This is a genomic window from Geothrix sp. PMB-07 (assembly GCF_030758935.1).
Taxonomy (GTDB): domain Bacteria; phylum Acidobacteriota; class Holophagae; order Holophagales; family Holophagaceae; genus Geothrix.
Window position 1 is genome coordinate 511,930 of record NZ_CP132333.1, and the last position, 55,563, is coordinate 567,492.

A 55,563-nucleotide genomic window follows, 5' to 3' on the forward strand; every position below is an offset into this window, starting at 1 on the left:
CGCGGGATTCGGGTTCGCCGGGGGGGCGCCCAGGTGCTGGAGGTGCCGAGCCTCGATCTCCGCGCCGGTGAAGTGCTCGCCCTCATGGGGCCCAATGGCGCCGGCAAGAGCACCCTGATGCTCACCTTGGCAGGTCTGCTTCAACCGGCTGAAGGCACGCTGCACTTCCATGGCACCGACCTCAGTGCTCGCGCCGAGCGCGAGGTTTTCCGGCGCCGCATCACCATGGTGTTCCAGGATCCGCTGCTCTTCGACGCCACCGTGGCCGAGAACATCGCCACGGGTCTGAGACTGCGCGGCCTACCCAAATCTGAGCGGCTGCCCCGTGTGCAGGAGTGGGCCGGGCGGCTGGGGCTCGGGAATCTGCTGGATCGATCCGCCAAGCACCTGTCCGGCGGTGAAGCCCAGCGCACAGCCTTGGCCCGGGCCTTTGTTCTGCAACCGGAAATCCTTTTCCTGGATGAGCCGTTCTCGTCCCTGGATGCCCCGACGCGGGAGGAACTCATCGGAGATCTGGGTCGGCTGTTGGCGGAAACCGAAACCACCGCTGTGATTGCCACCCACGACCAGGGCAAGGCGGCCCGACTGGCGCATCGCCTGGCAGTGATGAGGGAGGGCCGCATCGTGCAGCTGGGTGGCCTGCGGGAGGTGATGAACCACCCGGAGGATCCCTTTGTGGCCTCCTTCATGGGCATGGAGACTCTGCTCAAGGGGCAGGTGGTGACCTGCCAGGACGGCCTGGTCTCGCTTCGCCTCCGCAAGGTTCTGGGGGACCGGGAAGTTCAGGCCATCGGTGAGGCCCAGCCCGGCCAAACCGTTCTCATCGGGGTGCGCCCTGAGCACGTGGCCCTGTCTTTACAGACCGATATCAGCAGCAGCGTGCGCAATGCCTTCCCCGGAGCTGTGACCAAGGTCATACCCCGGGGCCCTTTCTACAAGATCGAACTGGATTGCGGATTCTTTCTGACGGCCTTCGTGACCGCCCAATCCCTGTCAGAACTGGAGCTTCAGCCGGGGCGGGCGGTGGTGGCCTCCTTCAAGGCCACGGCCGTCCATCTCATCCGCAAGGAGGGCCTCGAACCGGAAGTGTGACCGCTGTCCATTGCGTGGATAACGCCTCGGGAATAGCCTCACCTGTGGGTCGGCTTTGCCTGCCCTGTGTGGTGTTGACCAAACCCGTCCGGAGGCGCCTTCGCCATGAAACAGCTGGTGATCGATTTCCAGAAGTGCGACGCAGGGCGCAACTGCAATCACGAATGTGAGCTGGAGTGCGCGGTCCGGGTGTTCAAGGTCGATGACCCCAAACAGGCCGCCCTCCAGATCAAGGCCTACGAGGATGGCGGCGGCCATGCGGTGCTCTGCGACCAGTGTGGCGACTGTGTGGTGGTCTGCCCCACGGAGGCACTGAAGCGCAACAAGCTCGGCGTCGTCATGATCGACAAGAAGGTCTGCGTGGGCTGCTACATGTGCATCGGCTTCTGCGAGAAGGAGGCCTTCATGCGGAATTCCGATTGGATCACACCCCACAAGTGCACTTCCTGCGGCATCTGCGTGAAGGTGTGCCCCCACGGTGCGCTTTCCATCCAGGAAGTCCCCGAGCCGCCTGTCCGCATCATCTGAGCGCTAAAAATCCACCACGGAGACACGGAGGGCACCGGGAAAAGCGCACGGAGAAAAACGGTCAAGAGCATTTGACTCCGTGAAATCCTCCGTGTTCTCTGTGTCTCCGTGGTGAATCCCTTCCAAGAAGAGGAACCGTCATGAGCCAGCTCGTTTTCGATCCCAGCAAAGTGATGGACATCGACTACACCAAGCGCACCGAGTACCTCGACGGGCTCGAGGCCATCAAGGCGGCGCACAGGGTGCTGAAGGAGATCACCTACACACCCAGCCTGCCGGACAAGGGCTACACCAACCGCAGCCTCTATGTGAACGTGGACACGCTGGAGATCACGGAGAAGCCTGTCACCCAGCAGATGAAGGATGTTTTCATCGGCGGGCGCGGCTTCGGCCTCTGGCACCTCTGGAATGCGGTGAAGCCCACCACCCGGTGGAACGATCCCGAGAACGAGATCATCATCAGCCCCGGTCCCGTGTCGGGCATGACGCAATACGCGGGCACGGGCAAGTCCCTGGTGGTGAGCCTCTCGCCCCAGACGGACATTCCCATCGATTCCAACGTGGGCGGCTTCTATGGCCCCCTGCTGAAGTTCTCGGGCTTCGACGCCCTCGAACTGCAGGGTAAGTCCGACAAGGACGTCATCCTGTTCATCGATGGCCAGAAGGGCATCATCCGCATCGAAGAGGCGCCCACGGATCCCGTGGACAGCCATGTGCTGGCGGAAATCCTGACGCACATGTACGCCGAGAACGAAGCGGACCTGCCGAACATCTCGGTGGTATCCACCGGCGCGGCCGCCGAGCACAGCCTCATCGGCATGCTGAACTTCTCGTTCTACGACCGCCGCCGCAAGTGCGTGCGCTTCAAGCAGGCCGGCCGGGGCGGCATCGGCACCGTGTTCCGGGACAAGCGCATCCGAGCCCTTGTCATCCGCGGGCCCAAGGTGGCTGGCGACATGAACCACCCCGCGGATCCCGAGACCATCGCCAAGACGGGCGTGAAGTACCACAAGGAAATCCGCGAGAACGACGGCTCCCAGTGCATGATGCGCCGCAATGGCACTGCGCACATCGTCGAGATCATGGATGCCTACGACCTGCTGCCGGTCCACAACTTCCAGTTCGGCTCACACCCCGATACCCACAAGATCGATTCGGAGTACTGGCAGCACCGCTGCACCCAGCACACGGTGGACGGCTGCTGGTACGGCTGCTCCATGGCCTGCGCCAAGGGCGCCGATGGCCTCGTGCTGAAGACCGGCCCCTACAAGGGCGACATGGTGACGGTGGATGGTCCCGAGTACGAAAACGCCGCGGGTCTGGGCTCCAACTGCGGCATCTTCGACCCCGACTACCTGCTGGAACTGAACTTCTACTGCGACACCTACGGCATCTGCACCATCACCTACGGCACCCTCTGCGCCTTCGTCATGGAGTGCTACCAGCGCGGCATCCTGAACAAGGAGCGAACGGGCGGACTGGAGATGGTCTGGGGCAACGCCGAGGCCAGCCTCGAGATGATGCACCAGATGGCCCGGGGCGAAGGCTTCGGCAAGGTCGCCGGACAAGGCGTGAAGAAGATGAAGGAACTGTTCATCAGGAACGCCTGGGGCGATCCGCAGCTCATCACCGACATCGGGATGGAGAACAAGGGCCTCGAATACTCCCAGTACCTGTCCAAGGAATCCCTGGCCCAGCAAGGCGGCTACGCGCTCACCAACAAGGGCCCGCAGCACGATGAGGCCTGGGTGATCTTCATGGACATGGTGAACAAGCAGCTGCCCACGTTTGAGGACAAGGCGGAGGCGCTCTACTATTTCCCCCTGTTCCGCACCTGGTTCGGCCTCAACGGTTTCTGCAAGCTGCCCTGGAACGACGTGGCGCCCAAGAACAACAGTTCCCAGCCCGAGGCGCACAAGATTCCCGAGCACGTGCAGAACTATGTGGATCTCTTCAGCGCCACCACGGGCATCCAGATCGACAAGGAAGAGCTCATCCACCAGTCGGCCAAGGTCTACAACTTCCAGCGCGTGTTCAACATCCGCATGGGCAAGGGCCTGCGCCTGCACGACGCGGCGCCCTACCGTTCCATGGGCCCCGTCACGAAGGAGGAATACGAATCCCGCGCCGAGCGCTACGACAAGCAGATCGTGGAAGAGATGGGTCTCGACCCCGTGGGCAAATCCACCGAGAAGAAGATGGCTCTGCACCGTGAATGGCGCACGGGACGCTTCTCCAAGCTCATGGACAGCGTCTACACGCGCCGTGGCTGGACTCTGGATGGCGTGCCCACCTTGGCACGGCTCAAGGAACTGGGTCTCGACGTCTTCCCCGAAGTGGTCGAGGTCGTGAAACAGCATTTGTAGGTTTTTAGAAAAGATTCACCACCAAGACACGAAGACACCAAGAACTGAAAACAACTTTCATCTTTCTTGGTGTCTTCGTGTCTTGGTGGTGAGCCGTTCTCTTAAGATTCCGATACGATGCAGGATCGAGGCCCAGCGATGATCACGGTGAATGAGGAACCCCTTGCTTGGCACGAGGGCATGACCGTACGCGATGTCCTTACAGCCAGGAACTACCGCTTTCCCATGCTGGTCATCCATGTGGACGACGCCTTGATTCAGAAAGCGGACTACGACTCCACCACCATCCCGGACGGCGCGGTGGTCAAGGTCATCCACCTCATCAGCGGGGGCTGAGCGCTCCATCGGGCAGGCGCGGGACCAGGATGCGGAACCGGGTGCCCTGGCCAGGCGCGCTTTCCACCTCCAGGCGGCCACCGCCTTCTTCCACCATGGCCTTGAGTGAAGAGAGGCCCAGCCCCGTACCCTTCCCCGGAGCCTTGGTGGTGAAGAAGGGATCGAAGATTCGGGCCAGCACCTCGGCCGTCATTCCCACGCCGGAATCCATCACCTCAATCATGGCTTCGTCCAGGTCCGATCCCGCATGATCCACTCGGATGCGGAGGATGCCGCCGCCCGGCATGGCATCACCGGCGTTCGCCACCAGGTTCACCAGCATCTGTTCCAGGCGGATGCGCGACGTCAGCACCGTCAGCGGGCCCTGCGTGGGCATTTGCATGAGGAAGGCCACGGACTTGGGCAGCAGCAGACGCAGGGTGGCCTCCATCTCCTGCACGGCCGGGCCCAGGTCCATGGGCAGCAATTCCTCCTTCTCCCTTCGGGCGAATTCCATGAGCCGACGGGTGAGCAGGGAAGCCCGTTCCGCCGCCATGGCAATGCGCTCCAGTTCGTCCTTGCGGGGCGCGAGGCCGTCTTCCAGGTTCATCACCGCCAGATCCGCAGAGCCCTTCACGGCGCCCAGCAGGTTGTTCAGGTCATGGGCCAGGCCCGCGCCCATCAGGGCCAGGGTGTTCATGCGCTCGGTGCGCAGCATGGCTTCCTGGGCCTGCTCCAGGGCGAGGGTCCGCTGCTGCACCCGCTCGGCGAGGGTTTGGCGGGCGGCCTGGAGATCCTGGATGGCCTGGAACTGGCGCAGCAGAAGCAACATCACCATGGCCAGGAAGATGGCATAGGCCTCCCGGTTCACCTGCTGGGGCGCCCAGGCGAGCAGGGCGGCGAGCACCGCCACGGCGATGCTGACGGGCAGGTAGGAGAGCAGCCCGGCGAGGCGTCCACCCACCTCCGCCTCGGGCAGGCTGTCCTCCACGGATTTTGTCGACCACGCGGCGAGGCCCTGGAAGAGGGGAATGGCGCCCGCGATGATGATCCAGCTCTGCCTGGCGACGACTGGGGGCAGGCCCATCAAGGTCCAACAGGAGATGGCCCCGAGCCAGGCCAGGGCCGAGGCGCCGAGCCATCCCAGGGGCCCGCGAATGCAATCGGGATGGTAGGAGGTCATGAACACCAGCCCGCCGCCGAGGAGCGCCACGTTCAGGTAGGCCGAGAAGACGCGCAGGCCCATGCCCCGGCCCGCCATCTGAAGGGAGGCATGGATCCCCATGACCCAGAGCAGGAAGAGCAGGGCCGCCGCGAAGACCAGGCTGTCCAGCACCCGGCGCCGGAACAGGCCGCCCCGCTTCTGCCCCACGGGAAAGCTGAGGATGCCCGCCAGCACGAGCATGCCCGTGGTCAGGGACAGGTAGCTGGTGGCGCCCACCACCCAGGCGGGGAGCAGCCCTCGGTAGTGCAGGGCGGTCAACAGCAGGTTGGGCACCTCCAGCAGGGCCGAGGCAGCCACCAATCCCCAAGCTACGCGCGTGCGCCCCACCGACTTGGCGGCCCGATAGGCGAGGCTCAATCCAGCCAGGGCTTCCAGGGCGAGGTAGGACAGGGGCCAGGTCAGCAGGCGCTGCTCGGCACGCAGAAACACGTGAACGACCGCTGCCACCAACCAGACACCCACCAGGATGCCTCTGGGAAGCCAAAGGGATTCCGAGGCCGGGGGCTGCCCCTGGTTCACAGCGGATTCTGGCTTCAGAGTGGAAAGCGTTGGCCCATTCAAGGAGGGCCTCATAGGTGGTTTATCCACGAGCTTAGCGGAAGCGCCAAATGACTTCGCAACGGAATTGATCCTGGCAACGACGAAATCCTGAACAAGGTCATGAATGAGAAAGAGGGGGACGCATCCCCCTCTTTTCTTCGGCGGCCAGTGGCTCGCCCTCAAATCTCGAGGGTGATGCCCTGGGCCAGCTCCACCTGGCCGCTGAAGTTGATGGCGCTGGTCTGGCGGCGCATGTAGGCCTTCCAGGCATCGCTGCCGCTCTCCCGGCCGCCGCCCGTCTCCTTCTCGCCGCCAAAGGCCCCGCCGATTTCGGCGCCGCTGGTGCCGGTGTTCACGTTGGCCAGCCCGCAATCGCTGCCTGCCGCCGAGAGGAACAGCTCGCTCTCGCGCTGATCGTTGGTGATGATGGCGCTGGAGAGGCCCTGGCTCACGCCGTTCTGAAGGGCGATGGCTTCTTCGATGGTGCGGTAGGGCATGAGGTAGAGCACCGGTGCGAAGGTTTCCTCCTTCACGATGTCGAGGTTGCCGGGAACTTCCACCAGGCAGGGCGTGATGTAGCAGCCGCCCGGGTTGGCCAGTTTCTCGCCGCCATGGAGGACCTTGCCGCCCTGCGCCTTCACGGTGGCGATGGCCGCCAGCATGGTTGCCACGGCCTCCTGATCCACCAGCGGCCCCATGAGGTGCTTGTTCTCCCGGGGATCGCCGATGGGGGTCTTGCGATAGAGCTCCAACAGACGCTCACGGAAGGCGGGCAGCACGGATTCCTGCACGATGACACGGCGGGTGGAGGTGCAGCGCTGGCCCGAAGTGCCGATGGCACCGAAATAGATGGAGCGCAGGGCAATGTCCAGATCGGCCTTGTCGCTGACGATCACCGCGCCATTGCCGCCCAGTTCGAGGATGTGGCGGCCGAAACGCTGCTGCACCAGGCTGCCCACGTGGCGGCCACCGGGCACTGAGCCCGTGTAGGACACCAGGGCCACGCGGGGGTCGGTGTTGATGAGGTCGCCGATGTCACTGCCCTTGCCGATGGCCAGGCTGCAGATGGCGGGGTCGAAGCCGAAGTCGCGCAGCACCTTCTCGGCGATCTTCGTGCAGGCGATGGCCGTCAGCGGTGTTTTCGACGAGGGCTTCCACAGCACCGTGTCGCCGCAAACGAGGGCCAGGGCCGTGTTCCAGCTCCACACGGCCACGGGGAAATTGAAGGCCGTGATGACGCCCACCACGCCGAGGGGATGCCACTGTTCCTGCAGGCGGTGCTGCTTGCGTTCGCTGGGCATGGTCAGGCCGTAAAGCTGGCGCGAGAGGCCCACGGCGAAATCGCAGATGTCGATCATCTCCTGCACCTCGCCCAGGCCTTCGCGCAACGTCTTGCCCATCTCCAACGTGACCAGTTCGGCGAGGGCGGCCTTGTGCTTGCGCAGCTCATCGCCCAGGGCCTTCACCACCTCGCCGCGCTTGGGGGCGGGCACCAGGCGCCACGTCTGGAAGGCCGCGTGGGTTTTGGCCAGGATGGCCTCGAACTCCTGGGGCGTGACATTGGTGACGGTGGCCAAGGTCTCGCCCTGAATGGGAGAGATGATCCGCTGCGCTTTCCCGCTGCCCGTCCATGTGCCGGAGAACCCTCCAGGGTTCACTTCGGAAAGGCCCAGAGCGCTCAAAATCTTCTGCATGTCATCCTCCTGTTTTCATTAGTACTGGTTTTTGTTTTAATAACGAAATTCATTCGGTTCACATCATTCATGAGTACTATTCATGAATGGATGCCCTGCTCGATCTGCCCCAGCTCCGCACCTTCTATACACTGGCGCAGTCCGGCAGCTTCACGGACTGCGCCCGCAAGCTGAACCGGACCCAATCCGCCGTGAGCCATGCCATGGCCAAGCTGGAGGAACTGGCGGGCGTGCCTTTGCTGTCCAGGAAGGGGCGGGAGCTGGGGCTGACGGAGGAGGGGCGTCGGCTCTACGCCGCTTGCGAGCAGGCCTTCGCCACCCTGGACGCCGCGGCCGAGGATCTCCGCCGACATCAAAGCCTCGGCCGAGGGCGGTTGCGCGTGGGCACCACGGTGGAGTTCGGCACCAGCATCCTCATGAAGCACATGCAGCCCTTTTTGACAGAGCACCCGGGCCTGGAGGTCGACTTCACGCTCAGCCACGACCTGCTCGCTCCCCTGCTGCGCGACGACCTCGATCTCGTCATCGATTGCCAGGAACATCCGCTGCCCGCGCTGAAAAAGGTGCCTCTGTTCCGGGAAACCTACGTGGTGGCCTGCTCCAGGGCCTTCAAGAGAGCCCACCGGCTGAAGGTGCCCGCCGATCTCTCCGGCTGCCCGGTGTTGTCGCTCGACAAGGCCGGTGCCTGGTGGAACCGCTTCCTCATGGCCGTGCCCGACCGCGAGCAGCCGCAGTTGGACCGGGTGATCGCGGTGAACCACATCCGGGCCATGATCCACGCCGCCGCCGTGGGCATGGGAGCCGCGCTGGTGCCGCGCTACAGCGTGCTGGAAGAGTTGGAGCGGGGCGATCTCGTGGCCCTGTTCCCAGACATCCGTCCCACGGAGGACCGCTTCTCGATCTATCAAAAGAAGGTCAAGGCCACCCACGAAAAGCAGCGGCTGCTCACCCAGTACCTTCAGTCCCTGAGCCCGGCGGAATTCGGTTCCTGAGCGGTATCAGGCTGGATTGTGACAATAATCATATTGAGACTTAATCTCAATATGTCAAACTGCCTCTGAACCCGAGCCCAGCTCGTGCCGCCTTCCTTCCGTCGGCGGTATCCGTGAAGAGGAGATCCGATGATCCGCATTCGTGGTCCCGTGGGAACGCTCCGTGTCCTGATGCTGCCCGGCGAAACGGAACCCACCTGGCGGGAAGACGGAACCCCAGACACGGTGGCTGGTCCCGAGTTTTCCAGGAAGGAGCCTGGTCCCGCAGGGGAGGCGCGCCATGACCAATGAAGGGCTTTGGATCGCCTCGTTCCATGGCCGCCCGCAAGCCTCGGCGCAGCAGGGCGCGTCCGACCTTGAGCGCCTCCGGCGGCGGAAGGATGTGCGTCTCCTGCCGCTGCAGCGGCAGGCTCGGGCGATTCTGGAGGCGCTGCCGGGCCTGGGCTCCGCCGACTACACCACGGGCAACGGTTCGGCCTCTTGCACACTGCGCGAACAGGTCAGGGACGTCCGCCCCTGCCCCGAGGGCACCGCGATCTTTGGGGACCAGGGGGGCTTGCGATGGTTGGACGACTCCTGGCGCCATTCCGTGGCCGTTCTGAACCGGGGTCAGGACTTCACGGATACGCCGCCCTGCCTTTTGCTCTACGGGGAAACGGGTCAGCTGGCACACCAGATCACCCTCTGGGATCCCAGCACCTGGGAGGGCTTCATCGATCTCATCTGCCGCCACCGGGGCTGTTGGAACTGCCTTGAAACCAGACAGGAGCTCCCGGAAGGGCCAGGGAGTGAGGCGTGCCCGGCCTGGCTGTTACGGGAGGCTTGGAACGAGGCTCGCTCGGAACGGGACCTGGACCTCCGCCTGGAGCCCCTTGGCCTGAAACGGGTGATGGCCCTCCGAGCCATGGAGGGGCTGCACACCATCATGATCGACCTCGACTGTCTGGCGTCGCTCCTCGATGACATCGCCGAGGCGGGGCTGCCCCTCCATGTGCGGCTGGGCAACCAGCACTGCACCCAGGCGCTGGAAGCCGACATCAGCGCTTTCGACAAGGGGCCCCGAGCATGGGAGATCCAGATGGCCCAGACGGTTCTCACCCTGAACCCCGGGAGCATCGCCAGCATCTGGCTCGTGGCGCAACCGGCGGCCAAGTCCGAGCGGTTGCGCTTCGAGTGCTACGACCAGAAGGATGACCAGGTGTTGACCCTCTCGGGACCGGAGGATCCCTGTCCCCTGGTTCAGCAGGGCTGGCAACACCTCATCGGGCGCTTCGAGGCGCAACGATTCCACTAACAGCGCGACCCGCGCAGAGTTACACTCCCATCCCATCAAGGAGGCACCATGATCAGCCAGACCATGCAGCATGCGCTGAACGCGCAGATCAACCTGGAGCAGTATTCAGCTCAGCTCTACCTGGCCATGAGCGCCCACTGCATCGGAAAAAGCTTCAAGGGCTTCGGCCAGTGGCTCAAGGTGCAGGCTTCCGAGGAGACGGCGCACGCGGCGAGGCTCATCGATTTCGTGCTCGACCGCGGCGGCAAGCTGGAGCTTCAGGCCTTGGAGGCGCCTCCCACCGAATTCGGCGGAGTCATCCAGGTCTTCGAGGCCATCCTTGCCCATGAGAAGGGCATCACGGGACGGATCAATGCGCTGTTTGAATTGGCACGGGCCGAAAAGGATTACGCCAGCGAGATCGCGCTCCAGTGGTACGTGACAGAGCAGGTGGAAGAGGAGGCCCGCGTCGGCGAGATCGTGGACCATCTCCACGCCGTGGGCGATCAGGGGGGCGCCATCTGGTACCTGGATTCCAAGATGGGGAAACGCTCAGTTCAGTAGCGGAGGACGCCGGGCGCAAAACCCACCGCCTCGCGCCGAGGCTGCCATCGCGAGGTGCCGGGGGCTGAACCCGGCAAGGCCGCTTTGGCACTGCTAGGGTGGGATCATGACCGCAACCGCCTCGGAGGCCACCCGCCACGAGTACGCTGCCCGCATGAACCGGGTGGTGGATCACATCCAGTCCCACTTGGCTGAGCCCCTGAACCTTGAGCGGCTGGCCGCCATTGCCTGCTTCAGCCCCTTCCACTTCCACCGGCTCTTCTCGGCCTGGATGGGAGAGACCTTGCAGGCGCATGTTCAGCGGCTGCGCCTGGAGCGCGCCGCCAAGCTGCTGAGCTTCGACCGCCGCAAAACCATCACTGAGGTGGCCCTTGATTGCGGCTTCTCCAGCTCCAGCGCTTTCGCCCGCGCCTTCAAGCAGGCTTACGGCCTTTCGGGCAGCGAATGGCGAAAGCGCAAGATCTGTCAAACGAACCGCAAGTCGTGGGAAGCAGAGCAGGAGGCCATTCTCCGATCCTCTGCGGAGCCGGGCCCGATGGCCCGCCCATCGGAGCTCCCCATGGCACGCTTCCCCATCCACGTTCAGGTGCGTCATCTTGAACCTGCCACCCTGGCCTACATCCGGCACATCGGCTCGTACAAAGGCAACGCCGCGCTATTCCGCCGACTGTTCGACCAGCTTTTCGCCTGGGCCGGACCGCGCGGCCTCATGGGCCCAGAGGCTCGCTACCTCAGCCTCTTCCAGGACAATCCCAACCTCACACCGGCCGCGAAGCAGCGCCTGGAAGTGGCGCTCACGGTACCCCCGGGAACGGCCCCGGACGGGCCCATCGGCATCAAGCCCTTGGAAGGTGGTCTCTATGCCATTGCGAGGGTCCGTGTGCTCCCTCACGAGTACGCTGATCCCTGGGAAACCCTCGTCGGAGCGTGGCTTCCTGCCAGCGGTTACCAACCCGATGGGCGACCGGCTCTGGAAATCTATCTGAACAACCCTGACACCGATCCTGAAGGACGCTTCGAGCTGGAGATCTGCTTTCCGGTGAGGCCTCTGTAGCTTTTCTTCCTGAACGACGAAGGCCGCCTTTCGGCGGCCTTCTGCTTGCGTGGCATAACCTCCGCGCCGGGTCCCGACTCCGAACGCGCCACAGGCGCGTCTTCCGTCACCCGGCGGTCGGTTACATCTGGTCCTTGAGGCCCTTGGCCGTCTTGAAGACGACTTTGCGGCCGGCGGGGATCTGGATGCTTTCGCCGGTCTTGGGGTTGCGGCCCATCTTCTCCTTGGTGGCGCGCACTTCGAAGGTGCCGAGACCGAAGAGGTTCACCCGGTTGCCAGCGAGCAGGGTCTCGACGATGTGATCACGGACGCCGTCCAGGATGGCCTTGGCGCGGGCCTTGGAAAGGTCCTGGGCCTCGGCGAGGTTGGCGGCGAGTTCAGCGATGCCGAGGGTGTCGGGCTTGGAAGAGGTCTTGGCCATGGATGGACTCCTTGGAATGGAATGGACGGGATTCCCGGCTGCGCGCGAATCCCGTGGACCGGCGCCCCGCGGCGCCGGCCGGATGGGAACAGTGCAGGTGGCTTTTATTCAGCGGCCGCGGCGGCGCTGACTTCGAGGTTGACCTTGGCGTGAACGCCGCTGTAGAGGCGCACATCCACGACATAGGTGCCCGCATCCTTGATGTGGGGCACGGTGATGTCGCGGCGATCCAGTGTGAAGCCCTTGCCCTTGAAGAGCTCGGCCACATCGGCGTTGGTGACGGAACCGAAGAGGTGGCCGTTCTCGCCGGCCTTCTTGGCCACGGCGAGGCTGATGGCTTCCAGCTTCTCGGCCAGGCTCTTGGCATCGGCCAGTTCCTTGGCGCGCAGCTTCTCGGCGCGGACCTTTTCCAGCTCGATCTGGCGCTTGTTGCCGGCGGTGACGGGCAGGGCCATCTTGCGGGGCAGCAGGAAGTTGCGGGCGTAGCCGTCCTTGACGTTCACGACATCGCCGCGGACGCCGAGGTGGGTGACGTTCTCGATCAGAAGGATTTCCATGGGTTCTCCCAAAGGGATGTGAGGTTGGGTCCGGCCAGCGCTGAGGTGCTCGCGTTGTCCCCGCGTGGGTGAGACGGCGTCCTGCGCCGTCAGGGCCGGGTCCTGGGAACCCGCCCTGTCCCCCGGTGGGTTCAGGCCGATCAGAAAATCCAGTCTATCCTGGGAGCATCCGATACCCAAGCATGGATTTCCCCGCGTGTGGAGTCTGAATGAGCACCTTTGCCGATCGACGCGATACTCGCCGGATCATCGTCGGCCCTGAATTCGGCATCTCCTTCACCTTGAAGGGACATGCCTATCAGGAGGTCCGCATCACCAACCTGAGCACCGGAGGCTGCTTCGCCCTGGTGGGAGTGCGGGACGCGCGTCTGTTCGAGCGGGGCGCGGTCCTGGAGAGCCTGGTGCTGCTCCACCCAGAGCTCCCCAAGCAGCCCATCATTGCCGCCGTCTCCTACGTCCTGGGCGGTCGCCTCACGGCGGACCCCCTGGAAATGGTGGGCATCGGCATTCAGTTCCTGGGCATGGATGACGACGCCCAGGCCTCCCTGGACACCTGGGTCACGGCTTCTGTGGCTTCGCAGCAGAATTAGCCAGCATCCAACCTGAAGCGCGAGTTTCCAAGTCGTGGGATGTGTGGGATAACAACCTCTCATTCCAGGCCATGGAGGTTCCATGAAACTCCGCAGCATGCTGACCGCAGCCCTGGGCCTGTGGCTGAGTTTGGGCGGGCCGCTCCGAGCCCAGGGCGCGCCCACGCCCCTGGCCATCGCCGCGGCCGGGGATCTGCGGGGCGTGCTGGAGGACTTCAAGGGCCGCTTCGAGGCGGGCCGCCCCGGCGCCCAGCTGCAGCTCACCTTTGGCGCCTCCGGCAGCCTCACGGCGCAGATCCAGCAGGGCGCCCCCTTTGATGTTTTCCTTGCCGCTGACACGGGGTTTCCCGAGCAGTTGCAGAAGGCCGGGCTGGTGACGTCGGAGGGACTCTTTCCCTATGCCACCGGCGCCCTGACCCTTTGGGTACGAAAGGACCTGGGGCTCGATCCTTCAAAGGAAGGCCTCAAGCTGCTCCTCGATGGCCGGGTGAAGAAAATCGCCACGGCCAATCCCCAGGTGGCGCCCTACGGTCGCGCGGGGGAGGCGGCCCTCCGCCAGGCGGACCTCTATGACGCCGTGAAACCCCGGCTGGTCTTCGCTGACAACATCGCCCAGGCGGCTCAGTTTCTTCAGGCTGGCGCAGCGGAGGCCGGGCTCATCTCCTTCTCCCAGGCCAACCATGCAGCCCTGCGCCAGACAGGCCAGGCCTGGAAGGTGCCCAGTGGAGCCTATCCTCCCCTGCGCCAGGCAGGCGTGATCCTGAAGCGCACCGGCAATCCAGAACTGGCCCGGGCCTTCATGGCCTTCCTCGTGGGCGCCGAGGGCCAGGCCCTGCTGGCCAAGCATGGCTTCGGAGCGCCCTGATGGATTGGGAGGCCATCCGCCTCAGCCTGCGGCTGGCGGCCCTTTCCGTGGGGCTGCTGGTGCCGCTGGGCATCGCCCTGGCCTGGCCCCTGGCTTTCGGGCGCTTCCGCGGCAAGGTGCTGCTGGAGGCTTTGACCTCGCTGCCTCTGATCCTGCCGCCCACGGTGCTGGGCTTCTACCTCATCGTGGCCCTGGGCCCCCGCAGCCCCATCGGCCAGGTCTGGGAGGCCCTCACGGGAGCCCGGCTGGTGTTCACCTTCCAGGGGCTGCTGCTGGCCCAGGTGGTCACGAACCTGCCCTTCTTCCTGCAGCCCCTGGTGGCCTCCCTCGGCAGTGTGGACCGGCGCTTGCTGGAAGCGGCCAGCACCCTCGGCTCGCGGCCCCTGGGCGTCTACCTGCGGGTGGCCCTGCCCCTGGCCTGGCGGGGCCTGCTTTCGGCCATGATCCTCAGCTTCGCGCATGCCATCGGCGAGTTCGGCGTGGTGCTGATGGTGGGTGGCAGTCTGCCGGGCAGGACACGTACGGCTTCCATCGCGCTCTTCGATCAGGTGCAGTCCTTCGACATGGCCGGTGCCAACCGCACGGCGCTGTTGCTGCTCGCCTTCGCGCTGCTGGTGCTCATGGGCATCGCGTGGCTGCGCTCCCGGGAGCGGGCGTGGAGCTGAAGGCGGCGTTCTCGAAGACCTTTCCGGGTGGCCCCACGATCCAGGCCGCTTTTCAGGTGCCGCTGGAGGCCTTCGGCCTCACGGTGATCTTTGGCCCTTCCGGTTGCGGCAAGACCACGGTGCTGCGCTGCCTGGCGGGCCTGGAGGCACCGGATGCGGGCCTCATCCAGGCAGGCGGGGAGGCATGGTTCCAGCATGGCCGCGCCGTGCTTCCCGCCTCGGGCCGAAGCATCGGCTTCGTTTCCCAGGATTCCGCGCTGTTCCCCCACCTCAGCGTGGCGGGCAACATCGCCTACGGCATCCGGGGCTGCTCCCGCGCCGAGGGCCGGGCACGCGTGGCCGAGCTGATCGCCTTCATGGGGCTGGAGGGCTTGGCGGAACGTCGCCCCGCCGAGCTTTCCGGCGGGCAGAAGCAGCGGGTGGCCCTGGCCCGGGCCCTGGCGCCCCGGCCCCGCCTGGTGCTGTTGGACGAGCCCTTCGTGTCCCTGGATCGCGCCGCTGCGGAGCAGCTGCGGCACACCCTCCGGAAGCTGCTCCAGGAGCTGCGTGTGCCCTGCCTCCTGGTGACTCACGATCCCCTGGAGGCCCTGGCTCTGGGGGATCGCATGCTGCGCATGGCCGAGGGCCGCATCGTGGAGGAGGGTGAGCCTGCCCGACTGCTCTCGCGCCACGATGGCGCCGCTGGTGATCCCTTGGACGGGCAAATGGGAGTGGTGGTGCGCACCCGGGTGCTGGGCCGCGTGGAAGGCCTGCTGCGGCTGGGAGCTGGCAGCGCGGAGCTGCTGGCGCCGGATCCCGGCGGGGACTTCGACGAGGCCTTCGCCTGCATTCGCGGAGAGGGCGTGGCGCTGGAGCATGGGCCCCACGGCCCTCAGACTCCGCGCAACCGCCTGGTGGCGGAGATCGTGGGCCTCGAGCCCCTGGGCGGCCTCACCCGCATCCACCTCGATGCGGGCTTTTCCTTCGAGGCCCTCATCACCACCTGGGCCTGCCAGGACCTGAAGCTGGCCCAGGGACAGACCATCCACGCCCTCATCAAGGCCAGTGCCATCGGGGTCATCCCCATCCGGGGCTGAGCGGCCGGCCCGGCCTCGGTGCATCTACACTGATGCAGAGGCTGGCTTCCCATGGCGACGGCGCAGACAACACGGCATTCCCTGCGGAGCCTGCTCCTGCCGGACCAGCCGCGCTCGTTTGCCTGGGCCCGGCCCGCGCAGCTGGCGCTGCGCAGCCTCCATATCGCGGTCATGGCCCTGGTGGTGGGTGGCCTGCCCTTCGGCGCGGATTTCCACCGCCTGCGGATCGCCATTCTGATGACGGTGGCCAGCGGCGTGCTGCTCATGGCCATCGACCTGGCCAAGGATGCGGCCTTTCTGCTCCAGGGCAGCGGGGTGGCGCTGCTGGTGAAGCTGGCGCTGCTGGGCCTGGGCCTGCTGCAGCCCGAAGCGCGCCTGCCTTGGTATCTGGCCGCCACCCTGGTGGCTTCCATCGGCTCGCACATGCCCGGGGCATGGCGGCATTACTCCTTCCTCACAGGGAAGTCTGCGAAGGAATCGCACTGATGCCCACGCCCGCCGAAGCCCTGCACCTCATCCTCGCGGCCATGCCGCCGTTGCCACCCGTGTCGGCGCCACTGGCGGACAGCCTGGGGCTGGCTCTCGCGGCCGATGTCTACTCTGCAGCCACGGTGCCCCCCTTCACCAACTCCGCCATGGATGGCTACGCCGTGCAGGCGGCGGATCTCGACGCGGCCTCGGCGGAGCGTCCCGTGCGCCTGCGTGTGCTGGGCGACTTGGCCGCGGGTGGTGTGTCGTACCATGTGCTGCATCCCGGTTCAGCCCTTCGGATCATGACCGGCGCGGCGCTTCCCGAGGGTGCCGATGCGGTGGTGCCGGTGGAGGACACCACCCGGGGCGAGGACGCGGATGGCGATTGGGTGGAGCTGGGTCGGCCCATCCGCCGGGGCATCCACATCCGCCTCGCGGGAGAGGATCTGCAGCAGGGCCAACTGCTGGTGAAGGCCGGACAGGGCCTGCGGCCCGGCGATCTGGGCGTGCTGGCCGCAGCGGGCATTCCTGCGGTGTCTGTTTATCCACGCGCGCGGGTGGCCGTGCTCACCACGGGTGATGAATTGGTGGATGTGTCCGAAGAACCGGGGCCGGGCCGCATCCGGGATGCGAACATCCATGCGGTTTGCGCGCAGGTCCGCGCTTGCGGCGCCATTCCCGTTCCCTACGCCCGCGTGCCGGATGACCGCGAGGCGTTGATGCACACGCTGAAGCTGGCGCTCGAGGCAGATGTGGTGCTCACCACCGGCGGCATCTCCGTGGGCGACTACGACCACATGAAAGCCATGCTTGAAGAGCTGGGCGCCCGGCGGGCCTTCTGGAAGGTGGCGCAGAAGCCGGGTGGCCCCCTGGGTTTCTGGCGGCTCGGCACCAAGCCCATCTTCGGCATTCCGGGCAATCCCGTGGCGGCCATGCTCATGGTGGAAGAGTACGTGCGGCCGGCGCTGCGGAAGCGGATGGGTTTCGCCAAGCTGCATCGCCCCGTGGTGGAAGCGCGTTTAGAGGACGGCTGGAGCGGCCGGGTCGGCGATGGCCGAACCACTTTCCTGAGAGTGGTGGCCGTGAAGGAAGGCGGCGGATATTGCGCGCGGCTCACGGGGCCTCAGGGCTCCGCCATCCTGTCCTCCATGCTCAGCGCCAATGCCCTGGCGGTGATTCCCGCGGGCGTCGATCAGGTGGCACCGGGCGGGCCCGTGCTGCTTCGCCTCACGGAAGAGGCCGAGGATCACTGATAGAGACTTGAATTCAAAGAATAAGGAACACCACCAAGACGCCAAGACACCAAGAAAAAACAAAGCCACCATTCATGAAGCTCTTGGTGTCTTGGTGGTGAAAGTCCTTTTCTATTGCACTGAACGTAACTTGGTATGGCACCAGACCGGATCCGATCCAACCCGTTCACCACACAAAACACGGAGCCCCCGAGTCATCCCGGCGGGCTCCGTGTTTTGTGCGGTCATTCTAGTGTTAATCGACGGTGGTGGTGTGGAAGGCGGTTGCCCACTCTTGGGGCGCCGGTTCTTCGGGGAGGTAGGTCGGCGTCCACATGGCCTGGGCCACGGCGGAGGGGATGTCCTTCGCGTCGATGTGGCGTCGGGCGACGCCGCAGGCGATGGCATCCTTCACCACGGCTTCGGCCACGGCGGCGGTCACTTCGCGAATCCGTTCCGCAGAGGGGAAGAGGCTGCCGGATTCCAGTTCGTCGGTGTGAATGGTGTTCGCGAGGCTGCGGGCCGCCGCGGAGAACATGCTGGTGGTGACTTCCTTGGCTTCGCACACCAGGGCGCCCAGCCCCACGCCGGGGAAGATGTAGACATTGTTGCCCTGGCCGATGACGTGCATCCGTCCGTTCATGGGCACGGGCTCGAAGGGGCTGCCCGTGGCGATGAGGGCCCGGCCCTCGGTCCAGCGCAGCACGTCCGCGGGCTTCGCTTCGCTCATGCTGGTGGGGTTGGACATGGGGAACACCAGGGGGCGTTCCACATGCTTGCCCATTTCGCGGATGGCTTCTTCCGTGAACGCGCCGGGCTCTCCGGACGTTCCAATGAGCATGGTGGGGTGCAGGGCGCGGATCACGGCCAGCAGGTCGCGGGGCTGGCCCTTCCCGAGACCCGCCTTCTCCGCCATGGCTGCGGGCCAGGCGAAGTCGCGTTTGTGCACGTCATTGATGGGCTCGTCATCCACCAGGAGGCCTTTGCTGTCGAGGTTCACGGTGGCCTGGGTCAGCGCATCGCCGCTCAGACCCTCCTGGCGCAGGGTTTCGCGGATCAGCCGCGCGATGCCCACGCCCGCGGCGCCCGCGCCGAGAATCACCACCCGCTGCTGCTGCAGGGGGATGCCGGTGACCCGGGCACCGGCGATCATGCCCGCCACGCCCACGGCGGCCGTGCCCTGGATGTCGTCGTTGAAGCTGGTGATCTGCTTCTGGTAGCGATCCAGCAGGCGGAAGGCGTTGTTCTTCTTGAAGTCCTCCCACTGGAGCAGGGCCTTGGGGAAGCGCTTCTTCACGGCCTGGACGAACTCTTCCACGAGGGAATCGTACTCAGGGCCACGCAGCCGCGGAGCCCGCCAGCCGAGGTAGAGTTCATCGGCCAGGAGGGTCTGGTTGTCGGTGCCCACATCCAGGCTGATGGGAAGGGTCTGCCAGGGGGGAATGCCCGCCGCCGCGGTGTAGAGCGCCAGCTTGCCGATGGGGATGCCCATGCCGCCCGCACCCTGGTCGCCCAGGCCGAGGATGCGCTCGTTGTCTGTGACCACAATGAGGCGCACATCGTCATAGGGCGCGTTGCCCAGCACATCGTAGATCCGGCCCCGGTGTTCTGGCGTGATCCAGATGCCCCGGCCGCGGCGGAAGATATGGCTGAATTCCTGGCAGGCCTGACCCACGGTGGGGGTGTAGACGATGGGCAGGAATTCCTGGATGTGATCGAGGAGCACCCGGTAGAACAGATACTCGTTGCGATCCTGCAGCGAGGCGAGGCCGATGAATTTCTCCAGGGGATCCTGCTTGCGGCTGATGTTGTTGTAGACGCGCAGGGATTGCTGCTCCAGGGTGCTCACCGTGTGGGGAAGCAGGCCATCCAAGCCGAAAGCCTGCCGCTCCTCTGCTGTGAAGGCCGTGCCCTTGGAATACATGGGGTGGCTTAATAGGCGCATGCCCCGGTACGGAACGGCCGCATGGGGCCTCCCGTTCTTGTCGACTGTCAGGCCGTAGCGTTCCATATCGCACTCTCCGTTGCAGGGGGCAGGGGCCCCAGGTTCGTACACAGGACATCCCCTCCGCCCGTTCGGGCAGGGGCGGGGACTGGCCTCGAAAAGAACATGCCGAACTCCTCGGAGTTGGTTGGGCACTGACGCACGCCCAGACCTCAGCCCAGCGGCATACCGCACCAATATGGGTTGGTACGTTAATGATGTCCAGGTTGTTAATGCATTCAGCGCAGACCAGCGCTTCCTTTTCCCGCCAGTGAGCCCGGATCTCTCTGGAACAAGTCAGCGGGCCAGCGTCGGCCGGTGCTTGGATCCTTCAGGGTGCGTTTGAGCACGACATCGAAGAGCAGTGGGTTCCGCTTCCAGATTTCATTGAGGGCCTGGCGCTCGTTCGGCGTGAGCATCCCCAGCTTCACCAGCTGCCGCGTCCAGATGACGAGATCCACGCCGGGCAGCGGATAGTCGCTGCCGTTGAGCAGACGGCCATCAAACTCAGGATGGGCCAGCAGATGTTGAAGAGGGGCAGGCAGCCGGTTGATCTGGGTGATGGCGGAGAGGTCGCCGAAGAGGTGGCCCTGGTACCGCGGTTCGTTCATGAGGCGCAGGAACAGCTCGAAGTTCGGGGCTGCTGTCCCGGGATGGTCCAGATCCTCGTTGCGCCCGAGGCTGGCGCAGTGGGCCACGATCACCGTGACCCCCAGATCCAGCGGGCGGCGCAGGCGCAGGGGATTACCCAGGGCCTGGGCCCCCTTTACGGCCACGGCCTTTTCCTCGCCCGCATGGGTGAGCAGCACCACGCCCAGTTCCTTCATGCGGCGGTAGAAAGGATCGAAGGCGGGATTGGCCGGATCGATGGCCTGGGCGTTGGGCAGCCACTTCATCAGGCGAGCGCCCCGGGCGGCGCAGGCCTCCAGTTCCTGGATGGCATCTTTTCGGGCCGGGTGGATGGAGATGACCGGCGTGATCAGATCGGGGTGCCGAGCAGCGAGGTCGAGCACGTAGGCGTTGGGTACGTGGAATTCGGTGCGGATGGGATCGGGCGTGCCATCCGGCTTGTAGGCGCGGTCCATGGCCAGCAGGTGGATTCGCACGGGACGCGGGAAGGCCCGGGCCCGGGCCAGCAGAACCTCGACATAGTCCCGGTCGAAATGATCGAGGCCCTTCACGCCGGTGGCCTTCAGGTAGAGGCCCGTCTCCAGGCGCTTGAGCGGGTGCCGGGCGCTGAGCTTCTCAGGGTTCACGAACGTGCCGTCGCCATCCTGACCGAGACCCAGCGCATGCACATGCACATCGATCAGGGGGCGGGCTGGATCCAGATCCGAGAAAGCGCGGTCGATGAGGGCCTGGGCGGCGGGGGAGAAGGGCGCTGAAGGCGGTAGGCCCGCGATTACGGCAGTACTGAGGCAGAGGCCCAGCGCGAGGAGAAGCCATCGGGTTGAAGTCGGGAACATCGAACCGTTTTAGCAGGAACGGCTCGGCGGCGCTGGCATCAGGCTCAGGGTGTCACCACCACCTGCACCGTGCGGCTGACGCTGCCGTAGGGCCCCTGGGCGGTCAAGGTGTACGTGGTGGTGGTGGCGGGCTTCACCGTGGCACTGCCACCCGTGGCCCAGCCCACTTCCGGCGAGATGAACCAGCGGGTGGCGTTGGCGCTGGTCCAGGTGAGTTGGACGGTGCTTCCGGCCTTGATGCTGGTGGGGGCGGCGCCGAAGCCATTGAGGGTGGGCGCTGGGCCCGTGGGATCGCTGGTGTACACGGTGCCCATCTGCACCACTTCGAGATCAGAGCCCTTGATGCCCGAGAGCCGCGACAGCTGGTCGTTGTCCCAGCGGTCATCGGGCGCGCCCGAGATGTACCAGGCGCTGCCGTTGTCGGCCAGGATCATGCCATAGCGCTTGAGGGCCGCCAGCACCAGCCGGGCCTGGGTCGGATAGCCACTGATGTCGACGCCAGCCTTCAGGCGAACCCGCAGGCCCATGGGCGGCGCATTGGGGTTGGTGTTGCTGGAGGCCCAGTGGGTGGCGGGCAGCACGTAGGCTTTCCGCGAGGTGGGCACCGTGAAGCGCAGGGCATGGGTGATGGCGCCGGCAGCCACTTCGTCGTAGCGGGCCAGGCCCGGGAAGATGGGCAGGCCTGCCGCATCGGCGCTGGTCCAGCCGTAGGGGCGCAGGGTGTTGCTCTTCAGATCCCACACCGCCGTGCCATCCGCCTGCCAAGTGCCATTGGCTTGCGGGAAGGCCCGGTACAGTTCGTAGAGCAGGCAGGTGTCTCGGTCCATGACCAGCACGTGCCGATCACCGTTGGAACTGCTGCCGCCTTCGACGGGCGCGGTGGCGGGAATGGGCATGGGGCCTGGGTCGCCCTCGGTGGGATAACCGTTGGGTCCGAACGCCACCGCCACCTTCGGCTGGGCCGCCGAGGAAACCACGATATACGGGATGCCGATGGGGCTGCCGTTGTACAGACCCGCCCCGAAATCCGGATGCAGGCCCGTACCGGCCCCGATGAAGGCGATGATGGCGGCGCTGTTGGGATCCACAGGGGCCGCGGAGATGTCCTGGTTCCAGGCGTTGTCAGCGGGGAAGGGGGTGAAGCCCTGCAGGCCGGCCCCCACACCCAGGGCTGCACCGTTGCAGGCTCCCGCGGGCGGTTGAACGGATACCGTGATGGCGGCCTGGGCGGAGAGGGTCGGATCCGCCACGCTCGTGGCTTTCACGTGGAAGCTGCCTGCGCCAGCCGGTGCCGTGTAGAGGCCTGCGGCGCTCACGGTGCCGCCGCCGGTTTCCACCACGCTCCAGGTCACGGCGGGATTGGCGGTGCCGGTGACGGTGGCGGTGAAGGTTTGGGTGCCGCTGGTCCAGAGGTTGGCGCTCGGGGGTGAAAGGCTGACACCGGGGCTTGGTGCGGGAGGCGCACCGGCAGGGGTGGCGGAACCCTTGCCGCCTCCGCAGGCCAGGAGGGTCCCCAGGATCGCGGCGAGCATCCAGATGGGGTTGCGCATGGTGATCTCCAAGGGCCAAAGGAACCTTCGAGTGTTGTCTGAGTGTCGCGGAAGTCAATTAGACCGGAAGGGCTATGGCACACTAAACAGACCATGAGGTAATCATGACTTCAGAGCCCACGTTTCGAGAGAAGTACAGCTTTCCAGCCTCCTTCTGGAACGCGAACCTCACCGAGCTCTTCGAGCGGGCCGCCTACTACTCCATGGCCAGCTTCATCGTCATCTACTTGGGGCGGCTGGGGCTGGGCGACTACTGGCCCAGCACCCTCAACAGCGTGCTGTGGTTCCTGGTCTACTTCCTGCCCATCCTCAGCGGCACCATCGCCGATCAGATCGGCTTCCGCCGCAGTCTCCTCATGGCCTGTGTGCTGTTGGTGGGCGGTTACTTCCTCATGGGGTATCCGGTCTGGTTCGGTGGCCAGACGCTGGCACCGCAGGCAGGCCGGGATGTCACGGCGGGCATGGGCGTCATGCTGCCCGTGGCGGCAGCCATTCTGCTCATTGGCATCGGTGCCTCCTTCGTGAAGCCCTGCATCGCGGGCACGGTACAGCGCACCCACCTGGGCAAGGCCACCCTGGCCTTCGGCATCTTCTATACCGTGATCAACGTGGGCAGCGTGTTCGGACGCCTCACGGCCTTCTTCGTGCGCACCAAGCTCGGCAAGCTCGACACCATCTTCATCGTCTCCATGATCGCCTCTGTGCTGGCGTTCCTGGTGGTGACGCTCCTGTACCGCGATCCCGAGGCGGCGGTGGATCTCAGCAAGCCCAAGCGCAGCCTCGGCGAGATCTTCATCGGGATGTTCAAGGTGCTCGGCAACGGCCGCTTCGCCATGTTCCTGCTGGTGAGCAGCGGTTTCTACTTCATCTACAACCAGGTCTACAACGTGCTGCCGCTTTACGTCTCGAAGACGGTCGAGCTGGGCCCGCGCATGGATCTCTACACCCTGGCCAATCCCCTCACCATCGTGTTGTTCCAGCTGGTCATCACCAAGGTCTTCGGCAAGCTCCCCCCCATCAAATCCATCATCGTGGGCACGGTCATCATCGGCCTGGCCATGCTGATCAACGTGGCGCCCCTGTTCATGGCGGGCGGCGTGACCATGCGGGTGTGGCTGCCCTTGGGCAGCCTCTTCGTGGTGATGACCGTGGCGCTCATTGCGTTCGGCGAACTCTTCGCCGCCAGCCGCCTCTACGAATACATCGGATCCCTGGCGCCCAAGGGCCAGGAGGGCCTGTTCCTGGGCTATGCCAACCTGCCCATGGCCATCGGCAGCCTGGTGGGGGGCCCTGCGGGGGCCTGGCTCTTCAACAAGGTCATGTGCGCGGGAGCGGTGAAGCAGTCCAGCGGCCTCCTGCAACTCGACCCCAAAGCCGCGGCCAGCGGTTGGATCATCCTCACCCTCTTCGGCCTGGGCAGCGCCCTCAGCCTGTGGGTCTACAACCGCTGGCTGCAGAAGCAGGGCTAGGGTTACGTCCCAACCATCTTCGGCGATGATGTTCAGAAGGGGGCCCTTCTGAACCTGCTGACCATGCTTCGTCTTCAATGGGTGGCCGGATGGGCCTCGCCTTGGAAGCGGCGCGAGGATCCGCGGCTGCTCCTCCGGCGTTCCTGGGGGAAGGAGGTGGTCAGGGAGCGGTTTACGTTCCAACTGGCTCGGTACCACGAACGGAAGGTGGGACTGTGCCCCACGGTGGACGAGGGCACCTGGCATGACCTGGCTATGGACCAGGTGTTTGCAAAGGTGGATCGGACCCTCGGCTTCCCCGGGCGCCAGGTGCTCTACCACCAGTTGCGAACCTATGAAGAGGATGATGCCGTCTTGGCTGAGCGCGACCGGCAGCGGCGCGTTCTCCGTACGGATGCGAGCCTTCGGGAGGACGTTCAACTCAGCCTGGCCGGGCTGGACGGGGATGATGCTGCCTGGCTGACGCCATTGCTGATGGACGACCTTCCTCCCAAGCCAAGATGGGCTTGGGTCCTGCACGTTTGCGGGCTGGCACCCTTGGCCTGTTTGCTCGGTATGGCGGCATGGCCGATCCTGCTTATCCCCGGGGTGCTGCTGGCCTGTCTGAACCTCCTCATCAACGAAACCTATGGGCGGAAGCTCTCGCCGCATTTCGCAGGGTTGTCGCAGATCTACAAGCTGCAAAAGGTGGCCGGTCGGGTGGCGAATCTTTCCGGCGCGGACCGGCTGCCACAGGTCGCGACCTTGCGCCAAAGCGTCTGGGTGCGGACCCAGCTCCAGAGACGCCTGTTCTGGTTGGCGGTGGATCGGGAACGGCTCAACGAGTTGATCCTCTCCCTGATCTCCTACATCAATTTGTTCTTCCTGGTGGATATCCAAACCTACTTTGCTTCCTTGAACCTGCTTCGCCGTCATCAGGCGGAATGGGTGGCGATGCTGGAAGCCGTTGGAACCCTGGATGCAGCCCTTTCCGTGGCTTCCTTTGCCGATGGGCTGTCGCAGAGCTGCACGCCCACGCGGGCCAAGGGGCGTCGCCTGGAGGCCCAGGGGCTCTATCATCCGCTGCTTCCCGCGCCAGTCGGGAATCCCATTCACTGCGAAGGGCGGTCCGTCCTCATCACGGGTTCCAACATGGCAGGGAAGACTACCTTTATCCGCACGGTGGGTATCAACGTCATTCTGGCTCGGACACTGAATCTCTGTTTGGCAGAACGAGCCACGATTCCTGCGGCTCAAGTTCGCTCCTCCATCCGCCGGGAGGATCGGCTGGCTCAGGGCGACAGCTACTACCTGGCCGAGCTGGAGAGGGTTCGGGAGATGCTTCAGGATGCAGAAGGCGGAAACCTCTGGCTGTTTCTCATTGATGAAATTTTCCGAGGCACCAATACGCTAGAGCGGGTTTCCGCCGCCACTGCGGTGCTTCACCATCTGGGCCGGGCCCACCTCACCATGGTGACCACCCACGACTTGGAGCTGCAGGATCTGCTGTCCGACACCTTCGACATGTTTCATTTCAGCGAGCAGATCGTGGACGGGAAATACGGGTTCAACTACCGCATCCAGGCGGGCCCCACCACCGGGCGCAATGCCATCCGCTTGCTGGAACTCCGAGGTTATCCGGAAACCATCACACGCGAAGCCCGACAACTGGCTGACCGGGTGGTAGCTCGAAACTTGGCATGAATTTGTGGTGATACAAGGATATGAGCCACAGATGAACACGGATGAACTCAGATAAAGACCGGGGGTCTTTCATCCGTGTTGATCTGTGTTCATCTGTGGCAAAAGCAAGTGATTTTCAGATCACGCCACGCCGCTGCTGGTCGCGTTCGATGGAGCGGAACAGGGCAGTGAAGTTGCCTTCTCCGAAGCCCAGGTCGTTCTCGCGCTGGATGATCTCGATGAAGATGGGGCCGATGATGTTCTTGGTGAAGATCTGCAGCAGGTAGCCGTGCTCGTTGCCGTCCACCAGCACCTTGTGGGCTTCGATGCGCTTGGGGTCTTCGCGCACGCCGGGCACGCGCTGAAAGACTTCCTGGTAGTAGTCGGGATCGATGTCCAGGGTCTCGATGGGGGATCCGGCCATGGCATCCAGGGAGGCCAGGATGTCGCGGGTGGCGAAGGCCAGGTGCTGCACGCCGGGGCCGTCGTATTCGCGCAGGTATTCCGCGATCTGATCCTTGTCGGACTTGGGCTGGTTGATGGGGATGCAGAAGCTGCCATCGGGGCTGCGCAGGGCGTACGAGGTGAGGCCCGTTTTCATGCCCTTGATGTCGAAGTAGCGCACTTCGAAAAAGCCGAAGACGTTCTTGTAGAAGTCGGCCCACTGTTCCATGGTGCCCGGATGCACGTTGTTGGTGAGGTGGTCCACGGTGAGGAAGCCCTTGTCGGGCTGGAGGAGCGGATCCGCGTGGGGCACGAAGTCCGCCTCGAGGATGCTGCCCTTGGCGCCGAAGCGGTCGATGAAGTAGATGAGGCTGTCGCCGATGCCGTGGATGGCGGGGTAGGGGAGATCCTGGCGGGTGGCGGCCTTGGCGCCTCGGCGCAGGGCCTCGGTGTGGGCGAAGGCGGCGTCATCCACGCGCCAGCCCATGCTGGAGATGGCGGGGCCATGGGCCTTGGCGAAATCGCGGGAGAAGCCCGTGTGGCCATCGTTCAGCAGGAAGGTGATGTCGTGCTGCTGGTAGGCGGCGATGGGCAGGGTGGCGTGCTGGCGCGTGCGGGAAAAGCCGAAGGCCAGGAAGAGCTTCTCCAGGTCCGCGGTGCTGGGCCCGCAGAATTCGGTGAAGTCGATGCCGCGCAGGCCGAGGGGATTGGGATGGGTGGTCATCTTGGACTCCTCCTTACATCCAGCTCTTCCAGTAGTCCGCCATGGCGACGCTGCGGCCGGCCTCGGTGAGCTGGAGGGGGTTGCGGGTGTCGATCATCACGGCCTTCTCATTGGTGAAGGTCTTGGACTTGGCGGCTTCGATGGCCTTGGGGTGGGGGCCGTGGTGGATGCCCTGGGCGTGGAAGGTGACCATGCCGGGTTCGATGCCCGCGCGGCTGAAGAACTCGCCGTCGTGGTAGAAGAGCACTTCGTCGAAGTCGATGTTGCTGTGGAAGAAAGGCACCTTCATGGCGCCGGGATCGCCGTTCTCCAGGCTGCGGGGCAGGAAGGAGCAGATGACGGCATCGCGCATGATCCAGGTGGAGTGCGCGGAGGGCGGCAGGTGGTAGCGCTCGCTCATGACGGGGCGGATGTCACGGATGTTCAGCTGCCACACGGTGAGATCGCCCTTCCAGCCCACGGTGTTGATGGGGTTGAAGGGGTAGGTGACCGTGGTGATGCGGTTCAGCCGCTTGATCTCCAGCGTGAAGGGGCCGCCCTCGCGGGGGGAGGGCGAGGGCGTCTTGATCACATCCGTGTCGAAGAGCGCGTGGCGGCCCAGCATGCCCCGGTCGGGGATGCTCACCTCGCTGAAGGCCTCGACGATCAGCAGCGACGTGCTTGAGCTTGGGGAGTAGCGGTAGACGGTGCCGCGGGGGATGACGAGGTAGTCGCCCACCTCGTAGGTGAGGGGGCCGAAGTCTGTTTCCAGCTGGCCCGCGCCCTTGTGGACGAAGTGGACCTCGTCGCCGTCGGCGTTGCGCACGTAGCTGGGCATGGGTTCGGTGAGGGTGGTGAGGGCGATGACGATGTCCTGGTTCTCCAGGAAGGCCACCCGGCCCTGCCAGTAGCTGCCCTGGCCCAGGCCCGCCAGCTCCAGCACCTTGAGCGCCTCGGGTCGCAGGTCGCCCTCGATGTGCGTCCAGCCGACCGGTGGCTGGCTGCGGTAGAGGTGGCTGGTGCGGCCGAAGAAGCCGTTGCGGGCGTATTCCTCTTCATACAGGCCGACCGGCACATCGACATGCGCCTGCGTGGTGGTGGGCCCCTTGCGGAACGTCATGAAGCAACTCCCTGGCATGTGGTGGGTGGATCCAGGGTGAGCGGGAAGAATGGTCAAAAATAGAACAAGATTTGGGTGATCATGATCAAAAAAGGAGATGATCTTGAGCCTCGACCTGGACGCCCTGCGGGCCCTCGAAGCAGTGGTGAAGGAGGGCGGCTTCGCCAAGGCGGCCCTGGCCCTGAACAAGGCGCAGAGCGCCGTGAGCTACCAGGTTCGCAAGCTGGAGCAGAGCCTGGGCGTGGCCCTGCTGGATCGCAGCGCCTACCGGGCCACGCTCACCCCGGCGGGCGAGACCATCCTGGCCGAGGGGCGGCGAATTCTCGCCCGCACCCAGCATCTGGAGGATCTGGCCCACCAGTTCGCCACTGGCTGGGAACCGCGGATGTCCCTGGTCATTGACGGCATCCTGCCGCTGGAACCCATCATGACGGCCCTCAAGCGCATCGCCGACGACCAGGTGCCCACGCGCATCCAAGTGAAGGTGGAGTTCCTCCGGGGCGTGCAGTACCGCTTCGACAAGGAGGAGGCGGACCTCATGCTGGTGAAGGACTACGTGCCCAACCCCAGGCTATGCGCCACGGCGCTGCCGGAAGTGGAGTGCGTGCTCTGCGCGGCTCCCGGCCATCCGCTGGCGAAGGGAAAGGTGCACCTCACGGATCTGCAGCGCCATGTGGAGCTCTCGGTGCAGGATTCTTCCGACCATGGCGATGACCGCCACATGTTCGGCGGGGAGCGGGTGTTCTACCTCTCGGGCTTCGTGTTGAAGAAGCAGGCGCTGCGCATGGGCCTGGGCTTCGGCTGGATGCCCCTCTACCTGATCGAGCGCGAGCTGGCGTTCAGGAAGCTGGTGGAGCTGAACTACGCGGGCGGTTCCCGGTACCGCTTTACGCCCCATCTGGTGACCCGCCGCGACCGGCCCCTGGGCCGCACCGGAAAGCTGCTGGCGGATCATCTGAGCCAGGCCATCACGGAGACGGTGGGGTGACCTGGACAAGAACGAATCTTGAGCCACAGATGAACACGGATGAAGGAGCGCGGGCTTTATCTGCGTTCATCCGTGTCCATCTGTGGCAAATCCTGGTTTCTTCCCTGGCCTCGGCTCGTTTCTCCTTGCGGCATTGAAACTTTTTTTGGTGATAATGAATGCCCCTGAGGTTGTCATGTTCAAAAAGGAAACGCCCCTCTTTCCCCTGCGCAAGGGCCTGCACACACGCCAGGCCCATGTCGATCTGCCCGTCGGCACCTTTGAGGAGGAGCATGCGCGCCAGGGATTTTTCGGGCGCACCACGCATCTCTACCGTCTCCACCCGGTCACGGACTGGACTCGCATCGAAGGGCCACTGCGGCCCCACAGCTACGATCTGAACAACTTGAAGCCTTCCGCCGACGAGGCGATCCGGGCTTCGATGTTCGGCTCCACCGAAGCCGCCTACGCGCCCATCTGCATCCTGCACAACAGCGATGTGGCATTGCACTGGGTGGCGCCTTCGGCCATGGATTTCTTCTACCGCAACGCCGATGGTGACGATGTCTACTACATCCACGCGGGCGGAGGAAAGCTGGAGACCACCTTCGGCGCGCTCACCTATGCCACCGGCGACTACCTGGTGATCCCCCGCGGCACCACGTACCGGTTCCTTCCCGACGATGCGGCCCAGCGCTACCTGCTCATCGAAAGCTTCAGCGAAGTCACCATCCCGGATCGCAACCAGCTCGGCCCCAACGCCATTTTCGATCCGGCCATGATCGACACCCCGGAGCTGGAGGCCTACGACGCCACGCCCAGAGAATGGGGCGTTCACATCAAGCGCGAGAATCAGATCACCAAAGTCTATTACCCGTTCAATCCGCTCGATGTCGTCGGCTGGAAGGGCGACCTCACGGTGTGGCGCATCAATGTGAAGGATATCCGGCCGGTCATCAGCGCCCGCTACCACCTGCCGCCCAGTGCCCACTCCACGTTCATCGGAACCAACTTCGTCATCTGCAGCTTCCTACCCCGGCCCTTCGAGGAGGAGGAAGGTGCCGTGCGGGTGCCCTTCTTCCACAGCAACATCGATTTCGACGAGGTGCTGTTCTACTCGGCGGGGCATTTCTTCAGCCGCGATGGCATCGGCGCGGGCATGGTGACCTGGCATCCCCAGGGCATTCACCATGGACCCCACCCCAAGGCCATCCCCCTCAGCCGCACCAAGGAGCGCACCGATGAGGTGGCGGTCATGGTGGACACCTACCGACCCCTCAAGGCCACACCCGCCGCCGGGTTGGTGGAGAACCTGAACTACTGGGCATCCTGGAAGTAATCCTTAAAAGGAGGTCATGCCATGAAATGGGTCGTCATCATCGTCCGCAGCCTGATGGGACTGTTGTTCCTCTTCGCCTCCATCACCTTCCTGTTCAAGCTCTTCACGCCGCCTCCACTCACGGGCGCCATGAAGACCTTCAACGATGGCTTGGTGGCGTCGGTCTACCTCATGCCCACCGTGAAGGTCATCGAGCTGCTCTGTGGCCTGGCCTTCTTATCGGGCCGCTTCGTGCCCTTGGCCACGGTGCTGATCGCGCCCATCATCCTGAACATCCTGGGCGTGCACCTGTTCCTCGGCCACGAAGGACTGCCCGTGGCCATCTTCCTGGTGCTGGCCAACGGCCTTCTCGCCTGGCACCACCGGGAGAGCTACAGGCCCTTGTTCCGAGCCTAGGGGATATCGCGACCTTTCGCTGGACGCCGAGGGATGAGCACACACCGTCCGGGCTCAGCCGACGTGGAGGTAGCGGCGCAGGAACGCTTTCAGGTCCATGTAGAGAAACCGGAAGGGGCCCCGGTGTTTGCGGCGGTCAAGGCGATCAATGGCGATCCGGCTCATGGCACCTCCTGCGGGGCTGGGGGAAGGTCCGGGATGGAATGACATGATGATGCTCCTGATTCCGTATTTGACAAGTGGTGAATGGTAAAATAACGGCATAAAATGTTTTGATATAGGCTGATTTCTAGCCCTGGAGCGGGATCGGATTCAGCCCGGTGGCTGCCCGGGCCGAGGTGGCGTTTTGCTAGGGTGGAGGTTGGAGACAAGCATGGAACGACTCGCAGGCATGGCAGGCATGGCGCAGACTCCCGAGTGGGTGAAAGAGTTCCTGGCCCGCATGGAAGGCACGGGCTGGTCCCGCCTGGTGCACCTGCTGCTGGTCGCGGCGGCCTGCATCGCCATCCTGGGCGCCGTGAAGCTGGTGACGCGGGCCGTGCGGCGGGCAGTGGACGATGGCAACGAAGAGGTGACCTCCGATGCCGAGCGCCGTGCCGAAACCCTGGGCGCGGTGCTCACCAACGCGGCCCGCGTGGTGGTGGTGGCCTTCTTCCTGCTGATGACGCTGCAGGAATTCGGCGTGAACATCGGGCCCCTGGTGGCAGGCGCGGGCATCGCGGGCGTGGCCGTGGGCTTCGGAGCGCAGAGCCTGGTGAAGGATGTCATCAGCGGGTTCTTTCTGCTCATGGAAAACCAGTTCGGCGTGGGCGACATCATCAACATCGACGACAAGCACACGGGCACCGTGGAGCGCATGACCCTCCGCATCACCCAGCTGCGGGATTCGGAAGGGCGGGCCCACTACGTGCCCAACGGCTCCATCATTCGCGTGGTGGTGCTGTCGAAGGATTTCGCCCGGGCCCTGGTGGATGTGGAAGTGGGCTACGACACCGATCCTGACCGGGCCTTTGAGGTGCTCCGTCAGACTGGGAAGAGCCTGCATGACGACAAGCCGGAACTGGCTGTCGAGCCGCTGGAAGTGAAGGGCATCGAAACGCTCGGGGCCAACGGCTTCGTCATCCGCACGCTGACGAAGACGGCCCCCGGGGCTCAGTGGGAGGTGGCCCGGGAACTGCGGCGGCGCATCCTGCTGGCCTTCCGGGAAGCCGGCATTGAAATCCCCTACGCCCAGCGGGTGGTGCACCATCGCGGCGAGGGCGTCGGCGGCGAGGATTGAGGGGTCTGGCCGCGTTCTAGGTGCTCAGTGCCTGCTGCACAGCGGCTCGGAGGGCTTCCAGCGTGTAAGGCTTCTGGAGGAATCCCGCCAGCCCTTTGCCGGCGAGGGACTGGATGGATTCAATCTCGTTGTAGCCGCTGCTGAGGACCACCCTCGCATCGGGCCGGAGGCGGCGCATGGCCTGGTAGGCGTCACGGCCGTCCATGCGGGGCATGGTGAGGTCCATGAGCACCAGATCGATGGACGCGGGATCCGCCCTGAAGGCATCCACGGCCTCCTGGCCATCCCGCGCCAGAATGACGCGAAGGCCCAGGGCTTCGAGGGCGGGCCCAATGGCATCGAGGATGGTGGCCTCGTCATCGACGAGCAGCACCCTGCCCTGCAGGGCCATGGGGGTGGAGCTGGCCGGGAGGCCCGAAGCGAGGGCCTGCCCCGCCACCGCTGGGAAGTAGGTCTTGAAACAGGAACCCTTGCCCTCTTCGCTGTAGATTCTCAGGCCCGCCTTGTGGGCCCGCAGGATGCCCAGCATGGCGGCCAGCCCCAGACCGCGACCGGTGGGCTTGGTGGTGAAGAAGGGGTCAAAGATGCGGGCCATGGTTTCCGGGCTCATGCCATGGCCGGTGTCGCTGACTTCGAGCGTCACATAGAGGCCTGGCGCCAGGGCCTCGGTGGGGAAGGTGGAGGAGATGAAATCGGAATCCAGCTCCGTGGCGCCGGTGCTGATGCTGATAAAGCCCTCCTGGTCGCCCAGGGCATCCGAGGCGTTGGTCACCAGGTTCATGACCACCTGCTGCAGCTGCGCGCCATCGGCCTCCACGGCGGGCAGGCCCTCGGCCAAGTTCAGGCGGAGGAAGGCCTTCTTCGAGATGGACACCTGGAGTAAGTGCACCATCTCGGACACGGCTTCGTTGATGTTGTGGAGCTTGACCACGAAGCGGCCCTTGCCTGAATAGGCGAGCATCTGCTTGGTGAGGTCCGAGGCCTTCAGCACCGTCCGTTCAGCGTTTTCCAGGTAGGGCACCACGGGCGATTCCGGGCTCAGCTTGAAGCGGGCCAGGTTCAGGTTGCCCAGCACCGCCGTGAGGAGGTTGTTGAAATCGTGAGCGATGCCCCCCGCCAGAACACCCAGGCTTTCCAGTTTCTGAGCCTGCTGGAACTGCGCCTCAAGGGCGCGGCGCTGGGCCTCTGCCCGCTTGGCCTCGGTGCGGTCCCGCCAGGTGGTGTGGAGGATCTGTTTGCCCTTCCAGGGGATGGCCGTGAGCATCACTTCCACGGGGAATTCGGTGCCATCCAGTTTCTTGTGGATCCACTCGAATTGGTGGCTGCCGTGCTCGAAGGCCAGGGCGATCATCTCATCGGCTTTCTCTTTGGAGGGGCGCCCGTCGGGTTGGAAGGGCGGGGACAGCTCGGAGGGATGGGTGCCTAGCACGGAGGCCGTGTCGGGTGCGCCGAGGATGGCCACGGTGGCCTGGTTGCAGTCCACAAAGCGGCTGTCGTCGATGAGCAAATTGGCATCACCGGAGCGGTCGAAGAGCAGGCGGAACAGGCGCTCTTGCTCCAGGTTTTCCGCCGCGACCCGCTTCCGTTCAGTGATGTCCGTGCTGATGCCTGCGATGCGGTGGAACCGCCCTTTTGAATTGCGGAGGGGCACCAGCAGGGTGAGGTAGGTCCGCAGGCCGCTGCCGATATCGGCGATTTCCTCGTATTCGATGGGTGCGCCGGCCTCCAGGCAGCGCCGGTAGTTGGCGCTCAGGTGTTCGACAAGCTCTTCGGATAGCCAGTCCTTCAGGGGTTTCCCCACGAAGGCGGCGCGTGGAAGACCGAGAGAAGCCTCCTGGGCCGGATTGGCATCCTCGATGAAAAAGGGGCCCTCCTCCGGCACACCAATCCAGAAGATGGCATCGGGCGAATTCAGGAAGAGGCCCAGGTAGCGCTCCTCTGCGTCGCGCCGGGCGGCTTCTTCGGCTTTGCGGGTGTCGATGTCCCGCACGGCCACCAGCAGCCGCTCGATGCCCCCCACCAGGGAACGGCGCATGTTCACTTCCACCCAGAAGCAGCGGCCGGAGCGGTGCCGGGCCCGCCACTCAAAGACTTGGGGCGACCCCTTGGCCGCCTGCTCCATCCAGGCGTGGGCTTTCGCCTGGGCGTAGGGCGGGAGGTTCTCGCTGAGGGCGGCCACATCCAGGCCCAGCAGTTCGGCCCGGGAATACCCGTACATGTCGAGGGCGCGCAGGTTCACATCCAGGATGGCGCCGGTGTCCAGATCGTGGACAAAGAGGGCGTCGCCCACTGCATCGAACAGATCACGGGTGGCCTGTCGGTGCTGCCTCAGCAGATCCTCTGTCGGGCGATCATGGGATTCATGGGGAAGGGGCATGGGGCCTCGGCTCGCTCCAGCTTATCGGCCGAGTCTGCTGCGACGGTAGTCGTGCCTCAGGTCCGGAGCCGCAGGCCCACCAAGCGCCAGGCTTCGGCCACATCGCCCAGGGCCAGGGCGTTGCGGATGGCATGGTCCAGCCCTGCGGGCGCGATGGGATCGCCCGGCTTGCGGGCCATGGCTGCCAGATCGGGCAGTGCCGCGCTGTTGGCCAGGAGGCCCAGATCATTGCCCGTGAGGATGTGGCTCTGCTTCAGGGCCTCAGGCAGGGCGTCGTAACCCAGAGGTTTTCCTGCGGGCTTGGGCACCTGAAAGACGGCACCGCCACTGGCCCGGGTGTAGAAGGCGCCGCCGTTGCGGCCCACCAGATCCAGGGCATCGGGATGCAGGATGCCGTCCACGAAGCAATCCTCGCGCACATGGAAGGCGAGTACCTCGCCGATGAGCATGAGGCCAGATCCAGGGCCGCTGCCCAGTTCCACCACCTGCTGGAGGCGGCATTCCATCTGGAAAGGGCTTTCGCCCACCAGGGCGGGCTTCACGTGCAGCGCGGGAATGGGTGTGAGCCCGCACTTGGGAAACTCATCGACGCCATCGGGCCACTCGGCGCTGGCCACGTTCATCTGGTGCAGCATGGCGTGGCTCACGGCGGCGATGACGAATTCCTGGGTGGCCACGGCGTTCAGGTAGGTGTGCTTCACGGTGCCGTCGCGGCCGCGGCGGTTGGGCGCGAAAGCCACGGTGGGCGGGTTCGAGCCGAAGGCGTTGAAGAAGCTGAAGGGGGAGAGGTTCTTCAGGCCGTCGGTGCTGACCGTACTGGCCAGGGCGATGGGGCGCGGCGCCACGCCGCCGCAGAGCAGGGCGTTGGTCTCGATGGGGTTCAGATCCGCAGGGAGGATGGTGCGGTGGCTCATGGCTGGTTGAACCTCACGGTGGAGCGCCCCGCATCCGTCTCTTTCAGAAAGCGGATGAGGCCCAGGTTGTAGGTGGCCTGGTCATCCCACATGGCCATGTGGCTGCCCTTGGGGCAGAGCAGGAAGCTGCCATGTTTCACCTGACTTGCCACCCACTTCATGTGTGCGGGGTCCATGGTGTCGTGGGTGGCGCCGATGACCAGGGTCGGCATGGCAAGCTTGGGCAGGTCGGCCTTGCGGCTCCACTGCTCCAGGCGGCCCGAGACGCCGAACTCGCTGGGGCCCTGCATGAGCACGTAGATGTCCTTGTTGGCTCGGGCGGAGGCGCGGCTGATGGCGTCGGGCAATTCCGGCAGGCGGCATAAGTGCTTCGCATAGAAATTCGGAATGAGCAGCTCCATGTAGCGCAGATTCTCGTACTGACCCTTGGCCTCCAGTTCCTTGACTTCCTTCACCACGGCGGGATCCATGCCCTTGGCGAGCACGTCGTCGGCATAGCGGTTGTAGTCGGGGATGCTCATCATCATGTTCGAGATGATCAGCCCCTTCAGGTTCGCACCGTATTTCAGCGCGTATTCCACGGCCAAGATGCCGCCCCAGGAGTGGCCCAGCAGGTAGAAGTTGTCCTTGTTCAGGCCAAGGGCCAGGCGCACCTGCTCGACCTCTTCGACGAAACGCTCAGTGGTCCACAGATCCTTGTCCTTGGGCTGATCCGAAAAGGCGCTGCCCAGCTGGTCGTAGTAGATGAACTCGATGCCCTCGGCGGGCAGGTAGCCTTCCAGTGCCTCGAAGTACTCGTGGGTGAAGCCGGGCCCGCCATGGAGCAGCAGCAGCTTGATGCGGGGGTTGCTGCCGAAACGTTTCGTCCAGACCTTGAACGCCCCCTTGGGCGTCTGGATGGGGATGAGCTTGACGCCGCCCTCGCGCACCTTGGCGCTGTCGGCGAAGTAGGCCCGCAGGGTGGGCGGAGCCTGCTGGGCGCTGAGGGGCAGGAACAGGAGTGAAGCACAAAGCAGGTTCAGGATGCGACGCATGGGACCTCTGCCGGGAAACCTACGAGAAGGGGGACTGGAGGCTGCTCAGGGCTCCTGCCGGATGACCACGCCGCCCTTGAGGACGGTCTTGAGGTGCTGCAGTGCCGAGATGTCTTTGAGGGGGTCCCCGGTCAGCGCGATGAGATCCGCATGGGCTCCGGGTTCCAGGTTGCCCAGATCCTTCATGCCCAGCAGGTCTGCTGCCACCACGGTGCCGGCCTGGATGGCCTGGAGGGGCGTCATGCCCCGGTCCACCATGAGGGCCAGTTCTTTGGCGGGATTCTCGGTCCAGGGGAAGGCGCCTGCATCGCCGCCCAGGGCGATTCTCACCCCTTTGGCCAGGCCCTTGCGGAAAGCCACGGCCAGGATCTTCGGGAACTCATGCCCCAGGGGGCCACGCCCATCCGCCACCCAGAGGCCCGCATAGATGGTGGGGCACCAGAAGGTGCCCTGCTTCACAGCGCGGTCGAGCAGGTCGTCCGTGAAGCCATCGGCGTGCTCCAGGGTGTCAAACCCTGCGGTGAGCGCCGCGTCGATGCCATCCCAACCCTTCACGTGGGCAGAAGTGCGCTTGCCCAGGCGGTGGGCCTCCTCCACGAAGGCCTTCAGTTCCTCAGGGCGGTAGTTGGTCTGGGTCCGTAAGCGGCCATCGCTGCCGAGGTACGCGGCGCGATCCACATAGACCTTCACCCAGTCGGCGCCGCGGCGCACTTCATCCCGCACGGCCACCCGGATGGCCTCCACCCCGTCCACCACGCGCACGCCCGAGGGCAGATCCAGCTCCCAGGCGTATTCCTGCAGCGGGTACGTGCCCGTGGCCGAAAAGGCCTTGCCGGCCACGAAGAGCCGCGGCCCTGGCACCACACCATCCTCGATGGCCTTTTTCAGATCCACATCGGCGTAGCCCGCCCCTTCGGTGCCGAGGTCGCGCAGGGTGGTGAAGCCCCACATCAGCGCGGAACGGGCAGCGGCGGCGGCCCGCAGGGTGCGGGTGGGGATGCTCTCTTTGAGGATCTGGTCGGCATAGTCCTGTTTGAAGCGGTTCCCCTGCAGCAGCACGTGGGTGTGGGCCTCGATGAGCCCGGGCAGCACCAACTGGTCGGACAGATCGAGGATGCGAGCCTCCTTGGGAGCCATCGCTGAGACCTGGCTCCAGGCGCCCGTGGCGGCGATGCGGCCTCCCTTCACCAGCAGGCCCTGGTCCGTCTGGACCTTCCCGGTGCGCACGTCCAGCAGCCGGCCCGCATGGATGAGTGAAGGTTCCTGGGCCGCGAGGCCCCTTGCTAGGAACAGGGCGGCCAGGAGGGCGATACCAAGACGGCGCATGGGCGCTCCTAGTGGTGATCCATTCCGCGGGGGCCTGCGGAGACGAGGGAATCCGCGACTTCGGGACCGGCCACGCGGACCACGCGGTTGACGAGGCGGCCCAGGCCCTCGATGGCCATGACCACTTCGTCGCCCTCCTTCAGCCACAGGTTCTGGGTGACCTTCGAGCCGTTCAGCTCCAGCAGGCAGCCCGTTCCCACGGTGCCGCTGCCGATGACCTCGCCCGCGTGCATCTGGATGCCATAGCTGGTGCGCTGGAGGATCTGGGCGAAGGTCCAGTTCATGCTGGCCGCGTCGCCTTTGGACAGCAGCTGTCCGTTCACTTCGCAGGTCATGGTCGCCTTCAGCACCTCGCCCTGGGGCGTCCTCTCCAGGGGCAGCTCGTCCTTGGTGACCAGCCAGGGGCCCAGGCTGGTGGCGAAGTCCTTGCCCTTGCAGGGGCCGAGGGAGAGCTTCATCTCCTCCATCTGCAGGTGGCGGGCGCTCCAATCGTTCATCACCAGGTAGCCGAAGATGGCGGCGTCCGCCTCTTCCAACGTGGCATTGCGCAGGGGGCGGCCGGTGACGATGGCCACTTCCAGCTCGTAGTCCAGCCGCGTGAGGTGGTGCTCCTGCACCTGAAGGTCGCCGGGGCCCGTCACCGCGAGGTGGTTCGTGAAGTAGGTGACGGGGAAGAGGTCGAACTCGGGGATCATGTCGAGCCCGCGGTTGCGCCGGGCGGTGGAGACATGCTGGCGGAAGGCGTAACCATCGCGCATGGAGACGGGGCGGGGGATGGGGGCCAGCAGCTGCACGGAGGCGGCTTCGATCACGGCTGCGGCCGGAGGCGCGGCGACCAGCGCCTTGGCCAGGGGCAGCAGCTCATCCTGGCGGCGGATGAGGGTGAGCATGTCCACGGCCAGGCGGGGCTCGGCGGCGGCGAAATCGAGGATGCGGCCATCGGCCAGGACAGCGCCGATCTTCTCCGATCCGGTTTGCAGGAAGGTCACCAACTTCATGTCGTGCTCCACAGTAGGGGGCCAGTATAGGGCGGCTGGAACATCACTCCGGCGTCGTCATTCCTGCCACGAAGGGGTGCCGGGTACACTGCGTCCATGCGCCTTCCATTCATCGCCAGCTTCCTCCTCTGCGGGATCGCCCTGTCACAGCCTGCCGTGACCTCCACCCCTGTTCCGCTGAAGCCGATCCAGGTGGGTCAGCTGAAGGTCTGGGCCCTGCGGGACGGCCTCATCTCCCTGGAGGGCTCGCTGCTTTCCGGCATCACGCCCACCGAGGTGCGCCGGCTGCTGGGCGGAAAGGACGCCGCCGCCACGCCGGTGAACACATTCCTGGTGAAGCTGCCCGGGAAAACCGTGCTTGTGGACACGGGCATCGGCAAGGATCCCGAGGAGGACTCGGGCCACCTGTCGGAAGGTCTGGCCGCCGCGGGGGTCACCCCCACGGACATCGACCTGATCGTCATCACGCACTACCACTTCGACCACATCGGCGGCCTGCTGAAAGCCGATGGCAGCCGGGCCTTTCCCAAGGCGCGGCTCTGCGTGCCGCGCAGCGAGCAGGCCTTCTGGTTCGAGGACGAGGCGAAGCTGCCGGAGCGCCTGCGGGGCCGCATCCCAAAGCTCAAGGCCATCTTCGCTGCCTATGAAGCCGCCGGGGCATTCCTGGTCTTCGAGGATGGCGCCGAGTTGACGCCGGGCCTGCGATCGGTGAGCGCCCATGGGCACACCGGCGGCCACACGGTGTACGCCTTCACGTCTGGCGGACGCGAACTCTGGTGCATCGGCGACCTCATCCACTTCGGCGCGGTGCAGATCGAGCACCCCGAGGTGGGCATCAGCTTCGACCTGGCGGGTGCGAAGGCGATCCAGGTCCGCCAGGATTTGTTTCGGAAGGCCGCCCAAGCCAAGGTGGTGCTGGCGGGGGCCCACCTGCCGGAGCTGGTACAGCTGGAGGCCAAGGGCACTGGTTTCGTGGCCACGCCCGTTCGCTGAGCGGGCCGCTCAGCCGTTGAGGAGCGCGAGGAGTGTCTCCGCGGCCTCGGCGATGCGCGCTGGTGGGGTGCTCAGCGGCGGCAGCAGGTAGAGGCAGTCGCCGATGGGACGGGCCAGCAGACCTTGGTCGAGGGCGCGGCGATGCAGACGCCAACCGAAGCGCGCTTCGGGATCGTGTGCCCGGCCTGTCTTTGGATCCACCAGGCGACAGGCGCCGATGGTGCCCAGCACGCGGGCCTGGCGGATGGCCGGGTGGCTGGCGAGGGTGGTGAAGGCCTCCGTCATGGCCGCGTTCAGCGCCTGGGCCTGGGCCAGCACCGGCTCTTCGTCGAAAAGGGCCAGGCTGGCGCAGGCCACGGCGCAGGCGGTGGGGTTGGCCGTGTAGCTGTGGCCGTGGAGGAAGGCGCGGCCCGAGGTGGGCTCACCCCAGAAGTGGCTGTAGATGGCCTCGGTGGCCCAGGTCATCGACAGCGGCAGCGTGCCGCCCGTGAGGCCCTTCGAGAGGCAGAGCAGGTCGGGCGCCACACCCGCCTGCTCGCAGGCCAGGAAGGTGCCGGTGCGGCCGAAGCCCGTGGCCACTTCATCGAGGATGAGGTACACGCCATGGGCATCGCACTGGGCGCGCAGTTCCTGCAGGCACTCCGGGGGCCACATGCGCATGCCGCCCGCGCACTGGATGAGGGGCTCGGCGATGAAGGCGGCCAGCCGCGCGCCGTGCTCGGTGAAGAAGGCGCGGATCTGCTGGCGGGAGGCCTCCAACCGCTCCGGCCAGCCGCTGAGGTCGGGCTGCAGCTCACGGCGCGGATCCTCGGGCACATCCAGGCGCTCGCAGGCCAGCAGCAGCGGGCTGAAGAGCCCGGTCATGAAGTTCTCCAGTTCACCCACGCCCACGGCGCCCAGGGTGTCGCCGTGGTAGCCGCCGCGCAGGGCGCCGAAGCGGGCGCGGCCGTTCTCGCCGCGCTGCAGCTGGGCCTGGAAGGCCATCTTGAGGGCCACTTCCACAGCGGTGCTGCCGTTGTCCGAGAAGAAGGCGCGGGTGAGGTTCGCGGGCAGCTTGGGGCGCAGCCGCGTCACCAGCTCAAGGGCGGGTTCGTGGGTGAAGCCCGCGAACATCACGTGATCGAGCTTCGCGGCCTGGCGCTCCAGTGCGCTCACCAGGCGCGGGTGGCCATGGCCGTGGAGACAGGTCCACCAGCTGGAGATGCCGTCCAGCACGCGCTCGCCATTGGCCAGCAGCAGGTCGCAGCCCTCGCCGCCGATGACGGGCACGGGCGGATCGGCCTCATGCACCTTCATCTGGGTGAAGGGGTGCCACAGGTGGGCCCGGTCCAGGGCGAGGCGATCGGTCCAGTCGGGGGGCAGGGGGCTCGGCATGCCCTCAGTCTAGGACCACCACCGGCATGGGGAGGAAACCCCGCAGCACCGAGGCGTTCACCGCGGCGGCTTCCCGGCTGCAGCCGTCAGCGCCGGGATTCAGCAGCACGGCTTCGATGCGCCAGCCCCGCAGCATGAGGGCCTCGGCGGAGAGCAGCGTGTGGTTGAGGGTGCCCAGCCCGCCCAGAGCCACCAGCACGCAGGGGATCTTCAGCTCCGTGGCCCAGGCCAGGAAGTGCGTGCTTGGCGCCAGCGGCACCATGAGCCCGCCCACGCCTTCCAGCAGGATGCGGCCTTCAGCCGGTCGCTGGCACCAGTGCGCGGCGTCCGCCAGATCGAGCGTTTTTCCCTCCAGCTGGGCCGCTGCCAGCGGAGACAGCGGTGCCCGCAACAGGGTGTGGTTCTCTGCGGTAATGCCGGGACCGCTTACCGCGCTGGCATCGGCCTCGGGATGGTCGGCCCGGTCCACGCCAGTCTGGAAGGGCTTGCGGTACACGACGGGCCCCGACTGGGCCCAGGTCCGGGCGATCCGCGACGACACATGCGTCTTGCCCACGCCGGTGCCGGTGCCAAGCACCCAGAGGGGGCTGGGAAGGGTGGTGAAGTCCAAAGGCTGGGCTACTTCTTCAGCTGGCTCAGCATCTGCCGGGCCTGGGCGGCCTGGTCGCTGTTGGGCGCGGTGGTGAGGATCTTGTTCCAGGCCTTGGCGGCCTCGTCGGGCTTGTTCAGATCGTTGGCGTAGACCACGCCGATGTTGAACAGGCTCTGGACGTGGGTGGGGTCCAGCTTGTTGGCCTTCTGGAAATTGGCCAGAGCCTTGTCGTACTGGCCCATGGCCCGGTACATGACGCCCTGGTCGGTGAGCACGTTGGGATCCACCGGTTTCAGGGCCAGGGCCTTGGCATAGGCATCCACGGCCTTCTGGGGCTGGTGGGAATCGAAGTATTCGTTGCCCAGGGCCGCCCAGGCATCATGGTTTTTGGGGTCGGCCAGCACGGCGGCCTCGATGCGCGCGATGCGGGCCTGCACTTCGGCGGAGGGCGGTGCGAGGGGCATGGCGCCTTGGGCGGGAGCCGCCGGCAGGGCACCGCCAAGGGAGGGGGCGGGCAGAACAGCTGTGGTGGGCGCGGCGACCACAGGGGCGCTTTCATCCTTGGAGGGGCTGAACACGAAGTAGCCTGCGATGAAACCGGCGACCAGACCTCCTGCCAGGGCGAGCATGATGTTGCGATTCAAGCGGCACCTCCTGAAGACCCTTCGGTCCATTGGAATTCTCCCACAGGTCAGGCTTTGAGGTTCCCGTGTCGATGAAATAGGCGGCGATGATTCCCTCGGGAGGAACCGCCTGCGAGCATGGAGTTCGCCCTTAATAAAGAAGATGCCTTTGCCACCTACCATCTCGGGACCACCCTCTCCACCGTCGCTATGGCGGCGCCTCCGCACCCTTTCAGTGCTGCTGGTGGGTTTGGGGCTCTCCCTGGGTGGATTCTTCCTGACCCGGGATTCCTACCGGCGCCAGGTGGAGGCACAGTTCCAGGCCGCGGCGCGGGACCGCGCCGAAAGCGTGGTGCAGGGCATGCAGAACGGCTTCGATGACGTGGTCGTGCTCCGAGGTTTTTACGAGGCCAGTGACCAGGTGACGCGCGAGGATTTCCGCACCTTCCTGGAACCGGTGATTGCCCGCCATCCCTACATCCAGGCGCTGCAGTGGCTGCCCCGCGTCAGTCCCGCCAATCGGGCGGCCCTGGAGGCCGAAGCGCGGAAGGGTTATCCGGATTTCCGCTTCTTCTTCAGGGAGGCGGACGGGGCGATCCATGAAATCCCACCCGGGACGATCTTCCACGCGGTGCAGTTCGTGGCTCCGCTCAAGGGGAATGAAGTCACGCTCGGTTTTTCGGCGGAGAACCTTTCAACCCGGCAGGAGGCGCTGCAGCGGGCTCTGCGCACGGGTGAGCTGGCCGCCAGCGGGCGCGTGCGCCTCATCCAGGAAACAGGCAATCAGGCTGGTGTGTTGGTGATGATCCCCGTGCGGGACGCCAAAGGCCAGAACCTGGGCGTGGTTCAAGGCGTCTTCCGCATGGGGGATCTGGTCCAGAAATCCCTGGCCTTCCTGGAGCCCAAGGGGGTCGAGGTGCGATTGATTGATGCCAGTGCACCGGCGGCCGAAGGGCTCCTGCACGAAGAACCCTCGCCCTTGCCTGCTCTGGGCCAGACGCGCGAAGAAGGGCTTCGCCTGGTGCGCACCTTCAAGTTGGCGGGGCGCACCTGGACGGTGGCGGTGAACCCCGCGCCAGGACACTACCTCCTGGGCACGCCCACCCGCGCCTGGGCGGTGCTGGCAGCGGGCTTCGCCTTCTCCCTGCTGCTGTCGGTCTACGTGAGCACCCTGCTGGCCAGCGAGGCGAAAGTTCGGGTTCAGGTGGAGGTTCGCACCCGGGAACTGCTGGAGGAAACCGAAAGCCATCGGCGGGATGCCCAGGCCCTGCGGGAAAGCGAGTCGCGTTTCCGCCGTTTGATCGAGGTGATGGGCGATGGCCTTTGGGTGGTGGATGCCAGTGGCATCACGACCTTCGTGAACCGCCGGATGTCCGAGATGCTCGGCCACGAGCCGGAGGAACTGGCCGGCCGTCCCTTCCTCGACTTCGTGGCCGAATCCGACCAGATGGAGGTCAAGCGGAACCTGACTGAGCGCCAGGAAGGCCTGAGCGCCCAGCACGATGTCCGCTTCCGCCGCCGTGATGGCAGCGACCTCTGGACCATCGTCACGGGCACGCCGGTGCTGGATGAGCAGGGCCAGGTGGTGAGCATCATGGGCGTGGTCACGGACATCACCGAACGGCGGCGCCAGGAACAGGCCCAGCTTCAAAGCCAGAAACTGGAGAGCCTCGGCGTCCTGGCCGGCGGCATCGCCCACGACTTCAACAACCTGCTGACGGCCATCCTGGGGAACATCAGCCTGGCCCAGCTCTGCATCCCCAAGCTGTCTCCGGCCTGGCCCTACCTTGAGAACATGGAACGCACGGTCCACCGCGCCACGAACCTCACGCGGCAGATGCTGGCCTACTCAGGCAAGGGCCGATTCACGGTGGCGCCCCTGGACTTGAACCAGGCGGTGGAGGAGATGTCACACCTGCTGAGCGTATCCATCTCCAAGAAGGTGGCCCTCCGGTATCACCTGCAGTCGGGGCTGCCCGTCCTCGTGGCTGAGGCTTCGCAAATCCAGCAGGTGGTGATGAACCTCGTCACCAATGCCTCAGAGGCCATCGGGGAGGGCGAGGGCATCGTGGCCATCCGCACCGGCTCCATGACCTACGACTCCGAGGCCCTGGCGCGGGACTTCCCCGGTCAGCCCATCGAGCCGGGCCTCTTCCTCACGCTGGAAGTCTCCGACACGGGACAGGGCATGACGCCCGAGGTGCAGGCGCGCATCTTCGAGCCCTTCTTCACCACCAAGTTTACGGGCCGGGGCCTGGGGCTGTCGGCCATGCAGGGCATCGTGCGGGGGCACCGGGGTGGCATCCGGCTCTACAGCGAGGCGGGGAAGGGCACCACCTTCAAACTCATCTTCCCGGCGGGCAGCGGCGATCCAGCGAAGAAGGAGCGGCCCCGCGATTCTGAGGATTGGAGCGGAAGCGGCACCATCCTGGTGGTCGATGATGAAGAGGGCGTGCGGAACGTGGCCGCGGACATCTTGCGCTCCGCAGGCTTCGACGTGGTGACGGCCCACGACGGCCTGCAGGCCCTGGAACGCTTCCGTGAAGGGGCCGGATCCATCCGCGCCGTGCTCATGGACCTCACCATGCCCCACTTGGATGGGGCGGAAAGCTTTCGCGAACTGAGGCGCCTTGATCCGGGATGCCGGGTGGTGCTCACCAGCGGCTACAACGAGCAGGAGGCCATCCAGGATTTCCTGGGCAAGGGCCTGGCGGCCTTCGTGCAGAAACCCTTCGTGCGGGAGGATCTGCTGCGGGCCATGCGCAAGGCCCTGGAGGCGTGATCAGCGGTTTGCCCGAAGCTGATGGAGAGCTGCGATGAGTCCATCCAGTTCCGCATCCGTCAGGTGTGCCCCCGTGGTGATGCGCAGGCGGGCGGAGCCTTCCGGCACGGTGGGCGGGCGCACCGCGCGCACATCGTAGCCGAGTTCCTGCAGCGCCTTCGCCAGGCGGACGGCCTCGATGTCTGCCCCCACGGGTACGGGAACGATGGCCGAGGTCTGATCCGGCTGGCCCAAAGCCTGCCGCAGGCGATGGGCGAGGCCCAGGGCCCGCTCCCGCCGCCAGGACTCGGCCCGTGCAATGCGGATGCCTTCCAAGGCGGCGCCTAGCACGGGGGGAGGCAGGGCGGTCGAGAAGATGAACCCTCTGGCCGTGTTGAGAAGGTGCTCCCTCAGCAGCCGATCACCGCACACGAAGGCGCCGAAGGCGCCCAAGGCCTTGCCCAGGGTGCCCATGACCAGGGGGATGCGCCCGTGGACGCCCTGCTGCTGGGCCAGTCCGGTGCCATCGCAGCCCAGAATCCCCGTGGCGTGGGCCTCATCCACCAGCAGCAGGGCGCCGTGCCGCTCGCAGAGCGCGAGGAGAGACGGAAGGTCGGCGACATCGCCATCCATGCTGAACACCGCGTCTGTGGCCACCAAGGCCAGGGCCTCAAGGGGCGAGGCGGAGCGCCAGGCGACGAGTTGGGCCTCCAGATCAGCGAGGTTCAGATGCCGGTAGATCCCCACCTGGGCGCCTCCGGCCCGGGCCAAGCGGCAACCATCCACCAGGGAGGCGTGGTTGAGGGCATCGGAAAACACCGCGTCGCCGCGGCCGACCAGAGCCGGGATCAGGGCGGCATTGGCCTGGTAGCCGGTGTTGAAAAGCAGGCAGGCCTCTTGGCCTTTCCACTGGGCCAGGGTCGCCTCCAGAGCCTCATGGAGTTCGCAGGTGCCGCGCAGCAGCCGCGCTGCACCTGCCCCGGCGCCATGCCGGTGGGCGGCCCGGGCCGCTGCCTCGGCCAGGCGGGGATCGCGCCGCAGGCCCAGGTAGTCGTTGGAACAAACATCCACCCCGGCAGCCGGATGGATGCTTCGATCCCGGCCCAAGGTTTGACGGTGTTGGGCCTGCAGGTGGAGACGGGCTTGCCAGGGGGGAGGGATCACGGAACCTCGGGGAGGGTCACGGCAGGGATAAGGTGGGGGAATGTTAGGATCTGAGTGGGATCCGCGTTCGGATCTCCCTTGGAGCGTGGCATGGATCTTCAGCAGTCGTGGCAGGGAGCTTCGGAAGGGACCCGGTCCCGCATTGATTTTGTCCGAAGCGTCTATCTGTGGCTCATGGGTGGGTTCGCTGTGGCGGCCCTGGGGGCGTTGAGTGCGCCCGTGGTCGGGAAGGCCCTGATTTCGGTGGCCGGAGGGTTTTGGCACTGGATCCTCTTCGGTGTCCAGTTCGGATCGCTGATGTTCGCGTCGGCAGTCAGCCGTCGGCGGCCCCTGAACCGCCTGGCCTATGGGTTGTTTACCTACATTTCGGGCACCATCGCGGGCATCGTGGCCCTCATCGTGGCTCAGGGTGCGGGATTCACGCCGGTGTTCATGGCCTTTGGCCTTACGGGCGTGGTCTTCATGACCCTGACCATCACGGTCTTCGTCTCGAAGAAGGATTTCAGCTTCCTGCGCAACTTCGTCATCGTGGGCATCGCCGTGATGTTCTTCGGTGGGCTGGCGGCGGCCATCTTCCATCTCGAGACCTTCGGTCTGGTCATTTCCGGCGTGGCGGTGATCGCCTGCTCAGCCAAGCTGCTGTGGGATACGTCGGCCATGCTTCGCACCAACGATTTTGGCGATCCCGCCGGATTCGCGCTGTCCCTCTTCGTCAGCCTCTACAACATCTTCCTCTCCCTGATGAACCTGCTCGGCGGACGGCGCCGTTAGGGGCCGTCCGGAACCGTCCTAAGCTTTTGAGGGCGGTTCCGGCTACGGCCCCTTATGCCGCCGACATGCGATTCTGATAGATAACTAAAAAATGACGGCCTAGCGCCCACTGAACCAAGGAAAACCATGCTTCGTGTCTCTCTGATTTCCCTTCTCGCCCTCGGTGTCGTCGCCCAGGAACCGGCGAAAACGGCCACCAAGGCGCCCGCCAAGGCCGCCGCCAAAGTCAAGGCCAAGGCTGAGGCTGGCGCGAAGGCAGCGCCCGCCCCTTCTGCGGACAAGTCCCCCGTGCTGGCCCGCGTGGGTGGTGAAGTGATCACCGAAGAGGATTTCCAGGCCGCCTTCCGCCTGCTGGGGCAGCAGGAGCAGATGCAGCTCCTCATGTTCCAGGGCGGCAAGGAGGAGTTCGTCAAGCGCATGGCCGAAAGCAAGCTCCTGTCTGTGAAGGCCAAGCGCCTGGGCCTGGACAAGACACCCAGCTACATCCGGGGTCTGGACCGGGCCAAGGATGACCTGCTGGCCCGGGAATTCCTCACCAAGGAGGGTGAGGGCCTGCAGAAGAAGCTGGTGGTGGCCGAGGCCGACGTGAAGGCCTACTACGACAAGCACCCCGAGCGCTTCAAGCAGCCGGACCTGGTGTCGGTGCGGCACATCCTGGTGTCTGTGAAGCAGGGCGAAGGTCAGCCCGGCCTGACGGATGAAGAGGCCAAGGCCCGCATCGCCAAGGTGCAGGACGAGCTGAAGGGCGGCGCCAAGTTCGAGGAGCTGGCCAAGACCTACAGCGATGACCCGGGCAGCAAGGATAACGGCGGCCTCTACGCCGATGGGGATCCCTCGAAATGGGTGGCGGAATTTGGAGCTGCGGCCCGCAACCAGCCCATTGGCGAAGTGGGTGCCCCCGTGAAGACTCAGTTCGGCTACCACCTGATCAAGGTGGAAGGCCGCAAGCCCTCCCGCCAGGTGCCCTTCGAGGAAGCCAAGCAGGGCGCCGAAAAGATGGCCCAGCAGGAACGCCAGGCCACCGTGTGGAACGAGCTGATGGATGGGCTCCGCAAGGAGATACCCTTCGAGCTGGTGAAACCCGCGGCGCCCAAGGCCCAACCCGCCAAGGCGCCTGAGGCGAAACCCGCCACGGCGCCCGAGGCCGCCAAGGCGCCGGATGCAGGGAAGGGAGGTGCTCAGTGAGGGCGCTGTTCCTGCTACCCCTGCTTCTTGCGGTGCCCATGGCCTGCAGGAAGCCCGCCGTGAAGCCTGCGGTCAAAACAGAAACCAAGGCCGAAACGACGACTGATACCAAATCTGACACCAAGGTCGATGCTGGTTCGGCCGCCAAGTCCGATGGCAAGCCCGATGTCCGCGAGGAGATCCTGGTGGTGGTGAACAAGCACATCATCTCCCGCCGGAGCCTGGGCCAGGCGGTGGAGCAACAGCACGCCGCCCTCTACCGGCAGTTCTCGGGCAAAGAGCTCGATGAAAAACTGCGCGATGCCCGTGAGAAAACCCTCACGGGGCTCGTGGATGCCTTCCTGCTGGAAGACAAGGGCACTGAGCTGGGCTCGCCCGTCACCGATGAATATGTCCGCGCCAGCATCGACGGCATCAAAAAAGAGAACAATTTCGCCACGGATGCCGACTTGGAGCGAGCCCTCAAGGGCAGCCTGGGCATCGGCCTCCCCGAGTTCATGAAGCGCCAGAAGCAGCAGGCCATCCAGCAGTTCGTGCTGCAGCGGGAAGTGTTCTCCAAGGTGGCAGTGGAAGACAACGAGCTGCGCGCCTACTACGAGGATCATAAGGATGAGTACCGGCTGCCCAGCCGTTTCCGCATCCGCGAGCTGGTGATCGCCAAGGGCGCCACGCCCGAGGAACTCGCCGAGGCCCGGAAGCAGGTGGAAGCCATTCAGGCGGAGCTGAAGGGCGGCAAATCCTTCGAGGAGCTGGCCCGCCTCCATTCCACCAGCCCCAGCAAGGCCACCGGCGGTGACCTGGGTTGGATGAACCTGGGTTTCCTCCGAGCCAGCATTGAAGGCACGGCTCTGAAAATGAAACCCGATGAAATCTCGGCGCCCATCGAGACGGACAAGGACATCTACCTGATCCAGCTCATCTCGCTGGAGGATGCTCCCGTGAAGGCCTTTGCTGACGTGAAGGCCAAGATCCTGGAAAAACTGCAGGAGCCCAAGGCCCAGAACGCCATCGAGCAGTACCTGTCCAACCTGCGCATGCGGGCCAACATCCGCTACCTGGTGCCCAAGGACGAGATTCTGAAAGGCTGAGGCATGCGTCTTGACGCCTTTTTGAAAAAGAGCCTGCTCATCAAGCGGCGCGAGCTGGCCAATCAGCTCTGCGACGAGGGGATGGTCCGGGTGAACGGCGTTCCCCGCAAGGCCAGCCAGGACGTGAAGGCCGAGGATGAGCTGGAATTCCCGCTCTACAACCGGGTGCTGAAGGTCCGGGTGCTGGCGCTGCCCGACGGCAACGTGAAGAAGGCTGACCAGTGGTCGCTTTTCGAGGTGCTGGAAGACAAGCGCATCCCCCTGGAGCTGGGCTGGGGCGACGAGGATCCTTTCGCGCCGCCGCCCAAGGTTCCGCGCAACCATTAGACAGCGATTGTCGCCCCGCTGGGATTCATCCTGGAGGGGGCACCAGGAGTTTCCATGCCCGATCAGCCCCTCATCCGGAACCTCAAGGAAGGGGAGGCCTTCCAGGGCTTTCTCCTGGCCCAGGAAGCTGCCTACAAAGTCAGCGCCAAAGGCAGCGAGTATCTCGAATTGAAGCTGGCGGATGCCTCGGGCGACCTGAAGGCCTTCCTCTGGGATATCCGGGCCATTGAGGGCGACATGGACGCCATCCAGGCCGATGTCTTTCTGCGGGTGAAGGGTGCGGTGACCACCTACAACGGCCGTCTCCAGATGAAGCTGGACAAGGTCCGGTTCGCGGCGGATGCGGAGGTGGGGGATTTTTCGGCCTTCTTCCCCGTGAGCTCGCGGCCGGTGCCGGAGATGCTGGCAGAGCTGGACGGCCTGCTGGACTCGGTTCGGGATCCCTGGATCCAGGCCCTCCTGAAGGCGCTATTCATCGAAAATGGGAGCTTGCGGGCGGCCTTCGCCCTGGCGCCTGCTGCCAAATCCATGCACCACGCCTTTCTTGGCGGCCTGCTGGAGCACACCTTGTCGGTCCTGGGCATGGCGGAGCGGGCCTGCGCGCATTACCCCAGCCTGAACCGCGACCTGGTGATGGCGGGAGCCCTCCTGCACGATGTCGGCAAGACTGCCGAGCTGAGCTACCAGCGCAGCTTCGGCTACACGGACGCCGGCAACCTCCTGGGCCATATCGCCATGGAGGCGGAATGGATCAGCCGAGAGGTGGGCAAGATCCCCGGTTTCCCCGAGGAGCTCCGCCTGCACATCCTGCATATCGTGCTTAGTCACCATGGTCGTCTGGAATTCGGATCGCCTGTCCTCCCCAAGACACCGGAGGCATTGCTGGTCCATCATCTGGACGATCTGGATGGCAAGCTGGAAGTCATGTTCCGGGCTCTGCAGGACGACACGGGAACAGGGGCCTGGAGTCCCTACAGCCGAGCCTTGGACCGCGTGATTTACCGAAGGCGGTGGGCAGGGGTGGCAGCGGAGGATGGAGCTGTCCAAAACTGAACAGGTTTAATTCTGCCTGACCGTTTGTGGACGCACGCTGTGCCCTTTCTGGGGGGCCCTGGGCAGCTCTCGCTGGGCAAGGTGCGTGAGGAAGTGCTGACAAATCAAGGTCTGTACCCTTTTTTTGGGGGTAGAAAATTCCTGGCACGGCTCTGGCTCATATGAGTAGGTCTACTCGAGGTGCTCCATGAAGCTGTCCCGCAAAGCCAAGCGTTATGACGATTCTGTTCTTCCTGGCGAGTTTCAAGGGTTTGAAACCTTCCACCAAACGGATGTGGAGCTGGATGGCACCTTGGATGGCTTCCTTCGCCGCGAAGACAATGGCGTGCAGCTTGGCGAGATGGTGCTGGAGCGCAATGCCCCCAAGAAGCTAAGCTTCGCGAAGCTGAAGACCAAGGCCGAACGGCTTTCCGAGCAGGTGAACTACCTGCGGGAGCGCCTGGAGATCGTGGACCACGACCGCCGGGGGATGTACATCCAGCTCCGAAGCCTGCCGCCCTACAAGGACGACACCCAGATCCAGTTCAACGAGATCAGCATCGGCAAGAACAAGATCGTGGTGAAGCGGATCGCCTTCTACCGCAAGGATGAGGTCAAGCAGCAGGTGCCCCTTCAGCTCTCCGAACTGGAGCTGAAGCGCCTTCTGTTCGATATTCGACAGGCCATCGCCTAAGGGCTCGTAATTGCACGAAAACCACTGATGAGGCTTATTTTAAGCATGCAGTGGTGGGGCGCCGGGGGGCGCCCCCTGTGTTGTACGGTGGTCGGGTTCAGGCGTTGGCGAAATCGGGGCGCCTTAGAGCATCGCGAGCCAGCTGCCCGATTCACCACGGATGGGGCCTTCGGGAAGGTCGCTTTCCTTGAAGAGGAAGTGGCCGCTGTTCCAGCTGCCGCAGCTTTCGCAGCGGTCGGTGTAGTCCTGGGTGCGGTGGCCGCAGACAGCGCATTCATAGCGGAGCTTGAGCACGCCCAGGTTTCGGAGCAGCTGGCGGTACTCGTTCAGAGCGGCGTCCAGGCGGGCGCGGCGGCTGTGGATCTTGGCCATGAAGAAAAACAGGATGGGGCTGTAAACCACCTGGCTGCGGACTTCCTGGAAGAGATCCAAAGCCTCATCGAGGATCTCAAGACGGTAGAGCATCTTGCCCAGGAAGAACTTGGCGGTGGTGGCGTGTTTGGAGGTGGCGGCCACGCGGCGCAGCAGCGCCAGGCCGTCCTCGGGCCGGCCCAGCTGGATGAAGTAGTCCTCCATCTCCTGCAGGAAGGTGCCCTCGCCGGTCTTGCGGAAGCCTTCGAGAAGGATCTCCAGGCCCTGGGCCTCCTGGTCCTGCAGAATCATGCAGCGGCCCAGGCTGAGGTAGGCGGGCACGAAGTCCGGTTCATCCTTGATGACCTGCTGGAAGATCTGGGCGGCGTCCTTGAACTGGTCGGCCTCCACCTTGGCCATGCCCACTTGGTAGGTGAGCGCAGAACCCTGGGCCTTTTCGGCCTGCGACAGCTCACCTGGGAAGTTCGCCAGCAGCTTCTTATGGGCTTCGGAAGCCTCCTCCCAGCGTTGGGCTTCCATGTGCAAAGCACGGAGGCGCCGCCAGGCGCGCAGCGCTTTCTTGGGATGGTCGGCAGCCAGCTTCTTCAGCACTGCAACCGAGGCCTCGGGATTGCGGACGGACATGAAGGCCTCTGCCAGCTGATAGCGGGCCTCCACTTGGTCAGGCTCATCTTCGCAGAGGGCCTGGAAGAGCTTCACGGCCTCCTCGGCGCTGCCCGTTTTCATGAGAATCTCGCCCAGCAGCATGCGGGCCGGAATGTGTTCCCGGCGCTGCTCAAGGATGGTCTCCAGAATCTCCTTGGCTTCGCGCGGCAGGCCGTGAGCCACGAGGTCGCGGGCATCCTGCATGCGCTCTGAAATGCGCTTCACCAGGCGGTTGTCGGCGGAATCATTGAGTCCACGCACCAGCCGGATCACTTCCATGATGCCGGTGTAGAGCACGTTCAGGAGGAAGCCCAGCAGGAAGGTGATGAGGATGACGCTCTGCAGCTTGATGCTTTCACCGAACACCACCACTTCCTTCACCAGCAGATCGTGGTTCGTGAGATACAGGTTGCCTAGCACCATCAGAACCAGCAGCAGAAGCACGATGAAGAACACGTTGACAAGACGCATGGGCGGCCCTCGAAAGCTGCGCCTAGCATGACACAGGTCGGGATCCGGCTTCCGGCCCTCAGGCGCCTGCGGCCTTGTCGGCCCACTCCTTCGCGGCTTTAAGATCCTCCCAGACCGCGCGGCGCACATCCTGGGTGTACTGGCGCAGCACGTAGGCCGGGTGGAAGGTGGGCATGACAGGAATGTCGCGGCCCCCAATGTTCACGCGCTTCCACTGGCCCCGGACCCGGGTGATGCCCTCGGCGACGCCCACCAGCTCGCGCAGGGGCGTGGCGCCCAGGGTCACGATGACGCTGGGGCCGATGAGTTCGATCTGGCGACGCAGGTAGCCGAGGCAGGCATGGGCTTCTTCAGGCGTGGGGGTGCGGTTGTCGGGGGGGCGGCACTTCACCACGTTGGCGATGTAGACTTCCTCGCGCTTCAATCCGATGGCGCCGATCATCTTGTCCAGCAGTTCGCCCGCCTTGCCCACGAAGGGGCGGCCCTGCAGATCCTCGTCCCGGCCGGGCCCCTCGCCCACGAAGAGGAGGCGGGCCTTGGGATTTCCCTCGCCGAACACGAATTTCAATCGACCGGGCCCCAGGGGGCAGGCCAGGCAGCCCTGGATGGCGGCCTGAAGCTCCGACAGGGTTGATGTCGCTGCGACCACCTCCACCGGGGGACAGCCCTGGGCATCTGTGGGCGGGACGTAGGCTTTTGGGGGCTTGGCGGCGGGCGCTGGAGCTGGGACAGGGCGGGCCGGGGTTGGGCGGACTGAGGGGGAGCGAGAAGGGGCCGGTGGTTCAGCTTCGGCGGCCTGCACCGGCGTGCGTACAAGCCCGATGACCCCCAGTTCGTCCAGGGTGTCGCGCCAGGCTTGAAGCGGATGTTCCATCCCCTCCAGCGTAGCCGGAACCTAAGGCGGGTTCCTGGCATCCTAAGACGTCGGAGCCCATGCATGGCGCAACCCCAACCAGAGACCCCGTTCGGCACCCAGGAGGCGTTTCACGCGGCCTTCGCCGAACTTTATCCCAGGCTGGTGAGCTATGCCCGCCGTTACGGCGCCACGTTCCCCGAGGATATCGCTCAGGAGGCTTTCGTCATTCTGATGCAGCGGGAAGAGCGGGTGGAGCATCCCACCGCCTTCCTCTACGGCACGGTGCGCACCCTCTCACTGACTGAGCGTCGACCCATGAAGAACCAGAACATCAGCCTGGAAGCGGTTACGGAGCCGGGCCATGCCGGCGGTGCCGATGACCTGGTGCTGAATCAGGAGGTGCGGGAGCGCATGCGCCTGCTTTCGCCCACTTTCCGCGAAGCCCTGTGGCTGTTCGTGGTGGAGGGGCTCTCCATCCGGGAGATCGCCGACATTCTCGACATTCCCGAAGCCACTGTGAAAACCCGCATTCACCGGGCCAAGGCCCAACTCAAAGATCAGCTCAATCCTTCTGGAGGCGTGCATGTCCTGGTCTGATCCCGCCCGGCGATTTGAGCCCGCTGAAGATGTGCAATTGCGGGCCGAGCTCCGCGATCTCCTGGGCCTGGGGCCTGTGGTGGCCGCCAAGGCCGCCGAGCCCACTGCCGAATTGACCGCCCTGGCAGAGGACCTCCGCCGGGAGGCCCAGCGCCGCAGCCGCACCCAGCGGAAACGCCCCACCTGGGGTCTCCTCGCCGCAGCCGCCCTTCCCGTGCTGGCTGCTCTGGCTGGTCTGGGTTCTTGGGGCCTGCATCAGAAGGAGCGGGCAGATGGTCTTGCCGCCCAGGCCCAGCGCCAGGAGCAGGCCTTGACCCAGCTGGCCGCAGTTCACGCTTCGGAAGTGGCCAAGGAGCGTCAGGCCAAGGAAGAGGTGCAGCAGCAGTTGCAGCTGGCTTCCCGCAAAGGTGGGAAGAAAGCCGAACCCTACCTGGTGATTCCCGTGGAGAAGCCGGTCAAGGTGCTCAGTGACGATTACCAGCGCGTGAAGCAGCTGCCGAAGTAAGCCAAGGGTAAGCCTCCAATCGGCATGGTCTTGGCAACACCAGCGGCAAGGTGTGCCCATGGCAAGCAATCCCCTGCTTCTCCTCATCCTCCTGCTTTCGGCGCTGGCCACCATCCTGGCCGGGATGGGGGTGTTCGGAAACAGTCGCCCTCCCGATCCGCGTTTGAATTCCCTGCTGAATGACCTGGATGACATCAAGGGCATCCTGTCCCAGCTGCAGAAATCCGTACTCCAAACCGAGCGCAAGCTGGAAAAGGAGATCCAGGTCTCCCGGACGGAAAACCGTGAAGTGGTCGAGAAATTGGCAGAGGTCCTCGACAAGCGGCTGAAGGAACTGGTCGGCTAGGGCCGGACGAACCACCCGGGTCGGATTCTATTCGGGGTCGGCCAAAGTAGGAGCCCGGTTTGCGCGGGCGAGTGCGCGAGGCCTTCAGAGCATGTGCTAAGCGAAGCCCGGCTCTGCCGGGAAGAGCGCGGGGGGCCGGGGGTGTTCGCGCAGCGAGGAACCCCCGGAGATCATCATCCCGCCTGGCTGTGGTTCGCCGGCGTCCAGCCCCGCTCGTTCAGCAGCTTCACGCCCTGGATGCGGGTCAGCCGGAAGGCCATCTCCTCCTGGTGCAGGTGGCAGAAGGCCAGCAGGTGGTCCTCCTGGATGGTGCGGGGCGACACCCGCCGCAACTGGGTGCGGTGGGCGGCCGGGGGCAGGTAGGTGAGCTCCACCATGAGCGTGTGGCCTGCGGCGTATTCGAGGATGCGCTGCACCTCTTCGGCCAGCTGGTCCTCGCCGCCCAGGTGCAGCATGGGGATGCGGCGCTGCACTTCCTGGTAGAGGGCTGGATCTTCGTCGTGCAGCCGCTGGATGGCGGTGCGCACCATCTGCTGGACGGGCTCCAGGTGATGGTTCATGCCCTTCTCATCCACGAAGGCCAGGGCGGCCAGGGCCCAGAGGTAGAGCTTCTCGTCGC

At 65.1% G+C, this 55,563-nt stretch carries 52 protein-coding genes (2 of these 52 cut by a window edge); 31 read left to right on the forward strand and 21 right to left on the reverse strand.

Features of this window, described 5'->3' with window-relative positions:
• The 4 genes from Q9293_RS02280 to thiS all read left to right on the forward strand — a co-directional run.
• On the forward strand, window positions 1-1,092 hold the 3' portion of the coding sequence (locus tag Q9293_RS02280) for an ABC transporter ATP-binding protein (protein WP_306249609.1). It extends 27 nt beyond the left edge of the window; only the last 1,092 of its 1,119 coding nucleotides appear in the window; the start codon falls outside the window, past its left edge; it ends in the stop codon at window positions 1,090-1,092.
• Window positions 1,093-1,197: 105 nt separating this feature from the next.
• Window positions 1,198-1,620, forward strand: a complete 423-nt coding sequence (locus Q9293_RS02285; protein ID WP_306249611.1) for a 4Fe-4S binding protein — start codon at window positions 1,198-1,200, stop codon at window positions 1,618-1,620.
• Between the two features lie 140 nt (window positions 1,621-1,760).
• Entirely contained in the window at window positions 1,761-3,986 is a 2,226-nt protein-coding gene (locus Q9293_RS02290; protein WP_306249613.1) for an aldehyde ferredoxin oxidoreductase family protein, read from the forward strand.
• A gap of 180 nt (window positions 3,987-4,166) precedes the next feature.
• A complete protein-coding gene (gene thiS / locus Q9293_RS02295; RefSeq protein ID WP_306249615.1) occupies window positions 4,167-4,322 on the forward strand; it encodes a sulfur carrier protein ThiS in 156 nt (51 codons plus the stop codon).
• On the opposite strand, the gene Q9293_RS02300 is transcribed toward thiS, so the two are convergent.
• Together Q9293_RS02300 and Q9293_RS02305 are read right to left on the reverse strand one after the other, a co-directional pair.
• The gene (locus tag Q9293_RS02300) at window positions 4,309-5,988 is read right to left on the reverse strand and encodes a sensor histidine kinase (protein WP_306249617.1); all 1,680 of its coding nucleotides are present in this window, start codon (window positions 5,986-5,988) and stop codon (window positions 4,309-4,311) included. The two genes, thiS and Q9293_RS02300, sit on opposite strands and share 14 nt — an antisense overlap.
• A 257-nt stretch (window positions 5,989-6,245) precedes the next feature.
• Window positions 6,246-7,760 carry an aldehyde dehydrogenase family protein gene (locus Q9293_RS02305; RefSeq protein WP_306249619.1) on the reverse strand — a complete coding sequence of 505 codons (1,515 nt, stop codon included), beginning with the start codon at window positions 7,758-7,760 and terminating at the stop codon, window positions 6,246-6,248.
• An 86-nt stretch (window positions 7,761-7,846) separates the two neighbouring features.
• On the opposite strand from Q9293_RS02305, the gene Q9293_RS02310 reads away from it, so the two are divergent.
• The 4 genes from Q9293_RS02310 (at window position 7,847) to Q9293_RS02325 (ending at window position 11,643) form a co-directional block, all read left to right on the forward strand.
• Window positions 7,847-8,752 carry a LysR family transcriptional regulator gene (locus Q9293_RS02310; RefSeq protein WP_306249621.1) on the forward strand — a complete coding sequence of 302 codons (906 nt, stop codon included), beginning with the start codon at window positions 7,847-7,849 and terminating at the stop codon, window positions 8,750-8,752.
• Between the two features lie 280 nt (window positions 8,753-9,032).
• Window positions 9,033-10,046, forward strand: coding sequence for a hypothetical protein (locus tag Q9293_RS02315; RefSeq protein ID WP_306249623.1), 1,014 nt, complete (start codon window positions 9,033-9,035; stop codon window positions 10,044-10,046).
• Between the two features lie 48 nt (window positions 10,047-10,094).
• Window positions 10,095-10,589: a ferritin gene (locus Q9293_RS02320; protein WP_306249625.1), complete on the forward strand. Its 495-nt coding sequence runs from the start codon at window positions 10,095-10,097 to the stop codon at window positions 10,587-10,589.
• A gap of 106 nt (window positions 10,590-10,695) precedes the next feature.
• Window positions 10,696-11,643 carry a GyrI-like domain-containing protein gene (locus tag Q9293_RS02325; protein ID WP_306249627.1) on the forward strand — a complete coding sequence of 316 codons (948 nt, stop codon included), beginning with the start codon at window positions 10,696-10,698 and terminating at the stop codon, window positions 11,641-11,643.
• Between the two features lie 121 nt (window positions 11,644-11,764).
• On the opposite strand, the gene Q9293_RS02330 is transcribed toward Q9293_RS02325, so the two are convergent.
• Window positions 11,765-12,064, reverse strand: coding sequence for an HU family DNA-binding protein (locus tag Q9293_RS02330; RefSeq protein WP_306249629.1), 300 nt, complete (start codon window positions 12,062-12,064; stop codon window positions 11,765-11,767).
• Between the two features lie 104 nt (window positions 12,065-12,168).
• The gene (rplI, locus tag Q9293_RS02335; RefSeq protein ID WP_306249631.1) at window positions 12,169-12,621 is read right to left on the reverse strand and encodes a 50S ribosomal protein L9; all 453 of its coding nucleotides are present in this window, start codon (window positions 12,619-12,621) and stop codon (window positions 12,169-12,171) included.
• A 209-nt stretch (window positions 12,622-12,830) separates the two neighbouring features.
• Here rplI and Q9293_RS02340 point away from each other — a divergent pair, with 209 nt between their 5' ends.
• The 6 genes from Q9293_RS02340 (at window position 12,831) to glp (ending at window position 17,541) form a co-directional block, all read left to right on the forward strand.
• Window positions 12,831-13,211, forward strand: a complete 381-nt coding sequence (locus tag Q9293_RS02340) for a hypothetical protein (RefSeq protein ID WP_306249633.1) — start codon at window positions 12,831-12,833, stop codon at window positions 13,209-13,211.
• A gap of 82 nt (window positions 13,212-13,293) precedes the next feature.
• Complete coding sequence (modA, locus tag Q9293_RS02345) at window positions 13,294-14,076, forward strand: molybdate ABC transporter substrate-binding protein (RefSeq protein ID WP_306249635.1); 783 nt, start codon at window positions 13,294-13,296, stop codon at window positions 14,074-14,076.
• Window positions 14,076-14,741, forward strand: coding sequence for a molybdate ABC transporter permease subunit (modB, locus tag Q9293_RS02350; protein WP_306249637.1), 666 nt, complete (start codon window positions 14,076-14,078; stop codon window positions 14,739-14,741). The genes modA and modB overlap by 1 nt, the downstream gene beginning before the upstream one ends.
• Window positions 14,732-15,817 (forward strand): molybdenum ABC transporter ATP-binding protein, encoded by a 1,086-nt coding sequence (locus Q9293_RS02355; protein ID WP_306249640.1) that lies wholly within the window; start codon window positions 14,732-14,734, stop codon window positions 15,815-15,817. The genes modB and Q9293_RS02355 overlap by 10 nt, the downstream gene beginning before the upstream one ends.
• Window positions 15,818-15,868: 51 nt before the next feature.
• A complete protein-coding gene (locus Q9293_RS02360) occupies window positions 15,869-16,303 on the forward strand; it encodes a hypothetical protein (protein WP_306249642.1) in 435 nt (144 codons plus the stop codon).
• Window positions 16,303-17,541: a gephyrin-like molybdotransferase Glp gene (gene glp / locus Q9293_RS02365; protein ID WP_306249644.1), complete on the forward strand. Its 1,239-nt coding sequence runs from the start codon at window positions 16,303-16,305 to the stop codon at window positions 17,539-17,541. The genes Q9293_RS02360 and glp overlap by 1 nt, the downstream gene beginning before the upstream one ends.
• A gap of 235 nt (window positions 17,542-17,776) precedes the next feature.
• Here the strand turns inward: glp and Q9293_RS02370 are convergent, their stop codons facing one another.
• The 3 genes from Q9293_RS02370 to Q9293_RS02380 all read right to left on the reverse strand — a co-directional run bounded on the left by Q9293_RS02370 (window position 17,777) and on the right by Q9293_RS02380 (window position 22,520).
• The gene (locus Q9293_RS02370) at window positions 17,777-19,531 is read right to left on the reverse strand and encodes an NAD-dependent malic enzyme (RefSeq protein ID WP_306249646.1); all 1,755 of its coding nucleotides are present in this window, start codon (window positions 19,529-19,531) and stop codon (window positions 17,777-17,779) included.
• A gap of 212 nt (window positions 19,532-19,743) precedes the next feature.
• Window positions 19,744-20,970 (reverse strand): amidohydrolase family protein, encoded by a 1,227-nt coding sequence (locus tag Q9293_RS02375; RefSeq protein WP_306249649.1) that lies wholly within the window; start codon window positions 20,968-20,970, stop codon window positions 19,744-19,746.
• A 44-nt stretch (window positions 20,971-21,014) separates the two neighbouring features.
• Window positions 21,015-22,520, reverse strand: a complete 1,506-nt coding sequence (locus Q9293_RS02380) for a hypothetical protein (RefSeq protein ID WP_306249651.1) — start codon at window positions 22,518-22,520, stop codon at window positions 21,015-21,017.
• A gap of 104 nt (window positions 22,521-22,624) precedes the next feature.
• Here Q9293_RS02380 and Q9293_RS02385 point away from each other — a divergent pair, with 104 nt between their 5' ends.
• Window positions 22,625-23,989, forward strand: a complete 1,365-nt coding sequence (locus tag Q9293_RS02385; RefSeq protein WP_306249653.1) for an MFS transporter — start codon at window positions 22,625-22,627, stop codon at window positions 23,987-23,989.
• 63 nt (window positions 23,990-24,052) lie between these two features.
• On the forward strand, window positions 24,053-25,672 hold the full coding sequence (locus Q9293_RS02390; protein ID WP_306249655.1) for a hypothetical protein: 1,620 nt from the start codon (window positions 24,053-24,055) through the stop codon (window positions 25,670-25,672).
• A 115-nt stretch (window positions 25,673-25,787) separates the two neighbouring features.
• Here the strand turns inward: Q9293_RS02390 and hppD are convergent, their stop codons facing one another.
• Together hppD and Q9293_RS02400 are read right to left on the reverse strand one after the other, a co-directional pair.
• Window positions 25,788-26,819: a 4-hydroxyphenylpyruvate dioxygenase gene (gene hppD / locus Q9293_RS02395; RefSeq protein ID WP_306249657.1), complete on the reverse strand. Its 1,032-nt coding sequence runs from the start codon at window positions 26,817-26,819 to the stop codon at window positions 25,788-25,790.
• 13 nt (window positions 26,820-26,832) lie between these two features.
• Window positions 26,833-27,918, reverse strand: coding sequence for a homogentisate 1,2-dioxygenase (locus Q9293_RS02400; RefSeq protein WP_306249659.1), 1,086 nt, complete (start codon window positions 27,916-27,918; stop codon window positions 26,833-26,835).
• Between the two features lie 103 nt (window positions 27,919-28,021).
• On the opposite strand from Q9293_RS02400, the gene Q9293_RS02405 reads away from it, so the two are divergent.
• The 4 genes from Q9293_RS02405 (at window position 28,022) to Q9293_RS02420 (ending at window position 31,899) form a co-directional block, all read left to right on the forward strand.
• Window positions 28,022-28,906, forward strand: a complete 885-nt coding sequence (locus Q9293_RS02405; RefSeq protein WP_306249661.1) for a LysR family transcriptional regulator — start codon at window positions 28,022-28,024, stop codon at window positions 28,904-28,906.
• 175 nt (window positions 28,907-29,081) lie between these two features.
• Window positions 29,082-30,224, forward strand: coding sequence for a homogentisate 1,2-dioxygenase (locus Q9293_RS02410; RefSeq protein ID WP_306249662.1), 1,143 nt, complete (start codon window positions 29,082-29,084; stop codon window positions 30,222-30,224).
• Window positions 30,225-30,245: 21 nt separating this feature from the next.
• Window positions 30,246-30,620, forward strand: a complete 375-nt coding sequence (locus Q9293_RS02415; RefSeq protein ID WP_306249664.1) for a hypothetical protein — start codon at window positions 30,246-30,248, stop codon at window positions 30,618-30,620.
• Between the two features lie 373 nt (window positions 30,621-30,993).
• On the forward strand, window positions 30,994-31,899 hold the full coding sequence (locus Q9293_RS02420) for a mechanosensitive ion channel family protein (protein WP_306249666.1): 906 nt from the start codon (window positions 30,994-30,996) through the stop codon (window positions 31,897-31,899).
• A 16-nt stretch (window positions 31,900-31,915) separates the two neighbouring features.
• Here Q9293_RS02420 and Q9293_RS02425 read toward each other — a convergent pair whose 3' ends face one another.
• Genes Q9293_RS02425 through Q9293_RS02445 form a run of 5 tightly spaced genes read right to left on the reverse strand, consistent with a single transcriptional unit; the run spans window position 31,916 to window position 38,548 of the window.
• Window positions 31,916-34,276, reverse strand: a complete 2,361-nt coding sequence (locus Q9293_RS02425) for a PAS domain-containing sensor histidine kinase (protein ID WP_306249668.1) — start codon at window positions 34,274-34,276, stop codon at window positions 31,916-31,918.
• Window positions 34,277-34,332: 56 nt separating this feature from the next.
• A complete protein-coding gene (locus tag Q9293_RS02430) occupies window positions 34,333-35,190 on the reverse strand; it encodes a flavin reductase family protein (RefSeq protein WP_306249670.1) in 858 nt (285 codons plus the stop codon).
• Window positions 35,187-36,224, reverse strand: a complete 1,038-nt coding sequence (locus tag Q9293_RS02435) for a proline iminopeptidase-family hydrolase (protein ID WP_306249672.1) — start codon at window positions 36,222-36,224, stop codon at window positions 35,187-35,189. Before Q9293_RS02435 ends, Q9293_RS02430 begins: the two co-directional genes overlap by 4 nt.
• 45 nt (window positions 36,225-36,269) lie before the next feature.
• Entirely contained in the window at window positions 36,270-37,550 is a 1,281-nt protein-coding gene (locus tag Q9293_RS02440) for an amidohydrolase family protein (protein ID WP_306249674.1), read from the reverse strand.
• Between the two features lie 8 nt (window positions 37,551-37,558).
• Complete coding sequence (locus Q9293_RS02445) at window positions 37,559-38,548, reverse strand: fumarylacetoacetate hydrolase family protein (RefSeq protein ID WP_306249677.1); 990 nt, start codon at window positions 38,546-38,548, stop codon at window positions 37,559-37,561.
• Between the two features lie 96 nt (window positions 38,549-38,644).
• Between Q9293_RS02445 and Q9293_RS02450 the strand changes: the two genes are divergently transcribed.
• Window positions 38,645-39,541 (forward strand): MBL fold metallo-hydrolase, encoded by an 897-nt coding sequence (locus Q9293_RS02450; protein WP_306249679.1) that lies wholly within the window; start codon window positions 38,645-38,647, stop codon window positions 39,539-39,541.
• Window positions 39,542-39,550: 9 nt separating this feature from the next.
• Here the strand turns inward: Q9293_RS02450 and bioA are convergent, their stop codons facing one another.
• The 3 genes from bioA to Q9293_RS02465 are packed head-to-tail and all read right to left on the reverse strand — an operon-like array spanning window position 39,551 to window position 42,151.
• Window positions 39,551-40,915, reverse strand: a complete 1,365-nt coding sequence (bioA, locus tag Q9293_RS02455; RefSeq protein ID WP_306249681.1) for an adenosylmethionine--8-amino-7-oxononanoate transaminase — start codon at window positions 40,913-40,915, stop codon at window positions 39,551-39,553.
• A 4-nt stretch (window positions 40,916-40,919) separates the two neighbouring features.
• Entirely contained in the window at window positions 40,920-41,525 is a 606-nt protein-coding gene (gene bioD / locus Q9293_RS02460; RefSeq protein WP_306249683.1) for a dethiobiotin synthase, read from the reverse strand.
• Between the two features lie 8 nt (window positions 41,526-41,533).
• Window positions 41,534-42,151: a tetratricopeptide repeat protein gene (locus Q9293_RS02465; RefSeq protein ID WP_306249686.1), complete on the reverse strand. Its 618-nt coding sequence runs from the start codon at window positions 42,149-42,151 to the stop codon at window positions 41,534-41,536.
• A 148-nt stretch (window positions 42,152-42,299) separates the two neighbouring features.
• On the opposite strand from Q9293_RS02465, the gene Q9293_RS02470 reads away from it, so the two are divergent.
• Window positions 42,300-44,912 (forward strand): CHASE domain-containing protein, encoded by a 2,613-nt coding sequence (locus Q9293_RS02470; RefSeq protein WP_306249688.1) that lies wholly within the window; start codon window positions 42,300-42,302, stop codon window positions 44,910-44,912.
• Here the strand turns inward: Q9293_RS02470 and Q9293_RS02475 are convergent, their stop codons facing one another.
• Window positions 44,913-46,055 (reverse strand): 8-amino-7-oxononanoate synthase, encoded by a 1,143-nt coding sequence (locus Q9293_RS02475; RefSeq protein WP_306249691.1) that lies wholly within the window; start codon window positions 46,053-46,055, stop codon window positions 44,913-44,915.
• Between the two features lie 90 nt (window positions 46,056-46,145).
• On the opposite strand from Q9293_RS02475, the gene Q9293_RS02480 reads away from it, so the two are divergent.
• From Q9293_RS02480 to Q9293_RS02505, 6 genes are all read left to right on the forward strand, one after another.
• Window positions 46,146-46,826, forward strand: coding sequence for a Bax inhibitor-1 family protein (locus Q9293_RS02480; RefSeq protein ID WP_306249693.1), 681 nt, complete (start codon window positions 46,146-46,148; stop codon window positions 46,824-46,826).
• Window positions 46,827-46,952: 126 nt separating this feature from the next.
• Window positions 46,953-48,011: a peptidylprolyl isomerase gene (locus Q9293_RS02485; RefSeq protein ID WP_306249695.1), complete on the forward strand. Its 1,059-nt coding sequence runs from the start codon at window positions 46,953-46,955 to the stop codon at window positions 48,009-48,011.
• Entirely contained in the window at window positions 48,008-49,099 is a 1,092-nt protein-coding gene (locus Q9293_RS02490; protein WP_306249697.1) for a peptidylprolyl isomerase, read from the forward strand. The genes Q9293_RS02485 and Q9293_RS02490 overlap by 4 nt, the downstream gene beginning before the upstream one ends.
• 3 nt (window positions 49,100-49,102) lie before the next feature.
• The gene (locus Q9293_RS02495) at window positions 49,103-49,426 is read left to right on the forward strand and encodes an RNA-binding S4 domain-containing protein (RefSeq protein ID WP_306249699.1); all 324 of its coding nucleotides are present in this window, start codon (window positions 49,103-49,105) and stop codon (window positions 49,424-49,426) included.
• Window positions 49,427-49,480: 54 nt separating this feature from the next.
• A complete protein-coding gene (locus tag Q9293_RS02500; protein WP_306249701.1) occupies window positions 49,481-50,479 on the forward strand; it encodes a 3'-5' exoribonuclease YhaM family protein in 999 nt (332 codons plus the stop codon).
• Window positions 50,480-50,666: 187 nt separating this feature from the next.
• Window positions 50,667-51,152: a hypothetical protein gene (locus Q9293_RS02505; protein WP_306249703.1), complete on the forward strand. Its 486-nt coding sequence runs from the start codon at window positions 50,667-50,669 to the stop codon at window positions 51,150-51,152.
• Window positions 51,153-51,275: 123 nt separating this feature from the next.
• Here the strand turns inward: Q9293_RS02505 and Q9293_RS02510 are convergent, their stop codons facing one another.
• Both Q9293_RS02510 and Q9293_RS02515 read right to left on the reverse strand, forming a co-directional pair.
• Window positions 51,276-52,640: a tetratricopeptide repeat protein gene (locus tag Q9293_RS02510; protein WP_306249704.1), complete on the reverse strand. Its 1,365-nt coding sequence runs from the start codon at window positions 52,638-52,640 to the stop codon at window positions 51,276-51,278.
• 58 nt (window positions 52,641-52,698) lie between these two features.
• A complete protein-coding gene (locus tag Q9293_RS02515) occupies window positions 52,699-53,514 on the reverse strand; it encodes a uracil-DNA glycosylase family protein (RefSeq protein WP_306249706.1) in 816 nt (271 codons plus the stop codon).
• A 63-nt stretch (window positions 53,515-53,577) separates the two neighbouring features.
• On the opposite strand from Q9293_RS02515, the gene Q9293_RS02520 reads away from it, so the two are divergent.
• From Q9293_RS02520 to Q9293_RS02530, 3 genes are read left to right on the forward strand one after another with little or no spacing between them, the layout of a single operon-like run.
• The gene (locus Q9293_RS02520) at window positions 53,578-54,093 is read left to right on the forward strand and encodes an RNA polymerase sigma factor (RefSeq protein WP_306249708.1); all 516 of its coding nucleotides are present in this window, start codon (window positions 53,578-53,580) and stop codon (window positions 54,091-54,093) included.
• Window positions 54,080-54,598 (forward strand): hypothetical protein, encoded by a 519-nt coding sequence (locus Q9293_RS02525; protein WP_306249710.1) that lies wholly within the window; start codon window positions 54,080-54,082, stop codon window positions 54,596-54,598. The genes Q9293_RS02520 and Q9293_RS02525 overlap by 14 nt, the downstream gene beginning before the upstream one ends.
• Window positions 54,599-54,656: 58 nt before the next feature.
• The gene (locus tag Q9293_RS02530) at window positions 54,657-54,944 is read left to right on the forward strand and encodes a hypothetical protein (RefSeq protein WP_306249712.1); all 288 of its coding nucleotides are present in this window, start codon (window positions 54,657-54,659) and stop codon (window positions 54,942-54,944) included.
• A gap of 173 nt (window positions 54,945-55,117) precedes the next feature.
• On the opposite strand, the gene Q9293_RS02535 is transcribed toward Q9293_RS02530, so the two are convergent.
• On the reverse strand, window positions 55,118-55,563 hold the 3' portion of the coding sequence (locus Q9293_RS02535; RefSeq protein WP_306249714.1) for a helicase-associated domain-containing protein. Its footprint extends 1,465 nt past the window's final position; 446 of the gene's 1,911 nt are visible here — the last part of the coding sequence; its start codon lies beyond the right edge, outside the window; its stop codon occupies window positions 55,118-55,120.

What these genes read in the sequence shown, in the direction of transcription:
- Q9293_RS02480 (WP_306249693.1), top strand. Translation starts at nt 46,146, where the DNA reads ATGGATCTTCAGCAGTCGTGGCAGGGAGCTTCGGAAGGGACCCGGTCC.
- Q9293_RS02415 (WP_306249664.1), top strand. Translation starts at nt 30,246, where the DNA reads ATGAAATGGGTCGTCATCATCGTCCGCAGCCTGATGGGACTGTTGTTC.
- Q9293_RS02505 (WP_306249703.1), top strand. Translation starts at nt 50,667, where the DNA reads ATGAAGCTGTCCCGCAAAGCCAAGCGTTATGACGATTCTGTTCTTCCT.
- Q9293_RS02380 (WP_306249651.1), bottom strand. Translation starts at nt 22,520, where the DNA reads ATGCGCAACCCCATCTGGATGCTCGCCGCGATCCTGGGGACCCTCCTG.
- Q9293_RS02375 (WP_306249649.1), bottom strand. Translation starts at nt 20,970, where the DNA reads ATGTTCCCGACTTCAACCCGATGGCTTCTCCTCGCGCTGGGCCTCTGC.
- Q9293_RS02445 (WP_306249677.1), bottom strand. Translation starts at nt 38,548, where the DNA reads ATGAAGTTGGTGACCTTCCTGCAAACCGGATCGGAGAAGATCGGCGCT.
- Q9293_RS02340 (WP_306249633.1), top strand. Translation starts at nt 12,831, where the DNA reads ATGAGCACCTTTGCCGATCGACGCGATACTCGCCGGATCATCGTCGGC.
- Q9293_RS02420 (WP_306249666.1), top strand. Translation starts at nt 30,994, where the DNA reads ATGGAACGACTCGCAGGCATGGCAGGCATGGCGCAGACTCCCGAGTGG.
- bioA (WP_306249681.1), bottom strand. Translation starts at nt 40,915, where the DNA reads ATGCCGAGCCCCCTGCCCCCCGACTGGACCGATCGCCTCGCCCTGGAC.
- Q9293_RS02370 (WP_306249646.1), bottom strand. Translation starts at nt 19,531, where the DNA reads ATGGAACGCTACGGCCTGACAGTCGACAAGAACGGGAGGCCCCATGCG.
- Q9293_RS02290 (WP_306249613.1), top strand. Translation starts at nt 1,761, where the DNA reads ATGAGCCAGCTCGTTTTCGATCCCAGCAAAGTGATGGACATCGACTAC.
- modA (WP_306249635.1), top strand. Translation starts at nt 13,294, where the DNA reads ATGAAACTCCGCAGCATGCTGACCGCAGCCCTGGGCCTGTGGCTGAGT.
- Q9293_RS02410 (WP_306249662.1), top strand. Translation starts at nt 29,082, where the DNA reads ATGTTCAAAAAGGAAACGCCCCTCTTTCCCCTGCGCAAGGGCCTGCAC.
- Q9293_RS02310 (WP_306249621.1), top strand. Translation starts at nt 7,847, where the DNA reads ATGGATGCCCTGCTCGATCTGCCCCAGCTCCGCACCTTCTATACACTG.
- Q9293_RS02320 (WP_306249625.1), top strand. Translation starts at nt 10,095, where the DNA reads ATGATCAGCCAGACCATGCAGCATGCGCTGAACGCGCAGATCAACCTG.
- thiS (WP_306249615.1), top strand. Translation starts at nt 4,167, where the DNA reads ATGACCGTACGCGATGTCCTTACAGCCAGGAACTACCGCTTTCCCATG.
- Q9293_RS02285 (WP_306249611.1), top strand. Translation starts at nt 1,198, where the DNA reads ATGAAACAGCTGGTGATCGATTTCCAGAAGTGCGACGCAGGGCGCAAC.
- glp (WP_306249644.1), top strand. Translation starts at nt 16,303, where the DNA reads ATGCCCACGCCCGCCGAAGCCCTGCACCTCATCCTCGCGGCCATGCCG.
- Q9293_RS02385 (WP_306249653.1), top strand. Translation starts at nt 22,625, where the DNA reads ATGACTTCAGAGCCCACGTTTCGAGAGAAGTACAGCTTTCCAGCCTCC.
- Q9293_RS02515 (WP_306249706.1), bottom strand. Translation starts at nt 53,514, where the DNA reads ATGGAACATCCGCTTCAAGCCTGGCGCGACACCCTGGACGAACTGGGG.
- Q9293_RS02425 (WP_306249668.1), bottom strand. Translation starts at nt 34,276, where the DNA reads ATGCCCCTTCCCCATGAATCCCATGATCGCCCGACAGAGGATCTGCTG.
- Q9293_RS02305 (WP_306249619.1), bottom strand. Translation starts at nt 7,760, where the DNA reads ATGCAGAAGATTTTGAGCGCTCTGGGCCTTTCCGAAGTGAACCCTGGA.
- Q9293_RS02500 (WP_306249701.1), top strand. Translation starts at nt 49,481, where the DNA reads ATGCCCGATCAGCCCCTCATCCGGAACCTCAAGGAAGGGGAGGCCTTC.
- modB (WP_306249637.1), top strand. Translation starts at nt 14,076, where the DNA reads ATGGATTGGGAGGCCATCCGCCTCAGCCTGCGGCTGGCGGCCCTTTCC.
- Q9293_RS02495 (WP_306249699.1), top strand. Translation starts at nt 49,103, where the DNA reads ATGCGTCTTGACGCCTTTTTGAAAAAGAGCCTGCTCATCAAGCGGCGC.
- Q9293_RS02525 (WP_306249710.1), top strand. Translation starts at nt 54,080, where the DNA reads ATGTCCTGGTCTGATCCCGCCCGGCGATTTGAGCCCGCTGAAGATGTG.
- Q9293_RS02435 (WP_306249672.1), bottom strand. Translation starts at nt 36,224, where the DNA reads ATGCGTCGCATCCTGAACCTGCTTTGTGCTTCACTCCTGTTCCTGCCC.
- Q9293_RS02440 (WP_306249674.1), bottom strand. Translation starts at nt 37,550, where the DNA reads ATGCGCCGTCTTGGTATCGCCCTCCTGGCCGCCCTGTTCCTAGCAAGG.
- Q9293_RS02315 (WP_306249623.1), top strand. Translation starts at nt 9,033, where the DNA reads ATGACCAATGAAGGGCTTTGGATCGCCTCGTTCCATGGCCGCCCGCAA.
- Q9293_RS02510 (WP_306249704.1), bottom strand. Translation starts at nt 52,640, where the DNA reads ATGCGTCTTGTCAACGTGTTCTTCATCGTGCTTCTGCTGCTGGTTCTG.
- Q9293_RS02485 (WP_306249695.1), top strand. Translation starts at nt 46,953, where the DNA reads ATGCTTCGTGTCTCTCTGATTTCCCTTCTCGCCCTCGGTGTCGTCGCC.
- Q9293_RS02325 (WP_306249627.1), top strand. Translation starts at nt 10,696, where the DNA reads ATGACCGCAACCGCCTCGGAGGCCACCCGCCACGAGTACGCTGCCCGC.
- Q9293_RS02430 (WP_306249670.1), bottom strand. Translation starts at nt 35,190, where the DNA reads ATGAGCCACCGCACCATCCTCCCTGCGGATCTGAACCCCATCGAGACC.
- hppD (WP_306249657.1), bottom strand. Translation starts at nt 26,819, where the DNA reads ATGACCACCCATCCCAATCCCCTCGGCCTGCGCGGCATCGACTTCACC.
- rplI (WP_306249631.1), bottom strand. Translation starts at nt 12,621, where the DNA reads ATGGAAATCCTTCTGATCGAGAACGTCACCCACCTCGGCGTCCGCGGC.
- Q9293_RS02400 (WP_306249659.1), bottom strand. Translation starts at nt 27,918, where the DNA reads ATGACGTTCCGCAAGGGGCCCACCACCACGCAGGCGCATGTCGATGTG.
- Q9293_RS02330 (WP_306249629.1), bottom strand. Translation starts at nt 12,064, where the DNA reads ATGGCCAAGACCTCTTCCAAGCCCGACACCCTCGGCATCGCTGAACTC.
- Q9293_RS02390 (WP_306249655.1), top strand. Translation starts at nt 24,053, where the DNA reads ATGCTTCGTCTTCAATGGGTGGCCGGATGGGCCTCGCCTTGGAAGCGG.
- Q9293_RS02520 (WP_306249708.1), top strand. Translation starts at nt 53,578, where the DNA reads ATGGCGCAACCCCAACCAGAGACCCCGTTCGGCACCCAGGAGGCGTTT.
- Q9293_RS02450 (WP_306249679.1), top strand. Translation starts at nt 38,645, where the DNA reads ATGCGCCTTCCATTCATCGCCAGCTTCCTCCTCTGCGGGATCGCCCTG.
- Q9293_RS02360 (WP_306249642.1), top strand. Translation starts at nt 15,869, where the DNA reads ATGGCGACGGCGCAGACAACACGGCATTCCCTGCGGAGCCTGCTCCTG.
- Q9293_RS02530 (WP_306249712.1), top strand. Translation starts at nt 54,657, where the DNA reads ATGGCAAGCAATCCCCTGCTTCTCCTCATCCTCCTGCTTTCGGCGCTG.